The sequence below is a fragment of the Butyrivibrio sp. AC2005 genome, from assembly GCF_000424145.1.
In the GTDB taxonomy this organism is placed as follows: domain Bacteria; phylum Bacillota; class Clostridia; order Lachnospirales; family Lachnospiraceae; genus Butyrivibrio.
Map to the genome: position 1 here is coordinate 1 of NZ_AUJI01000041.1, position 46,213 is coordinate 46,213.

The window sequence follows — 46,213 nt, forward strand, 5'->3', positions numbered from 1 at the left end:
GAGGCAGAGGACGCCCTCAATCGTTGGCTCTGGTGGGCAAGTCACAGCAGGATTGGTGCTTTCAAGGAACTTTACCTCAAGATCAAACGTCACAGGGAGCACATACTGAATGCAATAAGGCTAGGCATGAGTAACGCTCGAATTGAAGCTACTAATAACAAAATCAAGCTGATTATCCGTAAGGCATATGGTTTTCGCAACATCCAAAACATGCTCGATATGGTCTACTTAGTATGCTCGGATTTGAGTATTCCACTTCCTAACAGAAAACCTCGAGGCGCATGATCAGCATAAATGCTGGGGATGATGGCATTTTTCACCCACCATTACCCCTGAAGAGCCGAAAAACAGCCCCAAATGAGTGTAATCTCGGGGCTGTTTTCTGCTTGGTGATAAAGTGATGATATGAAGGAGACATAACAATATATGGAAAAACGTGTAAAATGGTACGTAGGTCTAAGCTATTTTGTATTTTGGTTTATGGTGCTGGGATTATGCGGGACAGCAAGCATGGTATTTCACTGCCCTCCGGTTGTAATGAGGATTTTATCCAATATCTGCGCATGGGCACCGACAATTGTGTTGCTTATAGGTTTTAAGTATTTTTGCCCTGACCGCAGTATTGCTGATTTTTACAAAAAAGCTTTTGGTGGAAAGATAAGCATAGTAACGCTGGTAGCTTCAGCTATACTTACTCTTGGAGCTACTATTATTACAGTATTTGTTTTGTCCTTGATTCAGGGGAAGGCATTTGGTGAGTACTGGAATCTTGGATCCTACCCGTTCTGGGCGTCATTTTTATTCTCGATCACAACGGGGCCAACAGGAGAAGAGTCAGGCTGGAGAGGATATCTTCGCCCATACCTTAATGCAAAATACAGTTTTTTCAGTGCATCAGTGATACAGGGAGTTATATGGGCATTCTGGCATACCATACTCTGGTTTGTAGATTCAGATTATATGGGAATCCAGATGATACCATACGTTCTATCCAATGTCATCGTAATGACGGGACTTTGCTTTATCATGAATCTTTTCATGCAAAAGAATGACAATCTGATCTATGGCATAGTGATACACTTTTGCTTTAATTTCCTGTATTGTTTCTTACAGGTTGATATTTGGTTTTATGTGGTTTTGTCAGCGATATACATGGTTATAATTGCGCTGATATGCTGGAAAAAGAGTACGTTGTCCAATAGGTGATAACCATTTTATGATTGAAAATAGGAGGAAGGACATGATCAATTGCAGTGTATATGCTCCATGCAGATGAAAAATATTTGTATGGAGGTTAAATAATAATGAAAAACAGAATAAAGGAATTAAGAGATTTTTACATAATCTGGATCACACAGAGCTTATCACAGCTTGGAAGTGCAATAACAGGATTTGCGCTTACGCTTTGGATGTATGAAAAAACTGGATCAGCGCTGAGTACAGCAGCGCTTACGATATGCACTTATGCGCCATATGTCATTATGAGCATTTTTGCCGGAGCTATAACAGATAAATTCGACAAAAAGAAAACCATGCTCATATGCGATCTTTTAGCGGCGCTTACGACGGTAGCTGTATTTGTGCTGTATAAAACAGATACGCTGACCATGTGGCATCTATATGCCATCAATGCCTTTTCAGGTCTTATGAACACTGTTCAGCAGCCTGCTTCGGAAGTGGCATATTCACTTATCGTTCCAAAAGAGCATTATCAAAAGACCAGTGGCTTTCAGCAGTTGTCACGTTCGCTTATTTCAATTGGCAATCCGCTGATAGCTGCAGCACTTTATGGATTGGCAGGGTTGGATACGGTTATCGCCGTAGATCTTCTGTCTTTTGCCATAGCATTTGTGGCATTATTGTTCTTTATAAAATTACCTGAGATCAAGGACGGAACAAGTAAGGACGAAAACGTGATCAAACTGGCTAAAGAGGGGCTAAAGTTCCTAAAAGAAACTCCGCTCATACTTACCGTAATACTGTTTATGGCGGGGGTTAACCTCACAGCTTCAGCCTTTGATGCAGTACTTCCGGCCCTTGTCATACCTCAAAAAGGTAACAATGTTTATGGGATCGTAACAGCATGCTCAGGACTGGCCATGGTAGCAGGAAGTTTCCTTCCAATGATCCTGCCAAAGCCCAAGGACAGGGTAAGAGTCATATATCTCACGATGCTTTTTGCGCTGGGGATAGAGAATTTTTTACTAGCCTTTGCAAGAAGCTCTGTTTTATGGTGCATAGGCCAGATAATAGGATGGGTGTTTGTTCCACTCATGGCAGCCAACCAGAATGTAATAATGCGGAATGTCATTCCAATAGAGCTTCAGGGAAGAGTATACGCTTGCAGGAATACTCTGCAGTTCTTTACTATTCCGATCGGACTTTTCCTTGGCGGACTCTTTGTAGACAAGATCTGCGAACCGTTTATGGCATTGAAAAGTAATGATCCATTCTGGACTTTTCTTTTCGGAAGCGGTAAGGGTTCAGGTGCCGCAATGATGATGTTTATTCTTGGTGTGACAGGAACAGCCATATGTATAATCTCCGGTCAGATTATGAAAAAATATAAATATACTGAGTAAGACTCTAGATTTGAATTTCAGTGTAAAACAGACCCAATTGAGTGAAACAAAGGGTCTGTTTTTTATTTGGTGATAATGTAATGATTGTGGGATGGTGAGCAAACAGACTAGAGTTAGGGAGAATTAGAGTGATGGAAAAAAAGAATACGATTTTTGGAGATGGAAAATTTTATAAAAACGTACTGGCGATAGCAGTACCAATAATGCTTCAACAGCTTATTCAGAGCATGGTGTCGCTTATTGATAATTTTATGGTTTCAGGGCTTGGTGATATATCAATGTCGGGTGTAAATATTGCCGGTCAGGTGCTTTTTGTGTTTATGGTCTTAATGAACACGATCACTATGACCGGTGGAATATTCCTTACGCAGTTTTTTGGTGCAAAAGACCGTGGCGGAATGCAGCAGGCATTTATGTTTAAATTGCTTGCCGGACTTGTGGCGCTCATTCCATACCTTATGGTGTGCCTTGTATATCCAAGAGAAATTTTATCGCTGATGGTTATTGGAAATACACAGGCGCCTCTTATCCTTGATGAGGCAGTTCCATACATGCGGATCATGGCTGTTGTGGGAATTCCCATGATCATTTCTATTTGCATTGCCAGTTCACTTAGGGATATGGGAAGAGTTAAAACACCTCTTGTTGTAACTGTAATTGCAACACTTACAAACACGGTATTCAATTATCTTCTTATATATGGAAATTTTGGCTTCCGTGCACTTGGGGTACGAGGAGCTGCTTATGCAACTGTTATAGCCAGAACATTGGAGTTTGTAATATTTGTATTTATTTATTATAAAAGCAGACCTGATTTTGCAATTCGTTTAAACAGAGATTTCATGGTAGATGGAAAGCTGTTTAAGGAAATATTAAAGAAAGGTGCTCTGATGCTTTTATGTGAGATGACCTGGGTTCTTTCAGAAACCTTAACGACGGCTATCTATAACGGAAGAGGCGGAGCAGATGTAGTTTCAGGTATGGCATCGAGCTTTGCCATAGCTAACCTGTTTTTTGTAGCATTTGGTGGAATCTACTCAGCAACTACCGTAATAATTGGAAAAACCCTTGGTGAGGGAAATCTTGAAAAAGCCCGCAGAGAAAAGACTTGGCTTTTATCAGGAGCTATCGTATTTGGTGTTGCCATGACTTTTGTCGGATTTGCTACAACACTTATCATTCCTGTTGTGTTTGGAAAGCTAAGTCCAAGTGCTATTGCAATTTCAAGGAGCATGGTAATACTTATGGCGTTTTTTATGCCTGTATGGGTACTTGTAAACGCACAGCAGGCTATTGCAAGATCCGGTGGCGACACGAAGATGGGGGCATATGCAGATGCCGGAATAACAATAGTGGTCATGCTCCCTATGCTTTTCCTGCTTGCACGATATACCGATTTCGGCCCGGTACAGATGTACCTTTGCGTAAAGCTTCTGGATATTGTCAGGACCATTATATTTTATTTTTGGCTAAAGAAAGAGCGCTGGCTTAATAATCTTGCAGGTGAACATCAGTCAGACCCACTTGCCCAGACGGCTTCATGAAGTATTGGAGGTTTGTGTGGGACTTGCTTCATATGGATTATTAGCACTACTCTGCTTATAATCTTTATATATAGATGAACAAGGAGCTTTGGCTGGTAGTATAGTAATATGTGTGGAGGAGCACATGAAATGAAGCTGTTTTTACTTGAAGATGATGACGCAATTGGAATGGGGCTTAAGTACTCTCTGGAAAAAGAGGGGTATGAGGTCGTTCATGTTAAAACAAAGGCAGATGCAGAAGACGCCTTTAGCATAAATACATTTGATATATGCATCCTGGATATCAATCTTCCGGATGGAAATGGCTATGATGTGTGCAAATTCATCAAAGAAAAAGAGGATGTTCCGGTAATCTTTCTTACAGCAAGCGATGCAGAAGTCAACGTGGTCATGGGCCTTGAGATGGGTGCAGATGATTACGTGTGCAAGCCCTTCAGGATCAATGAGCTCATGGCCAGGATCAAGACTGTTCTTAGAAGAAGTGGCAAAGGGTTGGCTAATTCCGGAGCGGAGAGAAGCGGGATCCTTGAAATAAAAAACGTCCGCATTCATACTGGCGAAGCTAAAGTTGGCTTATTGGATGAGTCGACTGAAAAAGAGGAAATGGTTGAGCTTACTGCCCTGGAGTACAGATTGCTTTTAGCATTTTATAATAACAGGGGCGTTGTTATGTCAAGAAGTCAGCTCCTTGAAGAGATGTGGGATGTAAGCGGTGATTTTGTCAACGATAATACTCTTACTGTCTACATTAAAAGACTTAGGGATAAGATAGAAAAAGACCCGGCTAACCCTCAGATCATTAAAACCGTCAGAGGACTTGGGTATATACTTGAAAAGTGATATGCAGATTTTGTGAGAACAGTATTAGCATGATTGGGGAATTGCAAAATGTTCAGAAATAAGGAATTCAAGTTTATGTTTATTACGGCAGCTGTTTTTACAGCTGCTCTTTCTGTATGTGGATATGCAATTTGTGGCGTAGCTGCAGCTGTTTTGGTATTGATCCTGGGAATAGGCATTACAACAGGGTTTGTGATGATCACAAGGCGAAGATATGCTGATATTGATGCACTGAATTCTTATCTTGTAAGAGTTCTTGCCGGAGATGAAGCCCCTGGTATTCTGGATCAGGAAGAGGGCGAACTGTCACTTCTTAAGACAAACATCTACAAGGCAACATCTACTCTTAATTATCAAAAAGATCTTTTATCAAAAGATAAGCTGGCACTTTCAAATGCCATAGCAGATATCAGTCATCAGCTCAAGACTCCTCTGACATCCATGATCGTCATGAACGATCTTTTAAAGACAGAGGATGATGAAGGGAAACGAAAGGAATTTCTTACAACCCAGTCAAATCAGCTGGACAGGATGAGCTGGCTTATTCAGACGCTTTTAAAATTATCAAAGATCGATGCAGGGACCATAACCATGAAGCCTGAACAAGTACAGGCTGGGCTCCTTGTTCAGGAAGTCATAAAAGCCTTTGAAATTCAGATGGAACTTAAAAATATAAGCTGTAAAAAACAAATTTCTGATATTTCTTTTAACTGCGACAGAAACTGGACTATAGAAGCGCTTCAAAATATTGTGAAAAACTGCATTGAACATATGGAGAGTGGAGATCTGCTATCTATAAGTACGTCGGATACCAATATCTATAAGGAGATCACAATAGAAGATACCGGCTGCGGAATAGCAGGGGAAGACCTTCCGCATATTTTTGAAAGGTTCTATAAGGGTAAAAATGCCGGCAAGGACAGCGTTGGTATAGGGCTTGCTCTTTCAAAGACCATTATTACCAGCCAGCATGGCGACATCATTGTTGAAAGCACCGAAGGTGTGGGGACAAAGTTCTCTGTGCGGTTTTATAAGACGATCATTTGAGACAAGTTTCAAAAGACCGACAATATTACAAAATTGTAATGGAAAAGTCACGGGATTGTAAGCATGGAAAACTAAACTTTTCTTAGACAATGAAAATATGTTTAAGAAGGGAGACAAAACAAAAATGAACATTTTGGAAATCAGAAACCTTTGTAAAGTATATGGGACAGGAGAGACAAGAGTTGATGCTCTTAAAGATGTCTCTTTTGATATAGAACAGGGAGAGTTTGTGGCAATCGTAGGCCCTTCCGGGTCTGGCAAGTCTACACTGCTCCATATTCTTGGCGGGGTTGACGTCCCTACATCGGGAAGCTGCAACATCGCAGGTACGGACATCGGAAAACTTGATGAGACCAAGCTTGCGATCTTTCGAAGAAGAAATATCGGACTTATTTATCAGTTTTACAACCTTATTCCGATCTTGAACGTGGAAGAGAATATGACACTTCCAATCCTTCTGGATGGAAAAAAGCCTGACAAGAAGCTCCTTAATGACCTTGTGGAAAAGCTTGGATTAAAAGAGAGATTATCACATCTTCCAAATCAGCTCTCCGGAGGTCAGCAGCAGAGGGTATCAATAGGTAGGGCGCTTATGAATCATCCAGCTCTGCTTCTTGCAGACGAGCCCACAGGTAACCTGGATTCTGAGAACAGTAAGGAGATCATATCGCTTCTTCGAAAGTTCAATAAGGAAAACAACCAGACGGTCATCATAATCACCCATGATGAAAAGATAGCTCTTTCTGCTGACAGAGTTATTACCATCGAGGATGGCCGGATAACAAGAGATTCGGGGAAAGAAGGGGTGATGGCATCATGAACATTGTATCAACCCTGACACTTAGACACCTTCTTGGAAACAAGAAAAGATCGGTGGTAACAATACTTGGAATTGTGGCATCGACGGCACTTATAAGCGCCATTATTTTGGGTGTATTTTCTTTCTTTAAGTTTTTTGGTTATCTGTCAATACAGTCTGACGGAAACGTACATGCTCAGTTCAGTGAGATCACGTATCAGCAATACGTATCACTGTCAGAGGATGACAGGATTGAAAGCGTTGGTCTGTGCGATACAACGGAGCAGAAAACTGGTGTAAGACTTAATAGCGGCAGAGAAGAGCGCTTTAGCATTGGAAATATTGAGCAGGCAGATCCTGTATATATGTCAATGAGGGTAATATCAGACTATGATGGAGTCCTTCCAACGAATTCCTCCGAGATAGCAGTTGAAGAGCAGTTCCTTATTGATAATGGCCTGGAGGATCTTAAAATCGGAGATACCCTTACCTTTGAGCAAGGCTACAGATATATGTACGATGAGCAGGGTAAATTAGTATACCTGGGAGGAAACTACAGGTCAGATGAACAGTTCAAGGCGCTGTCCACTGAGACCTGCACAGTGACAGCAATTCTTCACGGCAACAAACCTACCGGAAGCTGGGATATTATAAGATGCCTGGATGAAGGCTATTTTCCTGACTCTGAAAAGGCCCAGGTGGTAATATTGCTTAAAAACTGTGACCATACAGCGCTTAAGCAGATCAAGCACATTATCGCAGATCATGAGATCCAAAAGTACGATCTTAATACAGAGTATCTGCTTAGCTGCTTTGCTTTTGAGGGAAGCGGAGGCTCTTACAGGTCATTTTTCGTAATGATGGCAGTTGCACTTGCGATCGTGATCGCTACATCTGTCATTTTGATCTTCAATTCCATAGGTATGTCTCTTACAGAGAGAATGCGCTATCTGGGAATGCTTGCCAGCGTCGGAGCCACAGCAAGACAAAAGAGATCCTCAATTTATTTTGAAGGACTCATTCTTGGAATCATCGGTATTCCTTTGGGACTATTGTGTGGCTACATTGGAACCAGGATCACCCTGGCATTTCTTGGAAGGAGGATCCTTGAAGCTGACATTTTTGTAGGCGCAGAGGGGATGAGGGGCAGTATACCTGTAGTATGCGAGCCTTCTGTAATTGTAGCGATCGTGTTTTTTGCAGCGCTTACAATACTTATTTCAACCTTTGTTCCAGCCATCAGGGCAGCCAAGGTTATGCCTATTGATGCGCTCAGACAGATCAACGTGGTAAAGGTAAAAGCAAAGGGGCTTCGTGTGAATCCACTAATCCGCAAGATCTTTGGATATGAAGGGGAGCTTGCTTACAAGAATATAAAAAGAAATGGTGTAAAGGGAAAGGTTATTACCGCTACTATCGCGGTTTCGGTGATCTTGTTCCTTACGATCAACTTTTTCTGTAATTCAATTGCAAGAGCCAATCAGTATGAGGTTGATTTTCCATATCAGGTTGTAGCATCCTGCCTGCTTTCGGAAAGTGACAAACTTAGGAGCGAAATAGAGCAGATAGAAGGCGTTGATGATGTTTACAGCGCCGGTATGATACAGTTTTTGTTCAGAAAGTCCCCTGAGTCACATTACGAGCTGGCAAACACGGATATTGCTGATAAAAAGTTCCTTTCGCGTGGATTTGCTGACCTTAAATTAGACTGCATGGATGTGGTCATAGCTGATGATGAGGATTTTGATAAGATCCTTACAGATAACGGGCTTGAAAGGGACGAATACTATGGCGATACCTTAAGAGGTGTTCTGCTCAATGACTATTTCCGTGAAAATAAGCCCAGCGAGGTATTCAATGATAAGATCCTGGGACAGGTTCTTCACTATGATAAGGTGCAGGGAAATCCACCAGCTATAGAGATTGCAGCACTGGTAAAATATGACGGAAATAACAAGATCTATAACATGACACCTAAGACCAATATTGCTGTCTATGTGCCTGCCTCCATGTATTTTGAAAAAGCAAAAGAAGTTCTTCCCGAAGATATGCTCGTTCTGGATATGGGAGTTGAAACCTCACGTCCAGAAGAAGTCCTTGAAAGGATATATTCAATTTTGGAAGAGGGCGGATACCACAATTATTACGGTTCTAACCTTTACTCTACAATAAAGGCTATGGACGCTATCACGCTGATGCTCAAGACAGCTATGTATGGGTTCACTATTCTTCTTACCCTTATAGCCATTGCAAATATCGTTAACACGATATCAACTGGAGTGCTTCTTAGGAGAAAAGAGTTCGCCATGTATAAATCTGTGGGCCTTGACAATACAGGGTTTAAAAAGATGATAAGGCTTGAAACGCTTCTTTACGGCATTAAGGCGCTTATTTGGGGCCTTTCAATATCTCTTTTGCTCAGCTACATCATGTACTCGACCTTCGATATGAAGCTGCTTACCTTCGATCCTGACTGGCTCATGTATGGTGTCACAATGATCGCAGTCTTTGGAATTCTGGGCATCAGTATGGCTCTTAGCATTAGCAAGATCAAGGATGATAACATCATAGAAGCCCTTAAGGAAGATGCAGTATAACGTCAGATTTGAAAAATAAGTGTAAAACAGACCCAAATCAGTGCATACATGGGTCTGTTTTTTATTTCGTGATAGAGTATTATGTTATCAACAGTGCGAAAGAAAGTATAACTGACTAAAAGAATGTAGGTGAAAGATGATGGAAATAAGAATTGCTACAAAAGATGATATAGACTGTCTGATGAGTATTCGCCTTGAGATGCTTACGGTAGTGAACAACCTACCAGAAAATTATGAACATTCAGATGAAGTGATAAATGAAAGTCGTGATTACTTTTTAAATGGAGATCAGATGACTGTTCTGGCTAGCGAGGGAAAAATAGCATGTTGAAAAAAGCAACTAAAGTCATTGGTAAAATACTTCGAGGTATACTGATTGCTCTTGTGACAATAATTATTATATTGTTTGTAGTAAGGCTTATCGGCAGAGCGGTAAACGGCAGAACGCCTGACGGCGGTATCAACGAATCTATGCTTGTGGATATCAACGGAACGAAGCAGTGGATAAACATCTACGGACAGGACAAGGACAACCCCGTTCTATTGTATCTACACGGCGGACCGGGGTCCGCAACAAGTCATCTTGACTATGCGTTCACAAGAAAGTGGAGCGATGTTTATACGGTAGTCACATGGGATCAGCGTAACTGCGGAAAAAGCTATGACACTTCAAAGACGGATACCATAACCGCAGACATCATGATGCAGGACGGCAAGGAAATGACTGAATATCTGCTTGACTATATGAATAAGGATAAGATAACTCTTATGGGACATTCGTGGGGTTCACTGTTCGGCGCAAACTTAGCTCTTGAATATCCCGAATACTATGACGCATTTATCGGCACGGGACAGTTCATCGACTATACTGAGAATGAACAAAGACTGTATGAAGCTGCACAGAAATGGAGTGAAGGTGATGAAGAGGGAAAGGAACTGCTTGCAAAATGGTCTCCTAATGGTGCAGACACAGTAGATGCTCTTATGGCAAGAAACGAGATTATGGACAGGTACGGCTACGGCATGATGAAAGACGGCACAGATTATAACATCTACACTACGATACTTTTCAACCCGAACTATACGATTAAGGATTTTATCGGATATGTAAAAAACGGTGAAAAGTCATTCGAGCCGTATATGGTGTTTTTTACAGGTGATATGTCAAAGCTGTCGCTGCTTGGCAGATACGATTATCAAGTACCCTTCTACAATATAAACGGTGATATGGATTATCAGACAAACTATTGGCTTGCCTGCGAATATTTTGAGCAGGTGAGCGCTCCCCGAAAAGAAATGTTCGTGATGGAAGAAGCGACACACGGTCTGCTTGAATCACGTTCGGAAGAATTCTCTGGGATACTCCATAAAATTGCAGAAATCCAGAAGAACAGTTAAACCGTATAGAAGACGGAACAGTTGAATTTGGAGTATGAAATAAAGGGGGTGTATCTGTGAAGATAGCAGTAGTGCAACCTATGAGAAAATCAGGGACTGGGTACAGGAGCATTATGATATGCATGTGACAAATCTCAATATAGCTCAGGTTTAGAGGACAGGGATAAAAATCTCTGTCCTTTTTGAATGAAAAAATCAGTGCACAATTGAACAAAACAAGTGTAAACGGATTAGAGGTTATCTAGAAGTGATAAATATATCTTAAATGTCACTACTTCAGAGCGATGCATAAGGTCGTTGATGGCAGTTTAATCAGTTCTGATGAATATTGAATATACACATTAAGGAGGTTAGATATGAGATATAATGATATTCAGGATACAAGAATTAACTTAACATCCAGAAAGATAAGAAATGAAACCATGTCTATTGATTATGAAAAGTGCATGGAAAAGCTATTTGAGATGAAGAATGGTTGGCGCAGAGTGAATGCTTTTGGTGCAACGTTTTTTTATCTGAATGATTTTTGAAAGAAAAAGGAAGACAATATGATAAAAAAAGTAGCAATGGGACTTGCGCTTGCAATTTTGCTTGTGAGAATGGATAAACATAAAAAGCATAAAGATGAAAATGACGACTATGGTTCTGTCGGCGAGTAATTTTAGAGTGATTATAGGCTGTAAAAGGTAATCTCTTAGCGTGGCTTTTTCAAGCTTAGTGTACTACCTTGTTCTGGCGAGCGAAGCGAGAGCAGAACTTCATCATGAGGAGATCACCCAAATGGACAATCAAGCAAACAATTATGATATACCAAAGAGAGACGGAAGTGTATGGCCGGAGGACATCTGTCCAGCATACACCCCAAGAGAGGATGCAATTCCAAGCCTTAAAGGATGCTGGTACTGCAAATACGCGGACTTTCACCTTAAGGAAGAGCGGGCACTTGAGGTAGGAATCTGTAAATGGCCACAAAAGGTTATTGATTAAGTAGTATTTCTCAAACAGATTCACATGGGGACAACACTGATATACAAACATATTGATAAAGGAAAGAATCAAAAATGACCGTGCGCACTGTTCTTTTGGTAGCAATCATAATAAGCATATTTGCCCTGCTTTTTGAGAGCTTTATTGTCTTTCGGAATCTCAAAAATAAGCTCCATGGGTATCTGTTTTTTAACTGCATTGCAATGCTTGTCAGCAATACAGGGTATCTTTTGCAGCTCCTTTCTAAGACGGAAGATGCTTACATTACTGCGCTTAAGTTTTCGTACGTCGGGAGAGTCTGGATAGTCTTTTCCCTGTTTATGTTCACGACAGAGCTTCTTCATATCAGAATTCCCAAATATGTTGCCAGGATACTTTTAGTGTTTAATGTAGCTGTGTATGTCCTAATCTTTACGCTTAAGGAGCATATGCTTTACTATTCCAAGATATGGTTTGATAAGACCGGGATATTTCCGGTTCTGCTGCACAGGAATGGCATTGTACATAAGGTGTTTATGCAGTATCAGACCATAGCAATAGTCATTATTTTATTTTTGCTGATCCGATCAGTAAGGAAGCACAGTGGAAAGACTGCCAGAAAGCGAGTATTCATTATCCTTGGAGGATTCTTAGTTGCTGCAGCTCTTTATATCATGCAGATTGCACATGCATTCTTTATTACATATTATTTTGATATTTCCATATTCGGAAATGTAGCAATCACTATCTCCATGTTCATAGCCATATTCAGATACAATCTTCTCGGGGTTATCGACATGGCAAGGGACTATATTGTTGACAGGCTCTCTGAAGGAGTTATTGCTCTGGATGAAAATGGTAGATTGCAGTATTACAACGAACATGCAAAAGAGCTTTATCCGAAAATAACGGATGCCCCAATGAGTGTTGTGAATACACTCCGAGAGGCTGTTATAAAAGGGGATATCATTAAGGTGGGCGACAAGTACTATACACCTCAGGAAAAAGAGCTATCGGCAGATGGCGAGGTCATTGGCAAACTTTATGCCCTTGTTGATTCGACAGCCCTTAAGCAGAGGGAATATCAGCTGAAATCTGATGCTGCTATATTAGAAATGGCAGCGAATAGCATGCGTGACCGACTGAGTGCAGCTGAAGAACTCCTGACTCAGGACAGGGCAATGCGCCATGACAGGAGACATTTTGAGGCACTGGTTTTATCCCTCTTGCAGGATGGAAAAGTGGATGAAGCCAGAAAATGCCTTGAAGAGAGATTGTCGCAGGAACCACGCTCAAGTAAACGTTACTGTGAGAATACGACTGTTAATGCTGCTCTCATGCATTATGTGACGCTTGCAGAGCGGAATGATATAAAGGTAACTGTATCTGCAAATATTCCGAATAAAACAGGTGTTGATGATATGCAGCTTGCAATAGCTATTAGTAACCTTCTTGAAAACGCCATCCATGCCTGCGAAAAGCTCCCGGAAACGGAACGCTCCATAGAGATTACTGCAAAATATAAGCAGCAGCTTCTGCTTGAAATCGTTAATTCCTGTGAAGGAAGGTGTAAGCTTGATGAAGACGGGTATCCTATTACGGATAAAGAGGGTCATGGCATCGGCACCAGAAGTGTCCTTGATTTTGTGAAAAAGACAAACAGTGAGATCCGGTATGTTGCCGAAGATAACAGATTTAAGGTGCGTATGATAATAGGCTGATGCGAGGAAAAGTGTTTATGAAAAAAGGTGCTTTGTTTCTTTTATCTATGATTATATGCTTTAGTGCTCTTACAGGTTGTGGATCCAACGAATATGAAGGGAAAACCACCATAATCTTTCAGACCTGGAACCCTGCAGATTCAGGCCCTGACAGCCCAATCTACAAGATCATAGATTCCTTTGAAAAAGAGAATCCTGATATTCATGTGGAATATAAGTTTGTCACCTCAGGCGCATACCAGGAACATATGCGTGTTGAGCTGATTGGAGAGAACGGACCTGATGTTTATGGGATAAGCTCTGGATCGGCTTTCGATGCATTCAGGCTGTTTGAGGAGAATCTGACGCCGTTCTGTGAAAATACCTGGGGAGGAGACTTTCAGGATAAATTCCTTGATTCGTGTCTTGCGCGAGTGAGTGATGATAACGGAAATGTTTATGGCCTTCCGCTTGGACAGACCTACGCCGGATATATGTGGGCAGACGTAAATATGCTAAAAAGCTACGGCCTGGATGTCCCGACTTCATATAAAGAGATGCAGGAAACCTGCCGTATACTTCAAGAAAACGGGCAGTATCCCCTGGCTATCGGTGCAAAGGATTCCTGGATGAATCTTGATCTGTGGATGTCCATTGCTGCTGACTGTGACAGGGATGCTTTATATGATGCAATAGAAGGCAAAGCTTCCTTCGAATCTGAGCCTATAATAGAATCCTTCAGAATATGGCAGGAGTCATTTAGTAATGGAGTATTTCAGGACAATGCAATAAAAATGCCAATTTACGATACTGTAAACGACATGTTTCAGCGTGAGGGCAGGATACCTATGTTTGTAAATGGGTCCTGGGCCATGAATATGTATACGGTAAGTGATGAAAAGACCAGGGCAGTTTTTGATGCACAAGGAGCTGATCACGAGGCTTTTCTGATCGACTGGAATGATGATGGAAAAGTGTCGCCGGTTACAGCAAATGTAGATGTAATACTTTGCCTGAATCCTGAGTCCCGTCATAAGGAGGCAGCTTTCCGTTTCATGGCGTACCTGGTAAATGAAGGGCAGGAGCTGCTTGTCAATCAGTATCTTGAATATATGCCATCCCGTGCTGACATGGAGCTGAATGTCAAGAACCTAAGCAAAGATGGGATAAAGAATCTTGACTATATTATAGAAAACGGTAAGGCAAATGTAGCCGGAACAAGAGGCATAAAGTACGAAGACCTAAGCCTTGCCGTATGCGATGCACTTAAAGATCTGGAACTATCACGCATTACTCCGGAGGAGGCAGCCAGCCGGATAGAAAAAATATCCCAGAAAACAATACGATGAAGGATAACTCTACTCTACGTAGGTACCGTTATCAGAAAAAACTGATCTACAATCTGTGCATGGAGGCTTCGCTAAGGGGATTTTGTTTTAACAGGTTAAGAAAAGTATCATCACTTGTTATTGCAACAGTTCTTTCTGCGATCATGTTTGGAGTGATTCATCTTAATATCAATCAGATGTGCTACGCAATTGTTCTTGGAATTATATTTGCCCTTGCAAATTTTGCCAGTGGGAGCATTTGGACATCAATAATCATGCATACAATCATTAACAGTATAGGATTCGTTGCAGTGTTAATAATGGATTTGACAGCAGCTAGTGAAGGACTTGAAACTGCTGAGGCGTCTGAGGTGATAAGGACCCAGGGAAATACGATGCTTACAACAGGTCTTGTTCTTCTGGTAATTTCAATAGGTTTTTCCTTCCTTATCAAAAAGGTTCTAAGGAAGATTGCAATTAGTGAGAACAATCAGGAAGCTTTATAAAGGCCTTACTGCAGATTATACTGTCAGTCCCGCCGGCATTGATATTATCAATATGCACCGGGATTATAGCCGATGGATCAGCTTTATGCAGATTCCAGATAACAATTCTTCCGCCCCCGGTTGAACATATGCTTGAGAATAAGCATGGAATGTTTGATACTGAACAGGCTGACTTTAAGTATGATGGCGTAAATGGAGATGCTGCTTCGTTATGCAGATTACTTGAAGAGAAAATTGCTGTATGAGACCGGATTATATCAATAAAGAGTTGATTTACTACCTAAAAATTATAAAATTTAGGTAGTAATTTTTTTACGGGGAAATACTTGGAGGAAATGGGGAAATAATGATATTTCGAAAAATGCAAGAAAATGAATATGATCTTTTAAAGGATTTTCTATATGAAGCTATCTTTATTCCGGAGGGTGCCTTGCCACCTGAAAAAGATATCATAAATCAGCCGGAGCATAAACTCTACTACGAGGACTTTGGGGTGTTTAAGAGCATTGTCTCTGGAAAAGATAATCTACAGGAATTTCTGGATTTGATTCTGGAGGCTGAATTCGAGAAAAGATATATCATTCACTTTGGAATATGACACAAAAGATGTTATTAGGTGAGGAGCTATGGAACAGATTCTTATTGTTGAGGACGATACAACTTTAAATCAGGGGCTATGCAAGGCTTTAAAAGAAAATGACAGGCAGATTGTGTCTTGTGAGAGCATAAGTGAAGCAAAAGAACAGTTGTCTCTTGGTACAGTTTCTTTTGTACTTTTGGATATCAATCTTCCGGATGGAAGTGGATTAGACCTGTTAAAAGAAATCAAAGAAAAAACACCCACTGTACCTGTAATTCTTTTAACTGCTAATGATACGGATAAGGATATTGTTACAGGACTTGAGCAAGGCGCTGATGATTATATTACAAAGCCTTTCTCCCTTGCTGTTCTGCGTGCAAGAGTAAATACTCAGCTGCGAAAGACTAATCATGGAAATGATTTAGGTGTATTTGCTGATGGTATTTATGCGTTTGACTATAATAACATGGTTTTTTCTGTAAATGGTAAAACTGTGGAACTATCGAAAACTGAGCAGCGTCTGTTAAGAGTACTGACAGACAATGCAGGGATGACCGTAAAAAGAGAAACTCTGATAGACAGACTCTGGACTGATGGGGCTGAATATGTTGATGAGAATGCATTATCTGTTACTGTAAAACGGCTCAGGGATAAGCTTTCTGCGCAGGAAAAGATTAAAACAGTATATGGGATAGGCTATAGCTGGGTGAAAGAGAATGGATAAACTTATTTTTGTAATCGGCATTTGCCTTATGCTTATCGCCTGCATGGCAATCGTTATTAACAGAGTAAAAACCAGGAAATTATTTGACTCCCTGGAAAGCATGATTCATACGGCAATGAATGGGGAGTTTGCACCAGAGCATTTTGATGAGGGGCGGTTATCTAAACTGGAGTCGGAGCTGTCGGATTTTTTAAGCGCATCTTCCATCTCTGCACAGAACGTTAAGGATGAACGTGATAAGATAAAATCCCTTATTTCAGATATTTCCCATCAGACCAAAACACCAATCTCAAATCTTATTCTATATAGTGAACTTCTGGAGAGTGCTGATCTTACCGGGGATGATAAATCAAACGTCGAAGCTATACATTCACAGGCAGAAAAATTAAGGTTCCTGATAGACAGTCTTGTAAAACTTTCAAGGCTGGAAAACGGGATTCTGTCACTTGAGACTGATAATGAAGAGCTTAATCCATTATTACAGGATGTTGCCATGCAGCTTCGGGAAAAGGCTGAGGCTAAGAACTTAAAACTGGAGCTTGAATATACTGATGCAAGGGCACTTATTGATAAGAAATGGACGCAGGAAGCAATTGTAAATATCGTAGATAATGCTATCAAGTATACTGATCAGGGAAGTATTACGATCAGTACAAAGGATTACGAAATGTTTGCCTGCGTAGATATCAGTGACACCGGCATAGGTATACCTGAGGAAGAATCAGCGAAAGTATTCCAGCGTTTTTATCGCGGAAGCAATGTGAAATCGAAGGAAGGTGTTGGGATTGGCCTACATCTTGCCCGAGAGATAATATCAGGTGAAGGAGGCTACATTAAGTTAAGTTCTAAGCTGGGAGAAGGAACTACGTTCTCTGTTTTCCTCCCGAAAAAGTGAAATATGACAAAACTGTAAGAATTGAAGCAATGTCTTGAAAGATTCTGGAAAGATTTGTATGTGATAATCATCTGTATAGGAGATCGGTAGATTCCTGAATGCATTTTCCTTTTTGCATTCAAGAAGTCATTCTCCTTTACAGGTGATTTTGTTTGGGAGGCTCAGAATGGAAATATTACGTGTATCAGATCTGAAAAAGACATATGGAAAAGGTGATACAGCAGTAGAGGCACTGAAAGGGATTAATCTTTCGGTACAAAAGGGAGAGTTTATTGCAATAGTTGGTACATCCGGAAGCGGTAAGTCAACTTTGCTGCATATGCTTGGAGGGCTTGACCGCCCAACTTCAGGATCTGTTTCAATCGATGGAAAAGATATTTTTACTTTAAAAGATGAAGAACTTACCATATTCCGCAGAAGGAAGATTGGCTTTGTATTCCAGTCTTTTAACCTTGTCCCGGTTCTTTCTGTATATGAGAACATTGTGCTGCCGATAGAACTTGATGGTAATATCCCTGACAAGGAGTTCGTGGATCAGATTATTGATACCTTGGGGCTCACAGAAAAGAGGAATGCTTATCCTAATCAGCTTTCCGGAGGACAGCAACAGCGTGTTGCAATTGCAAGAGCGTTATCTTCAGCACCGCAGGTCATTCTGGCAGACGAGCCCACAGGAAACCTTGATTCAAAGACAAGCCAGGATGTATTGGGGCTTCTTAAGGTCATTGGGGACAAGTATTCACAGACCATCATCATGATCACGCATAATGATGAGATTGCCCAGATGGCTGACCGAATCATAAGGATAGAAGACGGCCTTATAGTGTCAAAAGAGGTGTGAGGTATGAGGGACGACAGAAGGATGAAGGGACCAAGGGTCAATAATAGGAAAGTTATAAGAAAAATAGCATTAAAAACAGTAAAAGCGAATCATAGAAAAAGTATGGTGGTCATAGCTGCGATTGCGCTTTGTACATTTATGTTTACAGCTCTTTTCACAATTGGAGGAAGCATAGTATCAAAATTTCAGGAATCAACTGCAAGACAATCGGGAGGCACATCTGATGCAAGTATTAAGAACCTCACTGAGGATGAATATAACAGGATTGTAGCTGATTCCAAGCTGAAAGAAGTATCAAAGAGAATATATGTCGGAAATGTTGTGAATCAGGAACTTTTAAAACTGTATACTGAGGCAAACTATTGCGATGAAACAAGTGCAAGAAAGGGGTTCTGTTATCCTGAAGTAGGCCATCTTCCGGTAAAGGAGGACGAAATTGCAGTCAGCAGCCTGATCTTGCAGGCTTTTGGGATGGATGCGAGAAATACTTCTGAATATGAATCATTGATTGGGAGTATGCTTCCTCTGCAGATTGAAACCGGGAAAGGTATTATAGAAAAAGAATTCAGGATTTCAGGAATCTACACCGGCGACAGGATATCCATGGCTCAAATGGTATTGGTATCTAAGGCTTTTCAGGACAAATATTCTCCGACACCGACGGTTTCGTTTTATGAAGATGGTTCCATGGGAACTGTTGATGATCTTTATGGAAGAATTTGCGCAGATATAGACTTTTATTTTCCGTTTGATATCAGTGGCCAGACATATAAAACGGTTGTAAGGAATGGGTTTCCGGATAATACAGAGATTGGTGTTAACTGGGCATCATCAGTGGGAACAATGGACCTTACTACTGTTTTACTGATGATAATAATGCTTGCAACATTTTTTGTTTCGGGATATCTCATCATCAGCAACGTATACAGGATAAATATCTATACTGACATACGCTCATATGGGCTTCTTAAAACAGTTGGAACCAGTAGCAGACAACTTAAAAATATAGTGAAATGGCAGTCTGTTTATCATGCTGTACCTGGGATTATCATAGGCGTGATAGGAGGATTGATTGTTGGCAGCCTGCTTCTTCCACTTGTCATGAGCCAGCTTGTATTCTCGGAAACAACTGACAATAAGGCTGTGATTAATGTCTGGGTATTGGCTTTTTCAATTCTCTTTTCCTATTTCACAGTAAGGTTATCGGTAAGGAAAGCAGTAAGGCTTGCATCAAAGGTAACACCTATAGAAGCTCTCAGATATACTGAGAATGTCAGCGCCTGCAAAACAAAGAAGCATAATGGGAAGTTTACTCCTGTGAGTTTTGCTTTAAGGAATGTTTTTAGGGAAAAGAAACGCTGCTTTTATGTTGTGCTTTCCCTTGCACTGTCGCTGGTTGTGTTAAACAGCGTACATACGATGATCATCGGATTTGACGAGAGTAAATATATATCTAATTATGTCAAAACAGACTTTTCAGTTGCAGATGCAATAACAGATAATCTTGGAGCAACCGGGCAGACTTATGACGGGGTTACCGATTCATTTATCAGTGAACTTAAGAAGCAGGATGGGATTCTGGACATAGGAAATATATATGCTGAACAGTATTGCTATCAGGAACTAGGTGACAGGGATTTTGCTCGTTTTGAGGAAAGGCTTCTTGACAATGAAAATGTAGATACATGGATGAGGGATGGGGCTTCATATGCTGCCGGTGATGGAGAAATCGAATATCTGAATGAGAGCACTGGAACGGTTGCCAAAGTTTATGGTATGGATGATTATGCTGTCCGTAATCTGGATTTTGTTCAGGGAAAATATGATAAAGATAAATTTAAGACCGGTAAATATATCATCGTAAACGAGTATAATAACGGAGGCGATAAAGAGAGTAGCCTTGTTCCATATTTTCTGCCGGGTGAGACCATTGCTGTAAATAACAATGTCGGAGAGACAAGAGAATATGAAGTTTTGGCAACAGTAAGCATCCCTTTTTCTATGAGAATACAGAACTATACGGATATGGACGTTAATTATGTTCTACCGTCAGAAGAATTTCTGGATTTCTTTGGGGATAGAACACCTATGAGGACACTCGTTGATACTACTGATGAAGCAGAACCTGTTATAGAAAAATGGATGGCGGACTATACAAGTAATGTTGAGCCATCACTAAAATATTCATCAAGAGCTGTATACAGAAAAGAATTTGATGGACTGATAGGTATGTTCAAGGTTGTAGGCGGACTTTTGACAGCTGTGCTCGCACTTATAGGTATTCTGAATCTGATAAATACCCTTGTGACATCAGTGCTTTCAAGAAGACTTGAACTTGCCATGCTTGAGGCTGTTGGTATGACAAAACGCATCCAGAGGACAAGTATCTGTTTCGAGGGCATCGTATATGGTGGACTGGCATTGATTTTTGGAATGATTCTTAGCAGCGTATTTTCGGTTCTTTTGGTAAAGAGTATAGGAACGGAGATGTGGTTTTATACATATAGATTTACTCTGATGCCGATCATGATTGTGACACCTGTTATGCTAATTGTAGCGGTGATCATTCCTGTGGCGATCTATAGCAGAACTATGAAGGAGACTGTAGTTGAGCGATTGAGGTTAGCGGATGCCTGAAAATGTGTTAACATATTTTCTAAGGTGTCAAAGCTGAAATTATAGTGGCTAAAAGGCATAGAAAAACTTCTGAAATGTCTCAAAGCAGACAAAGCGCATAAAAGGCAGGATAGATATTCTTATGCACTTTTCTCACTGTAGCCGCGAATCCTTAATTTAAGAAGAAATAATGTCCACTCATGACATAAAACTGACCATTCATAACATTGACCTATAGAGAGTGCTGGCATAATGTTATGATTAAAATATAGTTGGAATTCAAAAAGCTTACATGAATAATCATGCTAAGCTTTTTGTTATGTCTATGGATATGACTTTGTTATTAACTGCTATGTGATTTTGGCTTTTGGGCAGTATGTATGGAAATGGAGATAAAACGTAAAAACAGAAAGTAGGTTCACATCTTATGGGAAAAATGTGTTTTGCAATCTGTGATGATGAAAAAGCAGTACGAGAATTACTTTACGGATGGCTTTCCGGAAGTGTGTATAACGCAGAAATAAAGGAGTATTCATCAGCTGAAGACCTCATAAAGGACATAGATTCAGGAACAAAAATAGATGTGCTTTTTCTTGATATAGCTATGGGTGGTACTGATGGAATTGAGGCAGCCAAAACTCTGGGGGAAAGAATTGAAGAAAGTGGCCGCAGTATCAGGGCTTCAAGACCACTTATCATATTTGTTACCGGTATTCCCGACAGAATGGGAGATGCTTTTGGTGTAAGGGCTTACGGTTATCTTCTTAAACCAATATCTAAGGCCGCATTTGAGTCTGAACTTCGAAGAGCAGTGGAAGAACTGAAAAAAATGGATGCCCAGATGATATGTGAAGCTACATATGAAGAGGATGCAGGGGAACAGTACACAACTATCCAGACAGGTGGAATAACAATACAGATAGCCATCAAGGATATTTTATATGTAGAAAGTAATGGCCGGAAAACTACTGTACATCTTAAAGGCAAAAACTATGAAGTGTATAAAAGAATGTCAGAATTTGAAGATGAACTGGGGAAAGAGTTTTTCAGAATACATAGAGGATATCTTGTGAATTTGAACCATATCAGAGGGTACACAAGGACAGAAGCCATTATGGACAGCGGAGATTCTATAATTATTTCCAAATATAAATATGCAGATTTTGTTAAAGCATATATGGATCATATTTTGTGACGAGGTACTTGGTGTATATGTCAGAAGTGCAAATTAGGATAATAGAAGAATTTTATGGAGTATCAATAATTCTGATACGAGGCATCTTTTTGTATTTTTTCATGGGCCTGTTTATAAAAAAAGAGGTCTTGAACAGGGGAAAGAGGATTGTGTTATCAGCAGTAATTACGATTGAGGCATTATGCCTGTATTCTCTTCCTTTCCCTGTAAAAGGGCTATTTACCGTAATAAGTGTTCTGACAATCGCAGCAATATTTTATTTTTATGACAAAAAAGCAATGCCACACATGATCTTTGTGTTTTTCCTCTGGCAGAACGTATATTATGTCTGGCATTTGATTAATACAGCAGCTTCTAATTCAATAACAGACATGGTCATAGGAAGTATAGATTATTCGCTGGAAGGAGCGATAGAAGAACTGTGGCTCAGGATGTTTTTGCTGATGCTTGCTCAAGTAATATTTATGACTGTCATGGTGTGGGGAGAATTTTTATTAATAAAAAGGATTTGTCCAGAACAGTATGATATGACCTGGACAGAAGCAGTCTATCTTTCAATCTACTCTGCGGTATCTTATTTTATCTCATACATGATCGTAGATGTCATGGTTGTTCCGCTACAAAAGGAAGTATTTGTTTTGCTGGACGAAAAGAGAAGTCTTAGATATACTCTGCCAATTCTTGCAGTGCTTATCTTTATAGGTGAATTATCAGCCATAGCAACCTGGCAGCGGTATAGGCGCTTAAAGGAAGAAGACCTTTTGCTTCAGGAACAGGTGCAGGAGCAGGAGTTTCTGAGAAAAAAGATAGAATTTACTGAAAAACATCACGATCAGATCAGGACTCTGCGTCATGATATGGCAGGGAAGCTGATGATTTTAAAGAGTTTTATCGAGAATAATCGCTATCAGGATGCAAGTGATTTTTTAAGTGAAATGGATATAGAGCTGAATGCCAGTGGGGTGAAATATTCTACAGGTAATCCGGTTACTGATGTTGTAATAAATGAAGCGGCAACTCAGGCAGAAAAGCAGGGATGTACCTTTGAGTGTGAGTTTTCTTACCCTGAGGATAAGAGTATCAGTGCTATGGATATGGCTATTGTACTCAATAACCTTTTAGATAATGCATTGGAAGCGGTGGCATTGGTATCGGAAAAAGAACGATTTATTAAGCTATACGGGACTTCAAAAGATAACTTTTATCTGATAAAAGCAGAAAATTCCTATGATGGAACTGTTATACGGGACAAAGATAGCTCAATAGTTAGCAGGAAAAAGGAAAAAACAGATAATGGGCAGCATGGTATTGGGCTAAAAAGTGTAAAAAACATCGCAGAAAAATATCTCGGCGGAGTCAAAGTGGAGACGGGAAATAATACTTTTATCGTTACGGTAATGCTGCAGTCAAAAGAAAAATGACTATTCATTACATTAAACTGTCCGTTCGTTACAATCCTATTTAATTGTCTCATTTCATGGACGATACTTGAAATAGCAAAGGAAAAAGCTCCTTATGAGGAGGTGATCGCATGAATTTTGGGATGGATTATGTAGGCGCGCTAATGAGCAGGATTGGTGGTGCCGGCTCAGTTTGGAGCAGCCATGGGCTTACCGGGAACTATGGACTTTCATCATTTTTAGGAAACTGGCTGGCGTAAGGGAAAACTACATAGATTAAAGCTACGGAAAGCGCTTTTTGAGCAGAGCACTTAGTGAGGTATTGCCGAACTTAGTGCGAGCCATGCAAGTTCACTTAGTGAGGTTTTTTCGAACTTAGTGAAGCTTGCAGTGAGATATTTGACAGAAGCTTAAGGAGGGCTCTATATGCGAATTGATCAGAGTGAAATAAACAGTACAGCTTCAAGGTATTATGATAAACAGTACGGCCAGACGGGAAAAGGCAGCAATATGGGATTTGTTGGCCTTGTCGATAAAACAACTGAGACTGAAACGACAACCTATGAAGCCAAGGGAACAGTCAAAACTACAGATGGTAGAAGTATTGATGTTAATATGAACGCCTCTATGGAACGATGCAAAGTGTCAGAAGTTTTTGTACCGATGGCTTCTCCGCTAGATGCGCTGTTTGATCCACTTATCATAAATACAGGATCCGACACTGCAGAGCTTAGTGATAAGAAATTCAAATTTGACTTGGATGCAGATGGAAAAGAGGATGAAATCTCTACGCTTGGTGAAGGAAGCGGATTCCTGGCACTGGATAAAAATGGAGATGGCAAGATTAACGATGGAAATGAGCTTTTTGGAGTGAAAAGTGGTGATGGCTTCAAGGATCTTGCAGAATATGACATAGATGGAAATGGATGGATAGATGAAAATGATGAGGTTTTTGATCAGCTCAAAGTGTGGTACAAGACTGAAAGCGGTGATGAATTAAAGAGTCTTAAGGATGCAGGTGTCGGAGCGATTTTCCTTGGAGCAGAAGAAACAGAATTCAGAATGGATGGTGCAGATCAGGTTCTTGACGGAAAGATCCGGAAAACAGGCATGTTCCTAAAAGAGAACGGGGGAGCAGGGACTATTCAGCATGTGGATATGGCTATAAAAGGACGCGAGGCTGAGCTATTATCGGATGAAGAAAAGCTAGACCAGTTGATGGAACAGATAAGAAATCAGAATACTCAGAATCGACAGAGAAACAATAATAATACTAACGCGCAGAGGAGAGCTCAAAAAGCTGCCAGACAAAAGAAGCAGCTTGAGGAATATTACAAGAAAAAGGATTATCAGAAACAGTTGACTGAGGAAGCTATTGAACGTCGTGAAATGCTGCAGGATCAGAATAAGCTTGCCTGATAAATAATATCCTTTCGGTTATTTGCTGGTCGAATACAATTAGCTTCCAGGTGACACTGATGTAAGCTGATGCAAAAGGGATTTTGAATACTAAAACATAAAAAATGTGCTATAATTCTAATTGTAAAGATGGAAATATGATGTTTTAAATATCATATTCATAAAGATATGCTTTTAATAAAGAGGAGATACTTATGAAACGCCTGTCACAAGAGAAAATGGTAAATATAATAAAGAGTTCCAGAATTGAGAAGGGAATAACACAGGAAGAATTAAGCGAAAAAACAGGTATAAACAGGCAGATGATTGGAAGGCTTGAAAGGAAGGAGTATATTCCGTCAATTATGCAGCTTGAGGAGCTTGCAGGAGTTTTGGCATTTGAAATAACATCGCTATTTGAAGATACTGAACCTATGGTCTATACAGCATTTAGAAGATCTAAGATGTCGCCAGAAGAACAGAAAGGTGTTGATCATATGTTTGATATGATGATGGCATCCAAACAGCAGATATTACTTAGAAAGGCTCTTCATAATGATTAGGACATATACATTGAACGCAGAAGAAACAGAAGAAGTTAAACAACTTGCTACAAAGACGAGACAGGATTTTGGTGTTTTCCCAACAGTTCCTTTGGGTAGTGATATCCGCATGATATTAGAAAAAGAAGGGATACTGCTCTGTGAGTATCCCTTTGGTGATTCATGCGGAACTCACACATACGGAAATATTACTTGGTTCAAGACAGATGAAACAACAATTACATTTATTGGACTTAATACATCCAGCTACTATGATGAACAGATTTTTGCGCTGGCTCATGAGATATATCATTTCAGGACTAAGACCGGTAAAGCGTATTCCCCCGAGATGGAATTGGAAGATGAGGTCATAGAGAAGAAAGCGGATAGATTTGCTGCTGAGTTATTGCTACCGGCAGATGAGCTGAAGAAGTTGGTGTTGGATACGTTTGGTAAATATAGTATTACCGATAATTCGGAGCTTAAAGTTCTTAGGTTTATTGCTCGTCTGCAATGTGAGTGGTGGCTTCCATACAAGGCATTGGTAAATCGTATATTTGAGGAAGGCTATATCAGCGAGGAATTTTATACGGAATTATATGGCATCGAATGCCGTGATGAAGATAGCATCTATAGGCGGATATTAAAGAGTGCTGACAATGAAATATCAGAGCTTCTTAATAAGAAAACAAAGACTATAGGTGTTTCAAATAAAGTTCTGGAAACAATTATCAGTAATTATGAAGATAAACTTATCGGAGATGATGAATTTGTACAGCTTCTTTCACTGTTTGATAAGAGACCGGAGGATTATGGCTTTCAGATCATTGATGAAATAGATGATGAACTCAAAGAGTACTTTGAAAGTGGGGAAAAGTAATGAGAATCGATATTGATAGAATAAACCCGGCTTTCAAAGAACTGATTAAACATCATGATCAGGTAATTTTCCTGGATGCAAATATTTTTATTCCTCCTGACAGGAGCAATTTCCAAAAACATATAGCAGCTTTTAGGTTTGAGGATTATAGAACAGTTTTTCTTGATCCACTGCTTTTGGAATTTCCGAAACTGTCAGTACATGAAACTGTATATGATGAGATGGTGGTCAGTTCTGTTAAGGCATATGTCGATGAACACATTGGCAATGAATCATCAGGACTGGAAGTGCATTATGATAGAAACTTGAGTGAAGAAGAAAACGCACTTTTAAATTTGTATCTTCAAAAGTTATCCGTGCATTCAGGATATGATCCTGCAGCAGATAATTCTAAAGATAGGGGAGAGATAAGATCTCTTTCTTATATGGCTGTGAAAAGGTATTTGTATTTTACAGCCAATGATGCTTTGCCTATCCGGCTGATTAAAAACGCAAAGGAACTTGAAACTGATCTCGACGATATGGGAATAATACAGCCATATGAATTGATTTTTTATTTGTATGAGTCAAAGAAATATGATGGAAAAGGTCTCAGGATTCTATACAAATATTTGTACTATCTTACAGCACGAGATAAAATTGAAAATCCTGAGTGGGGAAAATTTGTCGAGGCAATGGAAGCTATATATGAAGATCTGTTTGACGAGAGCAGATGATATGGAAAGACTGTTGTACCCGAGAGGCAAATTTGTTGAGAAATATTAGAAAGAGACAACTGAAACAGGTATCCGGAATAAAAACAGCCATATTGTTGTTTTTGACGCTGGCCATAATTGCAGGTGGCCTGTTTTTTGATGCCCACAATATAGAGAATCTTTCAGATCATTTTGGAAATGGTGTAACAACCAGTTCTGAGTCTTCTACGCTTCCGCTCAGGTCCAATACTTATATAAAAGATAGCGATATGTTCATTATGGCAGCATCTGAGGTCAGGGATGTTAGGGCCGTAAGCGAAGTCATAAAACGATTGGAACAAGGTTCCACAAGCAAGAGGATCCTTGTTCTGTCATTGATTTTATGCATCCTGATTTCTGAGGGTGCTTTCTATACATCAGTACTACCGTCTATTTTTCCGTGGACAGATGTTATTTGTTCCAGGCGGACAATGATTCAGTATATCCATAGCCAGGACGGGGCTAAATAATCCTATTTCATTTCCAACAAGAAACTATCAGTTTTGAAGGGCAGATATAGTCTGCTCTTGTTTGCGTGCGCGTTGCAGGTCAGTTGAGACTAACTGATATTTGACTGCAGCCAGTTTTGTACGCTTATTGCTGCAAAGAAGCAGCAGACAAGGAGATGAAAAATGTATACAACAGTAATGACAACAGTTATAGGTGTAATCTGCACGCTTCTTGTGATCGTTTCCTTTATATGGATGGCTATTGCTTATCGCAAGTCTGATGAAGCGAATATAAGTGAAAAGGAAGATAAGACTGAAGAAATTAAGGAGGGTAGGAAGCATGAGTGATGTGATTACATACATATTTATATTTTTTATGGCAATTTTTGGAGGCCTTTCTACTATATATGTTGTGCTTGCACTTCCAGTTGTCCTGATATGGAAAGTGTACAGAAAAATCAAATTTGGTGAGAAGATAATGTGACGGGGGATCAATGAATTCGAGGCTGTATGCAGTTCAGTGTTTGAACTGTATGCAGCCTCAACCCTTAAATAAGACTGGGAGGCAATGTCGATTATCTCTTTGTCAGTAAATGTGTGTACTTTACATAAAAAAATACATCAAGTACAGCATAGAATACTCCAAAACCGGCAAAAACACCTATCAACTCTAGTTTTAATACTAACATATTTATAAAGATAATCATGCAACATACTGCTGACATCAGAACCGATATGATCAGAACCCACTTCTCCTGTTCTGTTGCCTGAAGTGCATATTTATAGACCTGACATGGTATGTTCAGTATCTGCACTGAAAGTTAAGAGCTTATGACATCAGTCCGAAGCAGCTTGAAAAGACTAAGAAGTTGCTTACAAAAGCAGGTGCTAAAAAGGTATGTTTCAAGAAAAGAAAAAAGTATTGGAGTGACAAAAAATGAGTATGAAAAAAATATATTGGTATTTGATGGCAGTTTTAGCTATGGTTTTTTCATTTAATATATATTCAATAAATGCATGTGCCGAGACATATGTCTCAACAGGTGAAGAGGTCAGTGCTGATCACCTCATGAAGGGAGATGAATTTATATGTGAAAAATATGATCTATTCAAATTCAGGGTTGTAAAAACCGCAAGTGAATCTAAAAATAAGTACATACAAGTTGAAATAACAGGATTTAATCCTTCTCCAAAAACAAAATATACAAAAAAGAATTATGAAAATGTAGCTTGTGAAGATTATTACTTAGAAGACTATGAGATTGTCGGAATAGCTGATAATGCCTTTAGGGACAACCAGATGATAAAAAAGTTTATAGTCTATTCTGCTCCTTTAAAATATATAGGAAAAAGTGCATTTGAAGGATGTACAAATCTCAGGTACTTTTCTATCAGCGATACTGATAGCCTTAAAATGATCAAGGAAAGAGCTTTTTATGGCTGCAAATCCATGTATAAATTTGAGTTAAAAGGAAATAAATTAAAACGAGTAGGTAATGATGCCTTCAGAGATACAAGATCTGTTATGATGAAAATTGTTGGTTTTGATATGAACTCGAAGCATATGAAAAAGTTGAAGTCATTATTCAAGAAGGCTGGTGGCAAGAACGTTATAGGTAGACACTTTAAACCTGCACGATGCCTCAAGTAATGGATTGAGGTGTAGCTTAGGACAACGGAAAATACATTTTAAGAATAATCAAAGGGAATATTTGTACGGGAGAAAGGCATTTTGGGATGAAGACATAACAATTTTTGATGTGAAGCTCGCCTACACTATAGGTGTAATACTGGTACTTTTCATTGTGTTTTTAATGGCGGGAATGATGGCATTTCCTGTGAATAATTGATTTGTAGTAGGAATAAATCGAGTTATTCTAGTCAGGTGATAATCTGGCTAACGAAGGACGATAACCTCTCGGCCGTAATCCGGAAGAGAGGTTATTTGCTTATTGGTTAATAAAATTTCTTTTTGTTTAACAAGTGGGATTTTCATATGATAAGTGTCAATCATGCGATATAATATAAAAAAGGTTAAAGTTGTAAGGAGACTGTAGTGAAGACTTTTAATACGACAGCAGTATGTATTCCCTCAAAACATTATATGGTGGATCTGACAGAGAGAGTTCTGGAGATCAGAAAGCTTGTTGATGACGGGAAGTATTTTACGGTTAACAGGGCGAGGCAGTATGGTAAGACGACTATGCTCAGTGTTCTTGCAGATTCCCTAGTGTCTGATTATATAGTCATAAGTACAAGCTTTGAAGGAATTGGAGATGCAGGATTTGCAGATGAAGCCTCATTTGTTAAGGAATTCTGCAGATTACTGCGAAGAGAGTTGCGCAGAGTCAGTGATATTCCGGAAGAAATAAGAGTAGAAATAGATAATCTTGTAAAACATGAATCAGATAAAATTAGTTTGGGAGACCTGTTTGATGTTCTTTTGGAGTGGTGCGATATATCGGAAAGAAAGATAATACTGATTATTGATGAGGTTGATACAGCTACCAATAATACAGTATTTCTTGATTTTCTGGCTCAGCTGCGTGACAACTATATAAATCGTGACACTAAGGGCGTCAAGACATTTCAGTCAGTTATACTCGCAGGTGTTATGGATGTAAAACATCTTAAATTGAAGATAAGGGAAGATTCGGAACACAAAGTTAATAGTCCCTGGAATATAGCAGCGGATTTTGATATTGATATGAGCCTGCCGGAAGACGGAATAAAAGAGATGCTTGATGAATATGAGGCCGATCATTCAACTGGCATGGATACATCGGTTCTTGCAAGACAGATACGAGAGTACACTAATGGATATCCATATCTTGTGAGCAGAATCTGTCAGAATATCGATACCAGGCTGGTTCCGCAGAAGTTTAAGAATCTCAGTGAGGCATGGACAGAGTATGGAGTTGATGAGTCTGTAAAAATGCTACTTAGTGAGAGCGGTAATTCGCTGTTTGAATCCCTGACCGGTAAGCTAACAAATTATCCTGAACTTAAGAAGAGCCTTAGGAGCATCCTTTTAAAGGGAGAGACTCTTGCGTGGCTTCCATATGATGAGGAACAGCAGCAGCTTTTCATGTATGGCTTTATAAGGAATAATCATAATACTGTTGCGGTTTCCAACCGTATATTTGAAATGTTACTCTATACGCATTTCATTGGTGAGAATAATAAATATAATGACTTAAAGCAGAGTGGCTCTGAGTCTAAATCTATCTTTGTAGAGGATGGTATACTCAATGTTCCAAAGATTATGGAGCATTTCATTACGGAGCATAACAGGATCCACGGTGATAATACAGAGAAGTTCCTAGAGGATGAAGGAAGGGAGCGTTTTGTGACCTATCTTTCAGCCATAATAAACGGCACCGGTACATACACGATCGAGGAGCAGACCAGAGATCATAAGCGTATGGATATTGTTATCCATTATCTTGGTAGGCGCTATGTGATAGAACTCAAGATATGGCGCGGAGAAAGGTATAATGCTGATGGTGAGAAGCAGATCAGCGAATATCTTGATTATTTTGGACTGAGCACTGGTTATATGTTAAGCTTTTGCTTCAATAAGAATAAGAAGCCTGGAGTCGAAATGGTTCATGTCGGGGATAAGCTCATATACGAAGGAACGGTCTAAATAGTAATGTTGGAGGAAAACTGGCAATAATGAAGGACTACCATTTGTTGATTGTGGAAGATGATATAAGTGTTGGAAATATGTTACAGGAGGCACTTGAAATTGAAGGCTATGAGGTGGCGAGAGCCTATTCGGGAACAGAGACTCTTATGTTTCTGGAAAAGAAAAAGCCCGATCTTATCCTTCTTGACCTCATGCTTCCAGGACTTTCCGGAGATGAGCTAATAACGCACCTTGATGGAGTCCCAACGATAGTAACGAGTGCACGGTCTGACCTCGATAGCAAGATAGAGATTCTAAAAAAAGGAGCTTGTGATTACGTTACTAAGCCTTTTGTGATTTCTGAGCTTCTGGCAAGGATAGAAGCACATCTTCGTCTTGTTTCAGAAAGGAAAGGGGCTACAATCTCTGTAGAGGATGATGTAATAAGAGCAGGGAAAATTGCTCTTGATACGAGTCTTATGACAGTTATCATAGGAGATAAAGAAACGAACCTAACGAGAACTGAGGCTGCGATATTGAGTATTCTCATGCGTAATGCAGGAAGACCTCTTGGAAGGAATACAATCCTTGACAGGATAAGTGAGGAGACACCGGATTGCACTGAAAGATCACTAAAACAGCATGTCAGCAACATCAGGAAGAAATTACAGCAGCTTGATGACATCGATCATATTGAAACAATTTACGGAATAGGTTTCCAGTTTAACGAATCTTGACCATATCTTGACGATTTCTATACCACTTTCTTGACGAGAAGGTGGTATTTTATTTTCAGCGATAAACATTGAAAGGATGAAAAAAGAGATGGAATACGTTTTTAAATCTAATGAAATAAGCAAAAGTTACGGGAAGTTCACTGCGCTTTCCGATGTAAATATGGAAATACCCAAAGGTGCGATTTACGGATTTGTGGGAAAAAACGGTGCAGGTAAAACAACACTCATACGAGTAATGACAGGTCTTCAGCGTCCCAGCTCAGGAACCTATGAACTCATGGGCAAGTCATTTACAGATAAGGATATTTCAGAATCAAGACGCAGAATGGGAGCGGTTGTTGAGTCACCTGCAGTTTATCTGGATATGTCAGCAAGAGACAATCTTATTCAGCAGTGTCTAATGCTTGGACTTCCTGATTATAATTGTGTCGACGAGATACTTGAAATGGTTGGACTTGCGGAGACAGGGAAAAAGAAGGCAAGGAACTTTTCGCTAGGTATGCGTCAGCGTCTTGGAATTGGGGTGGCACTTTGCGGAAGTCCGGACTTCATTGTTCTTGATGAGCCTATAAATGGTCTTGATCCTCAGGGAATTATTGAAGTGAGAGAACTGATATTAAAGCTCAACAGAGAAAGGGGAATCACATTTCTGATTTCAAGTCACATCCTGGATGAACTGGCTAAGGTTGCAACTCACTACGGTTTTATAGATAAGGGACATATTGTAAGACAGATGACCGCAGAGGAACTCACCGATGAATGTCGCAAATCCATACGCATGAAAGTAAGTGATATAAAGCTTTTATCCAAGGTTATGGAGGAAAAGAAAATAGATTACAAGGTTGTTGATTCCAATACGGCAGATGTTTATGCAGATCTCACATTCTCAGAAGTTGCAAAAGATTTCGAGAAGGTTGGATGCACAATAATAAATATGCAGGAGCATGATGAGAGTCTTGAGGCCTTCTATTTATCACTTCTTGGAGGTAATGAGAATGTTCAGAAATCTGTATGCTGATACCAGGAGTATATTGCTGAGCCGTGCATTTCATTTGGCACTTATAATTATTGCTGCTTATCAAGTGTTCTATTTTGCACATATAAAAGTTGTTTATGCTTTTATTGGTGTATCGGAAATTGATGCTGATGATATCGCTTTTGTCTTTGTTTCGGTGGCAGCTTTCCTTGTGACAGCGGCAACACTGTTCATAACTGACAGAGAGTTTTCAAGCGGGTGCATCCGAAACAAACTTATATCCGGAGTCAAAAGAAGGGATGCGTTTTTGTCCGCAGTTTGTGGTGGAATGCTTCAGGGGGCTTTGTATACTGTTTTCGCATGTCTCATATCAATACCCTTTATCGGCTTATTTTCGGTAGGCTTTATAAACTTTTCAATTCAGGAAGTAGCTGACTACTGGCTTGTCGTGGTAATGACCTGCATGGCGATTGGGGCTTTTTCAACAGCACTTGTCATGATTCTTGGAGGAAGTAAGCTTTCCTACGTGATTGGTCTTCTTATTGCATTTGTAATGAAGGTCTGGGATACAGTTATCCTTGATAAGCTATATCCTGAGAAGGGATTTTGCAAGCTCACAGGAGCAAAGCTTGCAGTATACAGCTTTGTGGACAAATATATTCCCTATTCATATCTGATGATAAGACCACATTACGAAATGCGCTTTTATGTTACGGGATGTGCTGCAATGATTGTCATCTCAGTAGTAATCGGCCTGATTGTGTTTAGTAAAAGGGAATTAAAATAAAGAATTCATACGTGGAGAAAACAAAAAATGATCAATTTATATAGAGCTAATATGAAAAGAATAACCGCAAACTTCATTTTTTTAGGAGGTTGTATCATAGCATTTCTTGCTACCTATATATTTACTGCAAACGTGATGGGGATGACAGGACGTTTTGAAAATATGGGTCCGGACAGAAGAATGTTTTTTATAAGCATTGCAATGATGGGATTTTTTACAATATTTGTACCGCTTTATACGAACATGGAATATCGCTTTGGAGTCATCAGAAACAAGATAGTAGCCGGCTATTCTCAGAAGCAGGTTTATTATAGCCATCTTTTGGGACATCTTAGTGTATTGGCTATAATGATGATTTTTTACCTTTTGGGAGGAATTTTAGGTGGAGCAAGAGATTTTTGGGAAATAGCCCTGCTTAACATCGTTATGTTTTTTGCGCTTTGCGGTTATATTGCGACAATGATGCTCATCAGCTTCCGCATTCTTAAGATTGTTGCGCTTAGCATTTCTGCTTTCCTTATACTGAATGTCTATTACACAGGAACAATGATAGGTAATGCACTTTTGTCCTTTGTTTTGAAGGGAGCTGCAAAGCAGGTTGGCGTAATCATTTATAACATGACAGTGTTTGGACAGTGGTTTTCGGGAACAGGTCTTGCTGATGATTATATTAATCCGGGAAGATTTTTGCAGATGGTTATTTCTATAGTAGTTACGCTGGCGATGACGCTTATTGCAACAGCCGGACTTGATAAGAGAGACCTGAAATAAGACTGGGAGCAGGATAGAAAATGAGACGATATAAATATTTTTTTTGCACATGTATATTAGCCGTGGCTGTTTTTGTAAGCTTGTTGGTGGGGATAAGAACGACCAAAGCTTTTTCTACTGAAAGAAAAATGGATGGGATTGAAGAAATTGGACAGTGCTTTGCAGATTTCAGGATTCCTGCAGATACAAGGGCAGTTGGCATCGGAGAGGCAACTCATGGAAACCGCGAGTTTCAGACTGTGAAAAGAGATGTTCTTGAAAAGGTCGTAAAAGAGGGCAATGGACGATGCATCTGCTTTGAAATGTCAGTCGGTGATGCCGCGATGCTTAATGATGCACTTCATGATGAGAATGCAGATCTAACGGAAGTAGTCGGAAAACAGAGCTATCCAATTTATGATACAGCTGAAATAGCAGACCTTCTGGAATGGATGAGAGCGTATAACGAAAATCTACCTTATGAAGAATCACTAATGTTTTACGGTGTGGATATTCAGGGTGGCAGTACTGCAATCAGATATTTGCAGGATATCATAAATGAAGAAAGAACCCTTATAACAGAGGAGGAAAAGAGCTTTATCCTTCCCCTTGATATATATGACAAAGAGCAATACTCTTCGGAACGCGAGAAGTTCGTAGCCATGTATGAGAGACTACTTTCTATGGATGATCTTAAGGCTAAGCAGCTTGGCATGGTGGCAAAGAGCGTGGTTCTTAACATTGATGCACCAAACTATGAAACGAATGCTGAAGAAAATGATTATAACAGGGATCTTAAGATGGCAGAGAATCTTCTTGATTATTCGAAAATTGAAGAAGAAAGAGGCTATAGTCAGGTTATAATTACAGCCCACAGCGGTCATTTAAGAAGGGGCGGAAAGAGTGTTTTAGCAAGCGATGATGATGAGACCATGGGAGATCATATAGACCGATTGTTTGAAGGTAGCTATTTTTGTATTGGCACCGATTTTTATGAGGGTTATGTAAATATTCATACCGCCGGTACCTTCGATGATGACTACGAAAGAGCGGATCATTTTTACTGCAGTGATGACCCCTTGGCCTATCAGGCGAAATACTTTGAAAATGGAACATATTGCCTTGATTTCTCAAGGGTGACGGATGAAAATAGTATTGTGTATAAAAATGTTCACAGCCTTATTTTCTGCGGTGCTGCCGGTGAAGGATATGGCGCGATTCAGGATGTGTACAGACAGGAACGAAGTAAGTTTGTTCCTGCTGACAGGTTCGATGCGATGATTTTTTTCTATGAGGTAACACCTATCGATCCGATTCATGCATAAATTATTGATTTACTGGGAGTGCTTAATGAATTATTTATTGATTGTCTGCTTGATAATAATACTATTTCTATCAATGAAGATTATTGCGATGAGGCTTTCTCTTAAGGAACTTAAAGAGGGTTATGAGGAGAGGGCGAGGATTCACACTAATACTCTTCTTACAGTATCAAGCCGGGACAGGAGAGTTAGGGAGCTTGCAGTTTCCATGAATAAGACTCTTGAGAAACTTAGAGATTCTTACAACAGGTACGAGAACGGAGATCAGGAGATAAAGAAGGCAATAACTAACATCTCCCATGATCTGCGAACACCTCTGACAGCAATCAGCGGGTATTTGGAGCTTGCTCAGCGCCAGGAAAAGAGTCCGGGAATGGAGAAGTATCTGTCAGTGATTGAAAACAGAACAGAGCACATGAAGAAGCTAACAGAAGAGCTCTTTGAGTACTCACTTATGTCTGGTGGAGAGATTACGGAGGACAAGCAGGAAGTAAATGTGAACAGAATGCTTGAAGACTGCATAATGAATTACTATCCTTCACTGAAGGCTATGGGCATTAATCCTGAGATAGATATCACTGATAAAAAGATTATAAGAAATCTCTATCCCACTTATGTGGAGAGAATACTGAGCAATCTTGTGAGTAATGCCCTTAAATACAGTGATGGCGATTTGGAAATTATGCTTTCTGATGAAGGAATCCTTAGGGTTACTAATTCCTCCGATAAGCTTTCAAATGTCGATGTTAATAAGCTTTTTGACAGATTTTTTACAGTTGAAACAGGAAGCAGGAATTCAACCGGTCTTGGCTTATCAATAGTGAAGCTGTTTACGGAGCGCATGGATTTAAGGCTTAATGCAACTTATGAAAATGGAAAGATTGCGATTGAGGTAGGATTTTAGTATGGCATAGGCTAATATTTATTCCTTTAATGCACAGAGTCAGTGCATGTTTGAATCGATAGGATTTAAGAAAACAGATGAAGAGTGGTATGAATTCAAGATAGGTGAAACTGAATCTACGGAGGGTATATGCTAGATAATAGAGGTTTTGATTTATGGGCAGATGGATATGATGCAGCTGTAGGGCTTTCTGATGAAGAAGATAGGTATCCGTTTGCAGGATATAAGAATGTTTTAGGCGGTATTTTTCAAGAGGTTATGACCAAGGAGAATGCCTGTGTTTTAGATATTGGTTTTGGAACCGGTACACTTACTACAAAGCTTTATGAGAATGGGTGCGTGATATATGGTCAAGACTTCTCTGAGCGAATGATTGAGCTGGCCAAGGAGAAAATGCCGGATGCGAATCTGTATCAAGGAGACTTTTCAAAAGGATTAGTCCAAGAGCTTAAGGATTGTAAGTTTGATTTCATCATTGGAACTTATTCCCTACATCATCTTACAGATGAACAGAAGATAGGGTTCTTTTCAGAACTAATAGACAGGTTAAATGAAGACGGAAAGATCCTTATTGGAGATGTAGCATTTGAAACAAGGGAAGATCTTGAAAAATGCAAGTCAGAAGAAGGTGGTGACTGGGATGATGATGAGATATATTTTGTTGTGGAGGAAATCATGAAATCGTTTCCTCAGGTAAGATTTGAGCAAAAATCATATTGTTCCGGCATTATTATGATAGAAAAGATGTGTGGGAAAAGATAACATGTATAGAACAATAATCTACTCCAACAATGTAAGGAGAATAGGATTGTTTTTATAGTATGACTATTACCAAGTCAATTTTAAAAGTGGACTTACTGGTATGAATAAGACAATCCCCATTCATTTTTTTCATCATTGAATTGATATTTTTTAGTCCAATTCCGTTACTTGAGTTGTTGTTAGCATTGGCAGAAACTGTATTTTCAACAGAGATACAGAAAGTTTTCCCATCACATTTGGTACCAAGATATACAGGCATTGTTTTATCCGCATACTTAACTATGTTTGACTGGATGTTATTCATAATTCTTCCAATGTAATCAAAAGATACGGATACGTTCTGATTTGGCCATGATAGTTCCTGCACTTCTACAGAAAAGCCTTGCATACCCAGATAATTACATAGTTCTGAAAGATAATCTCCAAATGCATATTCTACCGTAACTACTTCAAATTCATCTTTTGCATTGGAATTGATTAGAAAAAAGTCAAACAACTGGTCTGACAGATTCTTTATTTCAAAAGCCTTTTGTAATGCTTTATCGGAATAATCAGATACATTTTGAAGGTTATTCTGTCGTTTGACTATTTCGATGTAAGCCATAAGGCTTGTTAGAGGCGTCCTGAGATCGTGAGCCATGCCAAGAACAAGATTATCCTGTGCCTTTTTCATCTTAAGCTCATTTTCTTGTTTTTCTATTAGATCAGTACGCATGTGCTCTATAGCACCGGCGAGACTTGAAATCTCATCATCACCCATGACACGGAATGAGGCATTTTCGAGTCCGGAATTCATTTTGTTTACTTCATTTCCAAGTTCTACGATATAAAGTACTTCCTTTTTTATTCTAAACAGAACTATTACAAAACCAGCACATCCGCTTAGTAGGGCAGATATTGCATATGCTGTGAAATAGTATTTCCGTTCAACATTCTTGTAAATGAAAACATCCGCATCACCATCGGCAAATCGAACATTGCTCATATATAGCCTGGTGTAATTTAGTTGTTCGGATTCTGTATCACCAAGAGGAATCTTGCCCATGTACGCATTGTCATAAAGAAGAAGGTTTTCTCTGGATATAGTAAAATAGTCGACCTTGTTTTCCTCGGCCCAGTCACGGATTGCAAAAGTTTCTGTCGCCTTTAAATTTTTTTCTGTTACGTAGTATTGAAACCGGCTTACCAGAGGGTCAGATATGTCTTTTCGAAAATTGGAGTTTTGAAATATGTCATCCAGAATATAATTTGCTGTGGAGAAAAGTATAAAAAATAATGTAAGCGAAGCTGCCATGCTTAGAGCAAACAATATCATTATTTTCTTTGTAATGCTTCGTGTCTTAGTTTTAGCCAATTTTGTAACCCTTTCCCCAAATAGTTAAGACTCTGCGCGGTTCCTGTGGATTTTTTTCTATTTTTGTTCGTAGTTTCCTTATATGAACCATTACAGTATTTGATGAATCCTGGAGATATGTTTCATTCCATACTGCTTCGTATAATTCCTGTGCTGAAAAGATCTTGTCCGAAGTGCTGATCAGAAGTAGTAAAATCTGGTATTCAGTTTCTGTGAGCGATACTTCATTTCCATCAATGAACACCTCGTTTTTGCATGTGTTTATTTTTATACCATTGTGATCAAGCCATTCTTCACTGCAGGTACTAATGCGAGATGCTGATGAGTCGTATTCCTTATGTCTTCTTAGCATAGCGTGTATTCTTGAAGATAATTCAACATATGAAAATGGTTTTACAAGATAGTCATCTCCACCGAAAGAGAACCCAAGAACCTTATCTTCTTCAGCAGATCTGGCAGTTAGAAATAGGATAGGGACAACAGAAATTTTACGGATTTCTTCGCAAACCTGATAACCGGACATTCCGGGGAGCATTATGTCAAGAATTACAAGATCTGTATTTTCAGTTAGCATAGAAAGACCTTGTTCGCCGGAAGAAGCTTCTAATACTGAAAAATCTTCACTTTCAAGAAGAATTTTCACGCTATCTCTTATGCTTTCATCGTCTTCAATTATCAGTATGGTCTGTGAGCTCATAACGTGTCCTTATTATGGTTTTTCTTTACTATAACATAGATTTTATACGACTTAGGAAAACTTAAGAATTATTAAGATTTATCTGAAAAAATAGATGATAATATGAATTTAGCAAGAATCTCCATTCCCACCATTATTTGGAATCCCCGGTTTGATATGGAGAGCTATAGTGGGAACGATGGGGTGTTCTACTCTTATCTTGGGATTATATGGCAGAAGAAAATCTTAAAATAAGTAGATTTTCTGTCCCGAAATTAAATGCTCATGCGTTATATAAATGAGGGGATTAAAGATACTTGAGAAGGGAAAACTTTGTTTGGAGCGGAGGGAATAATATGCATACAAAAAAGCTGGTAGTAATCTGCTTGGGGGTAATTGTGGCAATAATTATAACGGTAGTGTCATTTGGGGATATGTCTGCCAAACCGGAGCCGTTAACTAATGGTTCTGAATTAAATAAAGAAGTTACATTTGATGACATTAAAAGCTGTGGATGGGTTGACTGTTTTTAAAAGTCGATACTTATGGCATTACATAACGAGATTGAGATAAGGCTTTCAAAATGGGAGAAAAGGGGACTATGAAAAAGAGTTTTGGGACAAGAGTATTAGCTATGGGCATGATATGTACCATGACCATCATTGGTGCATGTGGAAATAAGGAAAATGTAGCTCTGCAGGAAAACGCTGATACTGAACCTGCGATTGACAAGGATCATGTTTATCGGTGGGAGGACATCGACTTACCTGTAAAGGATAGTAGTTACTGCATTAGCAGTTGCAGCACAGAGGACAGTTTTTTCACACTGATAGGTTACTACGAAAGGAGCGAAGCTGCTCCGGAGATAATGAAGGTTGATTATGCTTCCGGAACTGTGACTGAGATTCCGCTTCAATCTGACTATAACATCGCATACAGTGAGATGACAGCTGACGAAGACGAAAATCTGTATCTGATAAAGACAGTTTACACCGATGATTGGCTGGAAGCTTATGAAAATGAGGAAGAGATTGCCTACTCGGAAAAATTACGTGCTGACAACACTACTTCTACTATTGTAAAACTTTCAGCAGAAGGGAATATTATATGGGAAAAACCGCTTACTGAGACAGATTCGAAGCTGACAGTAGGGAGCATGGCCTATGTTAAGGGTAGGGGAATCCTGACCTATAGTAGAGGCGCATCTTCATTTTATGATGAAAACACCGATGAAGGAGAAGAAATCATAGGGGGAAATGATGATTCTTCTGATGATTACTACTTCGGAAATCTATATATGCTGCGAGATGGCAACGTATATCTATATGACAATTCCTACAATGAAAACGGTCTTATCATTAAAAAATACAACCCGGATACGATGGATTTTGATGAAGAGGTTTCTATTCCAAACGATGCTCAGAATGGGAATAGAATCTATCCAGGAAAAGCCTTTGATTTTTATGTTGAAGAGCGCTCCGGAATAAAGGCCTTTAATATCGGGGACGAGCAGATGACGCTTGTCTGTGACTTTGAGGCATCGGATATAGTAATAAATTACCTGACATATATCGGGGATGATGAAACCGGAAAACTCTTTGTAATAAATGAAATGCCCGATGAAGGATCTGAACTTGCAAGTTTGACAAAAATCAATCCATCAGAAATTACGGAAAAAGAGATTATCACAGTTGGAACCATTTTCATTTCTGATGAGGTCAGAAAGCGGGTATCTAAATTCAATAAGAATAGCGAAAAATACAGGATTAAACTGATTGATTATGCTAATGAAAGTGGGGGGACTGATTTATCAGGATATTTTGAATGTGTAGATAAGATTGGCCTGGAACTGGTTCAGGGGCAAGGCCCGGATATTATGGTGGTTTACCATTCTGCAGCTCTTCAGAATTATGCGAAGAAAGGTGTGTTTGAGCCTCTTGATTCATATTTTGAAAATGATCCTGATATTAGCATCTCTGATCTTTTACCCAATGTGGTCGATGCCACAAGAGTAAATGGAGAACTGTATACCGTTGTTCCGTCTTTTTATGTGAATACCTGTGTTGCAGCTAAAGATAAGCTTGGAAATCAGAAGGTCACACTGGAGAATTATAAAGAAATATGTGAAGCAAATGGCATTGATCCTGTTGTCGGAATGGGCTATATGACAAGAGATGCAGCCACGGACTTCTACGAAACCACAGGAAGCACTTTTATTAATTATGAAAATGGAACCTGCAGTTTTGATTCAGAGGGCTTTGTTAATCTTCTGAAATTCATTAATCAGTTTCCGGAAGAAACAGAAGATGATGAAGATAACGATGAGTGGGAAGAATACGAAACATACTTCAGGCAAAATAAAGCTCTTCTTTTGGATTATACCCTGGCATCTTTTCAGGACTATAAGCTGCTGCTTGATGGATACTTTGGCACGGATGTAGAGTTTAATGGTTATCCAACAAATGATGGAGGAAAATCCTTCCTCTCCATGGGAATGCAGATAGCAATGAACCACAACTGTAAATATAAAGACGCTGCTTGGGAATTCATGAAGTCTTTTTATGACTATGATTATCGAAATAAATTACAAAGGGATTTTCCAATAAAGAAAAGTGCTCTTGAAGCGATGGCAGCAAAAGCGCAGGAAAGACCTTACTATACTAATTCAAAGGGCAAAGAAGTATATACGGGTGATATCCTTGGGATAGGAAATGAGGAATACCAGCTCGATGAACTCTCTAAGGAAGAAACAGAAACCGTGATAGATTTCATTTCATCGGTGACGGATGTATCAACTAATGAAATCCAGATTGAAAACATAATAACCGAAGAATCCGGGGCTTATTATGAAAATCAGAAATCTGCGGAAGAGGTGGCTGATATCATACAGAGCCGGGTTAGTCTTTATCTTAGTGAAAATAGCTGATGGCTGGAAAATAGGGGTAAAGGGTATGGGAAGATTTTTTTGGACTAAGAGAATTACCATTTGGGCAGTATTCATCATGCTTTTACTGAATGGATGCGGAAATGGTTCATCAGAGCAAAATGTAACTGAAGATCCTGCGGATATAGAATCATTAACAGATGCTACACCGGTTACAGCAGATGAATATGGGAAATATATAGAAAAACAGTTATCAGATGTAACAGCGGAACAGCTAAACATAGATGATGCAGAGGTTGAAACTGTTGTATCTGATGATTTAGTGGTTCAAGAAGTTTCTATTGATACCGGGGCACGTGAGTTATCTGAAGATGATAAAGACAATTTAATAAAGCAGATTAAGGTATTTTGTGGTAACAATGTTAGCATTACATTTAGCCAGGAAAAAGGTGAAGCTCCATATATGAGCGATTATGAGGTACTGTGGGATGCACTCAGAAATACCTACCCGTATTTACCGTATCTACAATCTGTGGGAATTGATACGGATGAAATATACTCGAGATATGCACAGGAAATAGAATCTGTTTCAGATGAAGACCGATTTTATGGAAAAATAGAAAGCATGCTTTCGGAATTGAATAATTTTGCCCATCTGCGTGTAATTACACCTAGTGAATACATGAGGGCTTATTATGTTCCGGAAGAAGAGAAAGATATGGTAGCTGAGGAAAATGATCCATATTTAAAAGTTGTGACCAGCCCTTTGCTTTCTAAACGCTATGATGTGTCTGAGGCCACGGAATATGAGACTGGCTCCGCATCTAATGAGGAAATCTTTTCTCAATACTATTCTGATTGTGACACGCTATATCTTAAAATATCGTCTTTTGGATGGGATCTTGTTTATAGAGACAGAGATATTATATATGAGTCTTTGGAGCAATATCCTGAAACTAAGCATATCATTTTTGACATTACGGGAAATAGTGGGGGAAGCAATTACTATTGGACAGATAATCTGATTTCTCCATTTGGTGGGCACTATGATTACGAGATTCGTAATTACTATAAATCGTCTCCGTTGTTTGAAGAGTATCGTTCAAATATTGAAACTTTTCCCGTATCCGATTTGAGTGATGCACCTGACTGGGTCGAGGATTTGGGATTAGACAGATATAGTAAGCTTATTTATAGTATCCCTTCTGATTATTATGAAGGGAAGACAGTCAATAAAGAGATCAAAAGATGGGTTTTAACAAGTGGTAATGTTTATTCTGCTGCAGAAACATTTACAGGTTTTTGCAAAGCTACTGGTTGGGCTACTATAGTAGGCACACAGACATCGGGGGATGGTAATCATACTTCACCGATTCTATTGTTACTTCCTGATTCGGGTATACTGATCGGTTTTTCAGACTGCGTAGGCGAAAATCCTGATGGAAGTATTAATGCAGTTCAGGGAACAGCACCCAATATTCCATGTAAGAAGGGTGAGACACCGCTTGGACGTTGTCTTGAAGAAATCAGGAAAAAATGATTTTCCGTTACTAATAAAAAGAATATTCTATGTCACGAAATGTATAGCTCAAACGTTATATATATAAGAATCATAGAAAAAAATGTTTACATTGAGAGGAGAATCGGTATGCTTTCTAACATTTGGAATGCATTTTTGGCTATCGGAATTACTCTTTTAATCGCTATAATATTTTTCTTTATTAGAGAACGATGGGCATGGAGACCTGATAATAAAAAACTAACCAGATTAATTATTTTTCTGTTTGGCGGGTATGGTTTTTCCTGCCTACTGTGGGTTATAATCTGCGCTCCTTCGTCACTTGGCGTTGGAGAAATATTAGCAATGGCATTACCGTATGGAATTCTAACTATTCTGTTCTTTCATTCTATGTTTAAAAAGATTGATGGCGAATCCTTTTCACAAAAATGGCAGGCGTGGGGGTATTTTGCGTTAGTTATTGTCTATGCTGTTGTGCGGATTGTATTAAATTTTTCCGATGTTGAAGGCAGTACCATTGATGAAAATGCAGTAATAGAAATGCTTCCGGAGCCGGATCATGTTGTAGTTTATAAAGATGGAACTACAGAGCGTTATGATGAAGGTTCATCTCAATATAACAAGATTGTTAAAAGGCTAAAAGTCCCATCAACAGAAAAACTTGAGACTATGATAGAGGATGAGACTGTTTCAGAAGCGAAGCAGGATTATGCCATAGAATATGTATATGATACAAAGCAATACCTTGCGGATAGCACATTTGAATTTGAAAATGTTTTATTTTTCATGAGTGGATGGTGCAAAGGAGAAACTGCTTTCGGAAATGATGAGAGTTATGAATCCGGAACGATTGAATTTTACTATTAGTTTCTTGCAGATTATGAGTGGAGGTACGGAGAAATGATATTATTTACTCAAATAATTAATTTCACATTACAAGTCTTAATAGTATTATTGATTGTTCAATTTATTAGAAGAAAAGAAGAGATAGTAGCGGCCTTGATCAGAAAGGCAGAAGCTTATTTGAAAAAGCGGAAAAAATGAGCCTATGGGACTGAATTAGAAAAACAATTAGTACGTGTTTACGGGAGATTATGAGTATGTTAATGCCATGGGATAAAGCAAAGCTTTTAACAGATTCATCAGCAATGGAAATTGCCAGAATTACAGAGATCTTAAAGCATAACAATATTGAATATGAGTGTGTTACAAAAAAGAATGAATCTTCAATTGGAACTATGGTGCATGGTTCAATGGGAGCTAGTGTAGGTGGTGGGGGAGCCTTTACTTTTTCACAGTCAGCAGGACCTGTTTCATATGTATATCACGTATTTGTAAGTAAAAAGAATTTGGAAAGGGCAAATATGCTTATAAGCTGACATCATATTGAAAAACAAGGGGGAGAAAAATCAGGCAAAGCATGTCACAAAGAGCAAGTCATCAAACATTATTATTATGTAATCAGAAATTTCCAATTTTTGTGTCCCGAAATGGGCATCTCGCGCGTTATATATATAGGAATACTAATTCGGAGGGTGAACTATGTATGTAAAAAAGCGAATAACAATCTGTTTTGGGGTAGTTGTAACTGCAATTCTTGTGGCAGCAATATTTTTCAGCTTAAGGCCAAGACCAGAGCCTTTTACTGATACTATGCAGGAAGTTGAACAACAGATTACTTTTGAAGATGTTAAAAGCTGTGGATGGGTAGATTGTTTTTAAGGTGCTTAAGGGAGGATTTTGACAATGAAAAAACTAATGTGGGGTGTTTAATTGTTGGCGTAATATTACTGGTTTGCTTTTTATGGACCATAGATGTCAGCAGTGGCATTGAGGGGGCTTCACAGATCATATTTATACGTATATTAGACTTTCCATCACTATTTTGCATTATAGGAATTACTCTTATTATATTAGCAGCAAGCGGAAAAGCTGGTGGCTTTTTTAGGGTGCTTTCAAAGGAAACTAAAATAGAAGATAATGCAACAAGGCATGAATGTGTGGTTGCTGTTAACTGTGCTATAGCAGGAGTTATTATTTCAAGTTTAATAGGTGCAGCTATCTATGGAATATGCCTTTCAGTGTTTAGCGAAGATCTAGAATCTTTTATATTCAAGTTCTTTTTGATTTTTGTTCCGCTACTATATGGATTCATTATCACGGCATTATTGATTCCAATTAAGTGCAAGTTTGAGTAGTGTAATCACAAAAAATATGAATTGCATGTAATGATGAATGAACTAAACGGATAATAAAATTATATGATCTCTCGGAATCTTGAGTGATCATGCCAGCTAAATTCTGGCAATTGAACTTTGACAAGTGAATATTACCCAAGATGAAAAAAAGA

Annotated in this window: 49 protein-coding genes; 47 read left to right on the forward strand and 2 right to left on the reverse strand. The window is 39.2% G+C overall.

Going from position 1 to position 46,213, the window contains the following annotated elements; genetic code table 11:
* The 40 genes from G602_RS0112360 to G602_RS0112580 all read left to right on the forward strand — a co-directional run.
* A partial coding sequence (locus tag G602_RS0112360; RefSeq protein ID WP_026659301.1) for a transposase occupies positions 1-285 on the forward strand: 285 nt, incomplete at its 5' end.
* 141 nt (positions 286-426) lie between these two features.
* Positions 427-1,206 carry a CPBP family intramembrane glutamic endopeptidase gene (locus G602_RS26425; protein ID WP_044932001.1) on the forward strand — a complete coding sequence of 260 codons (780 nt, stop codon included), beginning with the start codon at positions 427-429 and terminating at the stop codon, positions 1,204-1,206.
* Positions 1,207-1,304: 98 nt separating this feature from the next.
* Entirely contained in the window at positions 1,305-2,582 is a 1,278-nt protein-coding gene (locus tag G602_RS0112370) for an MFS transporter (protein ID WP_026659302.1), read from the forward strand.
* Between the two features lie 131 nt (positions 2,583-2,713).
* Positions 2,714-4,126 carry an MATE family efflux transporter gene (locus G602_RS26430; protein WP_044932003.1) on the forward strand — a complete coding sequence of 471 codons (1,413 nt, stop codon included), beginning with the start codon at positions 2,714-2,716 and terminating at the stop codon, positions 4,124-4,126.
* A 129-nt stretch (positions 4,127-4,255) separates the two neighbouring features.
* Positions 4,256-4,966 (forward strand): response regulator transcription factor, encoded by a 711-nt coding sequence (locus G602_RS0112380; protein ID WP_026659304.1) that lies wholly within the window; start codon positions 4,256-4,258, stop codon positions 4,964-4,966.
* Between the two features lie 48 nt (positions 4,967-5,014).
* Positions 5,015-6,013 carry a sensor histidine kinase gene (locus tag G602_RS0112385; protein ID WP_026659305.1) on the forward strand — a complete coding sequence of 333 codons (999 nt, stop codon included), beginning with the start codon at positions 5,015-5,017 and terminating at the stop codon, positions 6,011-6,013.
* A 124-nt stretch (positions 6,014-6,137) separates the two neighbouring features.
* Positions 6,138-6,833, forward strand: coding sequence for an ABC transporter ATP-binding protein (locus G602_RS0112390; protein ID WP_026659306.1), 696 nt, complete (start codon positions 6,138-6,140; stop codon positions 6,831-6,833).
* On the forward strand, positions 6,830-9,409 hold the full coding sequence (locus G602_RS0112395; protein ID WP_026659307.1) for an ABC transporter permease: 2,580 nt from the start codon (positions 6,830-6,832) through the stop codon (positions 9,407-9,409). The genes G602_RS0112390 and G602_RS0112395 overlap by 4 nt, the downstream gene beginning before the upstream one ends.
* A 136-nt stretch (positions 9,410-9,545) precedes the next feature.
* Entirely contained in the window at positions 9,546-9,740 is a 195-nt protein-coding gene (locus G602_RS26435) for a hypothetical protein (protein WP_196808661.1), read from the forward strand.
* On the forward strand, positions 9,734-10,807 hold the full coding sequence (locus G602_RS0112405; protein ID WP_155829850.1) for an alpha/beta fold hydrolase: 1,074 nt from the start codon (positions 9,734-9,736) through the stop codon (positions 10,805-10,807). Before G602_RS26435 ends, G602_RS0112405 begins: the two co-directional genes overlap by 7 nt.
* Before the next feature lie 356 nt (positions 10,808-11,163).
* On the forward strand, positions 11,164-11,337 hold the full coding sequence (locus G602_RS30440; protein WP_155829852.1) for a hypothetical protein: 174 nt from the start codon (positions 11,164-11,166) through the stop codon (positions 11,335-11,337).
* 250 nt (positions 11,338-11,587) lie between these two features.
* Entirely contained in the window at positions 11,588-11,794 is a 207-nt protein-coding gene (locus tag G602_RS0112420) for a hypothetical protein (protein WP_026659310.1), read from the forward strand.
* A 74-nt stretch (positions 11,795-11,868) separates the two neighbouring features.
* The gene (locus tag G602_RS28965) at positions 11,869-13,494 is read left to right on the forward strand and encodes a histidine kinase N-terminal 7TM domain-containing protein (protein WP_081675996.1); all 1,626 of its coding nucleotides are present in this window, start codon (positions 11,869-11,871) and stop codon (positions 13,492-13,494) included.
* 17 nt (positions 13,495-13,511) lie between these two features.
* Entirely contained in the window at positions 13,512-14,822 is a 1,311-nt protein-coding gene (locus tag G602_RS0112435; protein ID WP_026659312.1) for an ABC transporter substrate-binding protein, read from the forward strand.
* Entirely contained in the window at positions 14,819-15,307 is a 489-nt protein-coding gene (locus tag G602_RS0112440; RefSeq protein WP_026659314.1) for a CPBP family intramembrane glutamic endopeptidase, read from the forward strand. Before G602_RS0112435 ends, G602_RS0112440 begins: the two co-directional genes overlap by 4 nt.
* A 346-nt stretch (positions 15,308-15,653) precedes the next feature.
* Positions 15,654-15,905, forward strand: a complete 252-nt coding sequence (locus G602_RS0112450; protein ID WP_026659317.1) for a hypothetical protein — start codon at positions 15,654-15,656, stop codon at positions 15,903-15,905.
* A gap of 28 nt (positions 15,906-15,933) precedes the next feature.
* Positions 15,934-16,611 carry a response regulator transcription factor gene (locus G602_RS0112455; protein ID WP_026659319.1) on the forward strand — a complete coding sequence of 226 codons (678 nt, stop codon included), beginning with the start codon at positions 15,934-15,936 and terminating at the stop codon, positions 16,609-16,611.
* A complete protein-coding gene (locus tag G602_RS0112460) occupies positions 16,604-17,506 on the forward strand; it encodes a sensor histidine kinase (protein WP_026659320.1) in 903 nt (300 codons plus the stop codon). The genes G602_RS0112455 and G602_RS0112460 overlap by 8 nt, the downstream gene beginning before the upstream one ends.
* 166 nt (positions 17,507-17,672) lie before the next feature.
* On the forward strand, positions 17,673-18,347 hold the full coding sequence (locus G602_RS0112465; protein ID WP_026659321.1) for an ABC transporter ATP-binding protein: 675 nt from the start codon (positions 17,673-17,675) through the stop codon (positions 18,345-18,347).
* A 3-nt stretch (positions 18,348-18,350) separates the two neighbouring features.
* Positions 18,351-20,984 carry an ABC transporter permease gene (locus G602_RS0112470; RefSeq protein WP_026659323.1) on the forward strand — a complete coding sequence of 878 codons (2,634 nt, stop codon included), beginning with the start codon at positions 18,351-18,353 and terminating at the stop codon, positions 20,982-20,984.
* A 406-nt stretch (positions 20,985-21,390) separates the two neighbouring features.
* Entirely contained in the window at positions 21,391-22,158 is a 768-nt protein-coding gene (locus tag G602_RS0112475) for a LytR/AlgR family response regulator transcription factor (RefSeq protein WP_049945207.1), read from the forward strand.
* Between the two features lie 149 nt (positions 22,159-22,307).
* On the forward strand, positions 22,308-23,579 hold the full coding sequence (locus tag G602_RS28970) for a sensor histidine kinase (protein ID WP_207638174.1): 1,272 nt from the start codon (positions 22,308-22,310) through the stop codon (positions 23,577-23,579).
* 110 nt (positions 23,580-23,689) lie between these two features.
* A complete protein-coding gene (locus G602_RS31745) occupies positions 23,690-23,818 on the forward strand; it encodes a hypothetical protein (protein ID WP_256374979.1) in 129 nt (42 codons plus the stop codon).
* Between the two features lie 166 nt (positions 23,819-23,984).
* Positions 23,985-24,977 (forward strand): hypothetical protein, encoded by a 993-nt coding sequence (locus G602_RS28975; protein WP_049945209.1) that lies wholly within the window; start codon positions 23,985-23,987, stop codon positions 24,975-24,977.
* 194 nt (positions 24,978-25,171) lie between these two features.
* On the forward strand, positions 25,172-25,519 hold the full coding sequence (locus G602_RS0112495) for a helix-turn-helix transcriptional regulator (RefSeq protein ID WP_026659325.1): 348 nt from the start codon (positions 25,172-25,174) through the stop codon (positions 25,517-25,519).
* Positions 25,512-26,378, forward strand: a complete 867-nt coding sequence (locus G602_RS0112500; protein WP_026659326.1) for an ImmA/IrrE family metallo-endopeptidase — start codon at positions 25,512-25,514, stop codon at positions 26,376-26,378. The genes G602_RS0112495 and G602_RS0112500 overlap by 8 nt, the downstream gene beginning before the upstream one ends.
* On the forward strand, positions 26,378-27,094 hold the full coding sequence (locus G602_RS0112505) for a hypothetical protein (protein ID WP_026659327.1): 717 nt from the start codon (positions 26,378-26,380) through the stop codon (positions 27,092-27,094). The genes G602_RS0112500 and G602_RS0112505 overlap by 1 nt, the downstream gene beginning before the upstream one ends.
* Positions 27,095-27,129: 35 nt before the next feature.
* The gene (locus tag G602_RS0112510) at positions 27,130-27,582 is read left to right on the forward strand and encodes a hypothetical protein (protein WP_026659328.1); all 453 of its coding nucleotides are present in this window, start codon (positions 27,130-27,132) and stop codon (positions 27,580-27,582) included.
* Between the two features lie 162 nt (positions 27,583-27,744).
* The gene (locus G602_RS30445; RefSeq protein ID WP_155829854.1) at positions 27,745-27,909 is read left to right on the forward strand and encodes a hypothetical protein; all 165 of its coding nucleotides are present in this window, start codon (positions 27,745-27,747) and stop codon (positions 27,907-27,909) included.
* Positions 27,902-28,045: a hypothetical protein gene (locus tag G602_RS30450; protein ID WP_155829856.1), complete on the forward strand. Its 144-nt coding sequence runs from the start codon at positions 27,902-27,904 to the stop codon at positions 28,043-28,045. The genes G602_RS30445 and G602_RS30450 overlap by 8 nt, the downstream gene beginning before the upstream one ends.
* Positions 28,046-28,498: 453 nt before the next feature.
* Complete coding sequence (locus G602_RS0112530; protein ID WP_026511295.1) at positions 28,499-29,212, forward strand: leucine-rich repeat protein; 714 nt, start codon at positions 28,499-28,501, stop codon at positions 29,210-29,212.
* A gap of 61 nt (positions 29,213-29,273) precedes the next feature.
* Positions 29,274-29,411, forward strand: a complete 138-nt coding sequence (locus G602_RS30455; protein ID WP_155829858.1) for a hypothetical protein — start codon at positions 29,274-29,276, stop codon at positions 29,409-29,411.
* A gap of 206 nt (positions 29,412-29,617) precedes the next feature.
* Positions 29,618-31,210, forward strand: a complete 1,593-nt coding sequence (locus G602_RS0112540) for an AAA-like domain-containing protein (protein ID WP_026659329.1) — start codon at positions 29,618-29,620, stop codon at positions 31,208-31,210.
* Between the two features lie 29 nt (positions 31,211-31,239).
* Positions 31,240-31,929, forward strand: a complete 690-nt coding sequence (locus G602_RS0112545) for a response regulator transcription factor (RefSeq protein ID WP_026659330.1) — start codon at positions 31,240-31,242, stop codon at positions 31,927-31,929.
* An 88-nt stretch (positions 31,930-32,017) separates the two neighbouring features.
* Positions 32,018-32,947 carry an ABC transporter ATP-binding protein gene (locus tag G602_RS0112550; protein ID WP_026659331.1) on the forward strand — a complete coding sequence of 310 codons (930 nt, stop codon included), beginning with the start codon at positions 32,018-32,020 and terminating at the stop codon, positions 32,945-32,947.
* Positions 32,925-33,692: a hypothetical protein gene (locus G602_RS0112555; protein ID WP_026659333.1), complete on the forward strand. Its 768-nt coding sequence runs from the start codon at positions 32,925-32,927 to the stop codon at positions 33,690-33,692. Before G602_RS0112550 ends, G602_RS0112555 begins: the two co-directional genes overlap by 23 nt.
* A 27-nt stretch (positions 33,693-33,719) precedes the next feature.
* Positions 33,720-34,463 (forward strand): hypothetical protein, encoded by a 744-nt coding sequence (locus tag G602_RS0112560; RefSeq protein WP_026659335.1) that lies wholly within the window; start codon positions 33,720-33,722, stop codon positions 34,461-34,463.
* 20 nt (positions 34,464-34,483) lie between these two features.
* Positions 34,484-35,767, forward strand: coding sequence for an erythromycin esterase family protein (locus G602_RS0112565; RefSeq protein ID WP_026659336.1), 1,284 nt, complete (start codon positions 34,484-34,486; stop codon positions 35,765-35,767).
* 25 nt (positions 35,768-35,792) lie between these two features.
* A complete protein-coding gene (locus G602_RS0112570) occupies positions 35,793-36,668 on the forward strand; it encodes a sensor histidine kinase (protein WP_026659337.1) in 876 nt (291 codons plus the stop codon).
* A 129-nt stretch (positions 36,669-36,797) separates the two neighbouring features.
* The gene (locus G602_RS0112580; RefSeq protein WP_026659338.1) at positions 36,798-37,430 is read left to right on the forward strand and encodes a class I SAM-dependent methyltransferase; all 633 of its coding nucleotides are present in this window, start codon (positions 36,798-36,800) and stop codon (positions 37,428-37,430) included.
* A gap of 52 nt (positions 37,431-37,482) precedes the next feature.
* Here the strand turns inward: G602_RS0112580 and G602_RS0112585 are convergent, their stop codons facing one another.
* Entirely contained in the window at positions 37,483-38,784 is a 1,302-nt protein-coding gene (locus tag G602_RS0112585; protein WP_026659339.1) for a sensor histidine kinase, read from the reverse strand.
* Positions 38,777-39,481, reverse strand: a complete 705-nt coding sequence (locus G602_RS0112590) for a response regulator transcription factor (protein WP_026659340.1) — start codon at positions 39,479-39,481, stop codon at positions 38,777-38,779. Before G602_RS0112590 ends, G602_RS0112585 begins: the two co-directional genes overlap by 8 nt.
* Before the next feature lie 335 nt (positions 39,482-39,816).
* On the opposite strand from G602_RS0112590, the gene G602_RS30460 reads away from it, so the two are divergent.
* The 7 genes from G602_RS30460 to G602_RS0112630 all read left to right on the forward strand — a co-directional run bounded on the left by G602_RS30460 (position 39,817) and on the right by G602_RS0112630 (position 46,061).
* Positions 39,817-39,993, forward strand: coding sequence for a hypothetical protein (locus G602_RS30460; RefSeq protein WP_155829860.1), 177 nt, complete (start codon positions 39,817-39,819; stop codon positions 39,991-39,993).
* A gap of 68 nt (positions 39,994-40,061) precedes the next feature.
* Positions 40,062-42,386 carry an ABC transporter substrate-binding protein gene (locus G602_RS0112600; protein ID WP_196808666.1) on the forward strand — a complete coding sequence of 775 codons (2,325 nt, stop codon included), beginning with the start codon at positions 40,062-40,064 and terminating at the stop codon, positions 42,384-42,386.
* A gap of 25 nt (positions 42,387-42,411) precedes the next feature.
* Positions 42,412-43,884: a S41 family peptidase gene (locus G602_RS0112605; RefSeq protein ID WP_026659342.1), complete on the forward strand. Its 1,473-nt coding sequence runs from the start codon at positions 42,412-42,414 to the stop codon at positions 43,882-43,884.
* A 108-nt stretch (positions 43,885-43,992) separates the two neighbouring features.
* Positions 43,993-44,730 (forward strand): hypothetical protein, encoded by a 738-nt coding sequence (locus tag G602_RS0112610; protein WP_026659344.1) that lies wholly within the window; start codon positions 43,993-43,995, stop codon positions 44,728-44,730.
* Between the two features lie 233 nt (positions 44,731-44,963).
* Entirely contained in the window at positions 44,964-45,242 is a 279-nt protein-coding gene (locus tag G602_RS0112620; RefSeq protein ID WP_026659345.1) for a hypothetical protein, read from the forward strand.
* Positions 45,243-45,405: 163 nt separating this feature from the next.
* A complete protein-coding gene (locus G602_RS0112625; protein ID WP_026659346.1) occupies positions 45,406-45,585 on the forward strand; it encodes a hypothetical protein in 180 nt (59 codons plus the stop codon).
* Positions 45,567-46,061 (forward strand): hypothetical protein, encoded by a 495-nt coding sequence (locus tag G602_RS0112630; protein WP_155829864.1) that lies wholly within the window; start codon positions 45,567-45,569, stop codon positions 46,059-46,061. The genes G602_RS0112625 and G602_RS0112630 overlap by 19 nt, the downstream gene beginning before the upstream one ends.
* The last annotated feature ends 152 nt before the right edge of the window (positions 46,062-46,213 follow it).

Coding starts and splice junctions, on each gene's coding strand:
- G602_RS26425 (WP_044932001.1), top strand. CDS start 427: ATGGAAAAACGTGTAAAATGGTACGTAGGTCTAAGCTATTTTGTATTT.
- G602_RS0112370 (WP_026659302.1), top strand. CDS start 1,305: ATGAAAAACAGAATAAAGGAATTAAGAGATTTTTACATAATCTGGATC.
- G602_RS26430 (WP_044932003.1), top strand. CDS start 2,714: ATGGAAAAAAAGAATACGATTTTTGGAGATGGAAAATTTTATAAAAAC.
- G602_RS0112380 (WP_026659304.1), top strand. CDS start 4,256: ATGAAGCTGTTTTTACTTGAAGATGATGACGCAATTGGAATGGGGCTT.
- G602_RS0112385 (WP_026659305.1), top strand. CDS start 5,015: ATGTTCAGAAATAAGGAATTCAAGTTTATGTTTATTACGGCAGCTGTT.
- G602_RS0112390 (WP_026659306.1), top strand. CDS start 6,138: ATGAACATTTTGGAAATCAGAAACCTTTGTAAAGTATATGGGACAGGA.
- G602_RS0112395 (WP_026659307.1), top strand. CDS start 6,830: ATGAACATTGTATCAACCCTGACACTTAGACACCTTCTTGGAAACAAG.
- G602_RS26435 (WP_196808661.1), top strand. CDS start 9,546: ATGATGGAAATAAGAATTGCTACAAAAGATGATATAGACTGTCTGATG.
- G602_RS0112405 (WP_155829850.1), top strand. CDS start 9,734: ATGTTGAAAAAAGCAACTAAAGTCATTGGTAAAATACTTCGAGGTATA.
- G602_RS30440 (WP_155829852.1), top strand. CDS start 11,164: ATGAGATATAATGATATTCAGGATACAAGAATTAACTTAACATCCAGA.
- G602_RS0112420 (WP_026659310.1), top strand. CDS start 11,588: ATGGACAATCAAGCAAACAATTATGATATACCAAAGAGAGACGGAAGT.
- G602_RS28965 (WP_081675996.1), top strand. CDS start 11,869: ATGACCGTGCGCACTGTTCTTTTGGTAGCAATCATAATAAGCATATTT.
- G602_RS0112435 (WP_026659312.1), top strand. CDS start 13,512: ATGAAAAAAGGTGCTTTGTTTCTTTTATCTATGATTATATGCTTTAGT.
- G602_RS0112440 (WP_026659314.1), top strand. CDS start 14,819: ATGAAGGATAACTCTACTCTACGTAGGTACCGTTATCAGAAAAAACTG.
- G602_RS0112450 (WP_026659317.1), top strand. CDS start 15,654: ATGATATTTCGAAAAATGCAAGAAAATGAATATGATCTTTTAAAGGAT.
- G602_RS0112455 (WP_026659319.1), top strand. CDS start 15,934: ATGGAACAGATTCTTATTGTTGAGGACGATACAACTTTAAATCAGGGG.
- G602_RS0112460 (WP_026659320.1), top strand. CDS start 16,604: ATGGATAAACTTATTTTTGTAATCGGCATTTGCCTTATGCTTATCGCC.
- G602_RS0112465 (WP_026659321.1), top strand. CDS start 17,673: ATGGAAATATTACGTGTATCAGATCTGAAAAAGACATATGGAAAAGGT.
- G602_RS0112470 (WP_026659323.1), top strand. CDS start 18,351: ATGAGGGACGACAGAAGGATGAAGGGACCAAGGGTCAATAATAGGAAA.
- G602_RS0112475 (WP_049945207.1), top strand. CDS start 21,391: ATGGGAAAAATGTGTTTTGCAATCTGTGATGATGAAAAAGCAGTACGA.
- G602_RS31745 (WP_256374979.1), top strand. CDS start 23,690: ATGAATTTTGGGATGGATTATGTAGGCGCGCTAATGAGCAGGATTGGT.
- G602_RS28975 (WP_049945209.1), top strand. CDS start 23,985: ATGCGAATTGATCAGAGTGAAATAAACAGTACAGCTTCAAGGTATTAT.
- G602_RS0112495 (WP_026659325.1), top strand. CDS start 25,172: ATGAAACGCCTGTCACAAGAGAAAATGGTAAATATAATAAAGAGTTCC.
- G602_RS0112500 (WP_026659326.1), top strand. CDS start 25,512: ATGATTAGGACATATACATTGAACGCAGAAGAAACAGAAGAAGTTAAA.
- G602_RS0112505 (WP_026659327.1), top strand. CDS start 26,378: ATGAGAATCGATATTGATAGAATAAACCCGGCTTTCAAAGAACTGATT.
- G602_RS30445 (WP_155829854.1), top strand. CDS start 27,745: ATGTATACAACAGTAATGACAACAGTTATAGGTGTAATCTGCACGCTT.
- G602_RS30450 (WP_155829856.1), top strand. CDS start 27,902: ATGAGTGATGTGATTACATACATATTTATATTTTTTATGGCAATTTTT.
- G602_RS0112530 (WP_026511295.1), top strand. CDS start 28,499: ATGAGTATGAAAAAAATATATTGGTATTTGATGGCAGTTTTAGCTATG.
- G602_RS0112545 (WP_026659330.1), top strand. CDS start 31,240: ATGAAGGACTACCATTTGTTGATTGTGGAAGATGATATAAGTGTTGGA.
- G602_RS0112550 (WP_026659331.1), top strand. CDS start 32,018: ATGGAATACGTTTTTAAATCTAATGAAATAAGCAAAAGTTACGGGAAG.
- G602_RS0112555 (WP_026659333.1), top strand. CDS start 32,925: ATGTTCAGAAATCTGTATGCTGATACCAGGAGTATATTGCTGAGCCGT.
- G602_RS0112560 (WP_026659335.1), top strand. CDS start 33,720: ATGATCAATTTATATAGAGCTAATATGAAAAGAATAACCGCAAACTTC.
- G602_RS0112565 (WP_026659336.1), top strand. CDS start 34,484: ATGAGACGATATAAATATTTTTTTTGCACATGTATATTAGCCGTGGCT.
- G602_RS0112570 (WP_026659337.1), top strand. CDS start 35,793: ATGAATTATTTATTGATTGTCTGCTTGATAATAATACTATTTCTATCA.
- G602_RS0112580 (WP_026659338.1), top strand. CDS start 36,798: ATGCTAGATAATAGAGGTTTTGATTTATGGGCAGATGGATATGATGCA.
- G602_RS0112590 (WP_026659340.1), bottom strand. CDS start 39,481: ATGAGCTCACAGACCATACTGATAATTGAAGACGATGAAAGCATAAGA.
- G602_RS30460 (WP_155829860.1), top strand. CDS start 39,817: ATGCATACAAAAAAGCTGGTAGTAATCTGCTTGGGGGTAATTGTGGCA.
- G602_RS0112600 (WP_196808666.1), top strand. CDS start 40,062: ATGAAAAAGAGTTTTGGGACAAGAGTATTAGCTATGGGCATGATATGT.
- G602_RS0112605 (WP_026659342.1), top strand. CDS start 42,412: ATGGGAAGATTTTTTTGGACTAAGAGAATTACCATTTGGGCAGTATTC.
- G602_RS0112610 (WP_026659344.1), top strand. CDS start 43,993: ATGCTTTCTAACATTTGGAATGCATTTTTGGCTATCGGAATTACTCTT.
- G602_RS0112620 (WP_026659345.1), top strand. CDS start 44,964: ATGTTAATGCCATGGGATAAAGCAAAGCTTTTAACAGATTCATCAGCA.
- G602_RS0112625 (WP_026659346.1), top strand. CDS start 45,406: ATGTATGTAAAAAAGCGAATAACAATCTGTTTTGGGGTAGTTGTAACT.
- G602_RS0112630 (WP_155829864.1), top strand. CDS start 45,567: ATGGGTAGATTGTTTTTAAGGTGCTTAAGGGAGGATTTTGACAATGAA.